The sequence below is a fragment of the Hahella sp. HN01 genome, assembly GCF_018986435.1.
Taxonomy (GTDB): domain Bacteria; phylum Pseudomonadota; class Gammaproteobacteria; order Pseudomonadales; family Oleiphilaceae; genus Hahella.
In genome coordinates this window covers 1-57,671 of sequence record NZ_JAHMIN010000022.1, presented here as the reverse complement: position 1 = coordinate 57,671, position 57,671 = coordinate 1, and the positions used below count along the sequence as shown (strand labels likewise).

At 53.9% G+C, this 57,671-nt stretch carries 45 protein-coding genes (1 of these 45 running past the window's edge); 22 read left to right on the top strand and 23 right to left on the bottom strand.

Going from position 1 to position 57,671, the window contains the following annotated elements; genetic code table 11:
* The 6 genes from KP814_RS20240 to KP814_RS20215 form a co-directional block, all read left to right on the top strand.
* Positions 1-14, top strand: partial view of an undecaprenyl-diphosphate phosphatase gene (locus KP814_RS20240; RefSeq protein ID WP_216738470.1) — the 3' portion only. Its footprint begins 787 nt before the window's first position; 14 of the gene's 801 nt are visible here — the last part of the coding sequence; its start codon lies beyond the left edge, outside the window; its stop codon occupies positions 12-14.
* A gap of 154 nt (positions 15-168) precedes the next feature.
* A complete protein-coding gene (locus KP814_RS20235) occupies positions 169-516 on the top strand; it encodes a hypothetical protein (protein ID WP_216738469.1) in 348 nt (115 codons plus the stop codon).
* Positions 517-560: 44 nt separating this feature from the next.
* Positions 561-1,352: a class I SAM-dependent methyltransferase gene (locus KP814_RS20230; protein WP_216738468.1), complete on the top strand. Its 792-nt coding sequence runs from the start codon at positions 561-563 to the stop codon at positions 1,350-1,352.
* Between the two features lie 419 nt (positions 1,353-1,771).
* Positions 1,772-2,671 (top strand): DMT family transporter, encoded by a 900-nt coding sequence (locus KP814_RS20225; RefSeq protein WP_216738467.1) that lies wholly within the window; start codon positions 1,772-1,774, stop codon positions 2,669-2,671.
* 98 nt (positions 2,672-2,769) lie between these two features.
* Positions 2,770-3,315, top strand: a complete 546-nt coding sequence (locus KP814_RS20220) for a cytochrome b (protein ID WP_216738466.1) — start codon at positions 2,770-2,772, stop codon at positions 3,313-3,315.
* 66 nt (positions 3,316-3,381) lie between these two features.
* Complete coding sequence (locus tag KP814_RS20215; RefSeq protein ID WP_127972737.1) at positions 3,382-3,957, top strand: YceI family protein; 576 nt, start codon at positions 3,382-3,384, stop codon at positions 3,955-3,957.
* A gap of 60 nt (positions 3,958-4,017) precedes the next feature.
* Here the strand turns inward: KP814_RS20215 and KP814_RS20210 are convergent, their stop codons facing one another.
* The 4 genes from KP814_RS20210 to KP814_RS20195 all read right to left on the bottom strand — a co-directional run bounded on the left by KP814_RS20210 (position 4,018) and on the right by KP814_RS20195 (position 11,289).
* On the bottom strand, positions 4,018-5,280 hold the full coding sequence (locus tag KP814_RS20210) for a C13 family peptidase (protein WP_216738465.1): 1,263 nt from the start codon (positions 5,278-5,280) through the stop codon (positions 4,018-4,020).
* Positions 5,281-5,526: 246 nt separating this feature from the next.
* Positions 5,527-6,999, bottom strand: coding sequence for a sodium/proline symporter PutP (gene putP, locus KP814_RS20205; RefSeq protein WP_127972735.1), 1,473 nt, complete (start codon positions 6,997-6,999; stop codon positions 5,527-5,529).
* A gap of 86 nt (positions 7,000-7,085) precedes the next feature.
* Positions 7,086-10,259, bottom strand: a complete 3,174-nt coding sequence (gene putA, locus KP814_RS20200; protein WP_216738464.1) for a bifunctional proline dehydrogenase/L-glutamate gamma-semialdehyde dehydrogenase PutA — start codon at positions 10,257-10,259, stop codon at positions 7,086-7,088.
* Between the two features lie 244 nt (positions 10,260-10,503).
* Positions 10,504-11,289, bottom strand: coding sequence for an AraC family transcriptional regulator (locus KP814_RS20195; RefSeq protein WP_127972733.1), 786 nt, complete (start codon positions 11,287-11,289; stop codon positions 10,504-10,506).
* Between the two features lie 311 nt (positions 11,290-11,600).
* Here KP814_RS20195 and KP814_RS20190 point away from each other — a divergent pair, with 311 nt between their 5' ends.
* Both KP814_RS20190 and KP814_RS20185 read left to right on the top strand, forming a co-directional pair.
* Entirely contained in the window at positions 11,601-13,400 is a 1,800-nt protein-coding gene (locus tag KP814_RS20190) for an immunoglobulin domain-containing protein (protein ID WP_216738463.1), read from the top strand.
* Between the two features lie 210 nt (positions 13,401-13,610).
* Positions 13,611-14,492, top strand: coding sequence for a TraB/GumN family protein (locus KP814_RS20185; protein WP_216738462.1), 882 nt, complete (start codon positions 13,611-13,613; stop codon positions 14,490-14,492).
* Positions 14,493-14,521: 29 nt separating this feature from the next.
* Here the strand turns inward: KP814_RS20185 and KP814_RS20180 are convergent, their stop codons facing one another.
* The 6 genes from KP814_RS20180 to KP814_RS20155 form a co-directional block, all read right to left on the bottom strand.
* A complete protein-coding gene (locus KP814_RS20180; RefSeq protein ID WP_216738461.1) occupies positions 14,522-15,460 on the bottom strand; it encodes a LysR family transcriptional regulator in 939 nt (312 codons plus the stop codon).
* A gap of 51 nt (positions 15,461-15,511) precedes the next feature.
* A complete protein-coding gene (locus KP814_RS20175; protein WP_216738460.1) occupies positions 15,512-16,519 on the bottom strand; it encodes an ABC transporter ATP-binding protein in 1,008 nt (335 codons plus the stop codon).
* Positions 16,520-16,539: 20 nt separating this feature from the next.
* Positions 16,540-17,538, bottom strand: coding sequence for an ABC transporter ATP-binding protein (locus KP814_RS20170; RefSeq protein WP_216738459.1), 999 nt, complete (start codon positions 17,536-17,538; stop codon positions 16,540-16,542).
* Between the two features lie 3 nt (positions 17,539-17,541).
* A complete protein-coding gene (locus KP814_RS20165) occupies positions 17,542-18,483 on the bottom strand; it encodes an ABC transporter permease (protein ID WP_216738458.1) in 942 nt (313 codons plus the stop codon).
* Between the two features lie 23 nt (positions 18,484-18,506).
* Positions 18,507-19,484, bottom strand: a complete 978-nt coding sequence (locus KP814_RS20160; RefSeq protein ID WP_216738457.1) for an ABC transporter permease — start codon at positions 19,482-19,484, stop codon at positions 18,507-18,509.
* Positions 19,485-19,622: 138 nt separating this feature from the next.
* Positions 19,623-21,173 (bottom strand): ABC transporter substrate-binding protein, encoded by a 1,551-nt coding sequence (locus tag KP814_RS20155; protein WP_216738456.1) that lies wholly within the window; start codon positions 21,171-21,173, stop codon positions 19,623-19,625.
* 588 nt (positions 21,174-21,761) lie between these two features.
* Between KP814_RS20155 and KP814_RS20150 the strand changes: the two genes are divergently transcribed.
* Positions 21,762-24,098 carry a M48 family metallopeptidase gene (locus KP814_RS20150; protein ID WP_216738455.1) on the top strand — a complete coding sequence of 779 codons (2,337 nt, stop codon included), beginning with the start codon at positions 21,762-21,764 and terminating at the stop codon, positions 24,096-24,098.
* 68 nt (positions 24,099-24,166) lie between these two features.
* On the opposite strand, the gene KP814_RS20145 is transcribed toward KP814_RS20150, so the two are convergent.
* Positions 24,167-26,572 (bottom strand): M64 family metallopeptidase, encoded by a 2,406-nt coding sequence (locus KP814_RS20145; protein ID WP_216738454.1) that lies wholly within the window; start codon positions 26,570-26,572, stop codon positions 24,167-24,169.
* Positions 26,573-27,091: 519 nt separating this feature from the next.
* Between KP814_RS20145 and KP814_RS20140 the strand changes: the two genes are divergently transcribed.
* The gene (locus KP814_RS20140; protein WP_216738453.1) at positions 27,092-27,685 is read left to right on the top strand and encodes an SIS domain-containing protein; all 594 of its coding nucleotides are present in this window, start codon (positions 27,092-27,094) and stop codon (positions 27,683-27,685) included.
* 69 nt (positions 27,686-27,754) lie between these two features.
* Here KP814_RS20140 and aspA read toward each other — a convergent pair whose 3' ends face one another.
* The 3 genes from aspA to KP814_RS20125 all read right to left on the bottom strand — a co-directional run bounded on the left by aspA (position 27,755) and on the right by KP814_RS20125 (position 31,700).
* On the bottom strand, positions 27,755-29,167 hold the full coding sequence (aspA, locus tag KP814_RS20135; protein WP_253938507.1) for an aspartate ammonia-lyase: 1,413 nt from the start codon (positions 29,165-29,167) through the stop codon (positions 27,755-27,757).
* A gap of 78 nt (positions 29,168-29,245) precedes the next feature.
* Positions 29,246-31,423, bottom strand: a complete 2,178-nt coding sequence (locus KP814_RS20130) for a tRNA(Met) cytidine acetyltransferase TmcA (protein ID WP_216738451.1) — start codon at positions 31,421-31,423, stop codon at positions 29,246-29,248.
* A gap of 22 nt (positions 31,424-31,445) precedes the next feature.
* The gene (locus KP814_RS20125; protein WP_216738450.1) at positions 31,446-31,700 is read right to left on the bottom strand and encodes a hypothetical protein; all 255 of its coding nucleotides are present in this window, start codon (positions 31,698-31,700) and stop codon (positions 31,446-31,448) included.
* Positions 31,701-31,877: 177 nt separating this feature from the next.
* Between KP814_RS20125 and KP814_RS20120 the strand changes: the two genes are divergently transcribed.
* The 3 genes from KP814_RS20120 to mtnC are packed head-to-tail and all read left to right on the top strand — an operon-like array spanning position 31,878 to position 33,759.
* Positions 31,878-32,504, top strand: coding sequence for a methylthioribulose 1-phosphate dehydratase (locus KP814_RS20120; RefSeq protein WP_216738449.1), 627 nt, complete (start codon positions 31,878-31,880; stop codon positions 32,502-32,504).
* Complete coding sequence (locus KP814_RS20115; RefSeq protein ID WP_216738448.1) at positions 32,501-33,058, top strand: acireductone dioxygenase; 558 nt, start codon at positions 32,501-32,503, stop codon at positions 33,056-33,058. Before KP814_RS20120 ends, KP814_RS20115 begins: the two co-directional genes overlap by 4 nt.
* The gene (mtnC, locus tag KP814_RS20110; protein WP_216738447.1) at positions 33,058-33,759 is read left to right on the top strand and encodes an acireductone synthase; all 702 of its coding nucleotides are present in this window, start codon (positions 33,058-33,060) and stop codon (positions 33,757-33,759) included. Before KP814_RS20115 ends, mtnC begins: the two co-directional genes overlap by 1 nt.
* A gap of 158 nt (positions 33,760-33,917) precedes the next feature.
* Here the strand turns inward: mtnC and KP814_RS20105 are convergent, their stop codons facing one another.
* The 4 genes from KP814_RS20105 to KP814_RS20085 form a co-directional block, all read right to left on the bottom strand.
* Entirely contained in the window at positions 33,918-35,354 is a 1,437-nt protein-coding gene (locus KP814_RS20105; RefSeq protein WP_216738446.1) for an ATP-binding protein, read from the bottom strand.
* Positions 35,355-35,387: 33 nt separating this feature from the next.
* Positions 35,388-36,059, bottom strand: coding sequence for a response regulator transcription factor (locus KP814_RS20100; RefSeq protein ID WP_216738445.1), 672 nt, complete (start codon positions 36,057-36,059; stop codon positions 35,388-35,390).
* Positions 36,060-36,230: 171 nt separating this feature from the next.
* Complete coding sequence (locus KP814_RS32900) at positions 36,231-38,249, bottom strand: endo alpha-1,4 polygalactosaminidase (RefSeq protein ID WP_253938506.1); 2,019 nt, start codon at positions 38,247-38,249, stop codon at positions 36,231-36,233.
* Between the two features lie 153 nt (positions 38,250-38,402).
* On the bottom strand, positions 38,403-39,311 hold the full coding sequence (locus KP814_RS20085; RefSeq protein WP_216738444.1) for a helix-turn-helix domain-containing protein: 909 nt from the start codon (positions 39,309-39,311) through the stop codon (positions 38,403-38,405).
* Positions 39,312-39,515: 204 nt separating this feature from the next.
* Between KP814_RS20085 and KP814_RS20080 the strand changes: the two genes are divergently transcribed.
* Positions 39,516-41,036, top strand: a complete 1,521-nt coding sequence (locus KP814_RS20080; protein ID WP_216738443.1) for an aldehyde dehydrogenase family protein — start codon at positions 39,516-39,518, stop codon at positions 41,034-41,036.
* A gap of 130 nt (positions 41,037-41,166) precedes the next feature.
* Complete coding sequence (locus KP814_RS20075) at positions 41,167-42,243, top strand: DUF3080 domain-containing protein (protein ID WP_216738442.1); 1,077 nt, start codon at positions 41,167-41,169, stop codon at positions 42,241-42,243.
* A gap of 9 nt (positions 42,244-42,252) precedes the next feature.
* On the opposite strand, the gene KP814_RS20070 is transcribed toward KP814_RS20075, so the two are convergent.
* The 4 genes from KP814_RS20070 to arsC form a co-directional block, all read right to left on the bottom strand.
* Positions 42,253-44,037: a GspE/PulE family protein gene (locus KP814_RS20070; RefSeq protein WP_216738441.1), complete on the bottom strand. Its 1,785-nt coding sequence runs from the start codon at positions 44,035-44,037 to the stop codon at positions 42,253-42,255.
* A gap of 89 nt (positions 44,038-44,126) precedes the next feature.
* Positions 44,127-44,495, bottom strand: coding sequence for a DUF2069 domain-containing protein (locus KP814_RS20065; protein ID WP_216738440.1), 369 nt, complete (start codon positions 44,493-44,495; stop codon positions 44,127-44,129).
* Positions 44,496-44,523: 28 nt separating this feature from the next.
* Entirely contained in the window at positions 44,524-45,144 is a 621-nt protein-coding gene (gene wrbA / locus KP814_RS20060; RefSeq protein ID WP_216738439.1) for an NAD(P)H:quinone oxidoreductase, read from the bottom strand.
* Between the two features lie 33 nt (positions 45,145-45,177).
* Positions 45,178-45,534, bottom strand: a complete 357-nt coding sequence (gene arsC / locus KP814_RS20055) for an arsenate reductase (glutaredoxin) (protein ID WP_216738438.1) — start codon at positions 45,532-45,534, stop codon at positions 45,178-45,180.
* Positions 45,535-45,683: 149 nt separating this feature from the next.
* On the opposite strand from arsC, the gene KP814_RS20050 reads away from it, so the two are divergent.
* The 4 genes from KP814_RS20050 to tilS all read left to right on the top strand — a co-directional run bounded on the left by KP814_RS20050 (position 45,684) and on the right by tilS (position 52,180).
* Positions 45,684-46,211 (top strand): TlpA disulfide reductase family protein, encoded by a 528-nt coding sequence (locus KP814_RS20050; RefSeq protein WP_216738437.1) that lies wholly within the window; start codon positions 45,684-45,686, stop codon positions 46,209-46,211.
* A 109-nt stretch (positions 46,212-46,320) separates the two neighbouring features.
* A complete protein-coding gene (gene dnaE, locus KP814_RS20045) occupies positions 46,321-49,797 on the top strand; it encodes a DNA polymerase III subunit alpha (RefSeq protein WP_216738517.1) in 3,477 nt (1,158 codons plus the stop codon).
* Positions 49,798-49,899: 102 nt separating this feature from the next.
* Entirely contained in the window at positions 49,900-50,853 is a 954-nt protein-coding gene (gene accA / locus KP814_RS20040; RefSeq protein ID WP_216738516.1) for an acetyl-CoA carboxylase carboxyl transferase subunit alpha, read from the top strand.
* Positions 50,837-52,180, top strand: coding sequence for a tRNA lysidine(34) synthetase TilS (gene tilS, locus KP814_RS20035; RefSeq protein WP_216738436.1), 1,344 nt, complete (start codon positions 50,837-50,839; stop codon positions 52,178-52,180). The genes accA and tilS overlap by 17 nt, the downstream gene beginning before the upstream one ends.
* Positions 52,181-52,182: 2 nt before the next feature.
* On the opposite strand, the gene KP814_RS20030 is transcribed toward tilS, so the two are convergent.
* The gene (locus KP814_RS20030) at positions 52,183-53,181 is read right to left on the bottom strand and encodes a hypothetical protein (RefSeq protein WP_216738435.1); all 999 of its coding nucleotides are present in this window, start codon (positions 53,179-53,181) and stop codon (positions 52,183-52,185) included.
* A 169-nt stretch (positions 53,182-53,350) separates the two neighbouring features.
* Between KP814_RS20030 and KP814_RS20025 the strand changes: the two genes are divergently transcribed.
* From KP814_RS20025 to eno, 3 genes are all read left to right on the top strand, one after another.
* Positions 53,351-54,979: a CTP synthase gene (locus KP814_RS20025; protein WP_216738434.1), complete on the top strand. Its 1,629-nt coding sequence runs from the start codon at positions 53,351-53,353 to the stop codon at positions 54,977-54,979.
* A 142-nt stretch (positions 54,980-55,121) separates the two neighbouring features.
* Positions 55,122-55,967 carry a 3-deoxy-8-phosphooctulonate synthase gene (gene kdsA, locus KP814_RS20020; RefSeq protein WP_216738515.1) on the top strand — a complete coding sequence of 282 codons (846 nt, stop codon included), beginning with the start codon at positions 55,122-55,124 and terminating at the stop codon, positions 55,965-55,967.
* Positions 55,968-56,099: 132 nt separating this feature from the next.
* Positions 56,100-57,395 carry a phosphopyruvate hydratase gene (gene eno, locus KP814_RS20015; RefSeq protein ID WP_216738433.1) on the top strand — a complete coding sequence of 432 codons (1,296 nt, stop codon included), beginning with the start codon at positions 56,100-56,102 and terminating at the stop codon, positions 57,393-57,395.
* The last annotated feature ends 276 nt before the right edge of the window (positions 57,396-57,671 follow it).

Below are 57,671 nucleotides of genomic sequence, written 5' to 3'. Positions count from 1 at the left end.
TGTATGTAGCCTAAGTTGGGCGCCCGTATTTGTGCGGGCCGCCAATAACGGCTGTAACGGGGCGGTCTATACTCTAAGAGTCGCCCCGGCAACTTGCTCGGAGCCCTGCTAATTGAAAGTCTCAATAATTGACATGGACCGGGCGTTAGTCGCCGGAAGGATAGCTGCATGATTGGCGGAGTCGGCTCATCGCTGCCGTTACTGCCCACAATTAAGCGCAATGACAGCTCAACGATCAGCGATGCGGATGCCTCGCGTCGTGATGAGTCTCAGCGCCGCAGTGTTGAGCAGGCATTTCCTGCCGAGGAAGCGTTGCAGACCAGGACGCAGGAGAGCATCCCGTTTCGTCGCGTTAACGCCAACAATTCTCCAGAGCAAACACAGCTGCAACGGAAGCCTGAGCCTGATGATGTATCTCTAGCCGCGCAACAGGCCATAGAAACCTATCAGTCTACCGCCAACAATGCGCCGCGCGATGGCGTTGACAGCTTGGTCAGCATAGATCTGTTTGTTTAAACTCCTGCTTTAATACCTTTCTTTTTTTCTATGGATATATCGCCATGATTTCTTATGACAATCAGGTGTTGGTGAGCTATTGCGAACAACGCCGGGACGAGGCTGAAGCGTTTTCATCCCGGTTCGGACTGCCACTTGTCGCCTTGGAGGCATTGCCGGCCAAGAGTGATAAATCAGTGTACTTGCTGAACTTCTCTGATGCGCGAGTGGAGTTAGTCAATTGGCGTATGCAGGCGCCGGGACCGGTGTTTGTGGATTTTGTCGAAGGCGCGCTGGCTTATCGACGCGAACATGGCGGCGGTCGTGGTGAAATGGTGGCTAAGGCGGTAGGACTGAAAGGCGATGTAAAGCGCTTGAACGTGCTGGACGCCACAGCGGGCTTGGGGCGGGACGCCTATGTATTGGCGGCGTTGGGGTGTCATGTGGTGATGTACGAGCGTAACCCGCTGGTGCATTGTCTGTTGGCGGATGGTTTGCGTCGTGCGCAAGACTGTTCTGACGCTGCGTCAGTGGCTGCGCGTATGACACTGCATCTGGGAGAAGCCTTTGCTGTTTTTCCTGATGGGATAGATGTGGTTTACCTCGACCCCATGTTTCCTGAACGTCGCAAGAGCAGCGCCGTAAAGAAAGAAATGCAGGCGTTTAAGGATATTGTCGGCGCTGACCCTGATGCGGACGAATTGTTGGCGTCGGCGTTGCGTCAGGACGTTAAGCGAATAGTGGTTAAGCGACCGAAAGGCGCGCCATGTTTGCTGGGGCGTGAACCGAGCTTTGCTGTGACAGGAAAAAGCGGCCGGTTTGATGTTTACGCGCTACGCAAACTGACCGGTGGATAGCACCAACCGGTTGTAGCCGCGCAACGGCGCACTGCGTCTGGATAAAATAACTGATCCGAATTCTATTTGGCGCCTTTTTGAGGCGCGGTTCCGCCGTTGCGTCAGCGGATTTTTACGATTGCCGGTTCGATAAACTGGCTTCGTGATACTTCAACTACTTTTTAGTTGTTGCTTGGGATAATTACGTCTTCGTCAAATTGATTTTCCATGATTCCCCTCCTTTTAAGGACTGGTTAAATATAGTCCAATTATCCACAAAACAAGTTAGGTAGAGTTACCTATCTATACTAATGTACTAATTATCAACCTCTGTTTAGGCCCACTGATTACAGCATGTTAACGATCTATTCCAAGTTATTTTGTATATGCTTTTTGCGCTGCAATTCGTATCAAACCGTCGCTGCAGGCGAAGATTATTTATGAGCCTATTGGACTTGTTGTTGGGCCTGCTGGCGAACCTCGCATGGGGATTTAATTTCATTGCGGGCAAGGAAGGCGCCCAACACTTTCAGCCTCTTTTATTTACCGCATTGCGTTTCGCCATTTTGCTGGCGTTGACGGCCCCTTGGTTGAAGCCGGCGAAGGGATATATGAAGCCATTGCTGTCAGTAGCATTTGTATTGGGTGTATTACACTTCAGTATGATGTTCCTGGGGCTTAATGCGGGAGGAAATATAGCCTCAGTTGCTATTGCGACGCAGCTATATGTTCCCTTTTCAGCCATCTTGGCGGCGGCGATATTAAAAGAAAGTATTGGGTGGGTTAAGGGCGGAGCAATCGTACTTGCTTTGTCTGGAGTATTCATTATCGGATTTGATCCAGTTGTATTTAATCATCTGGATGCGCTTGCCTGGGTGGTGGGCGCGGCGGCAAGTATGGCTGTCGCTACGATTTTAATGAAGCAATGCCCCACCTTGGGAGTGATGCGATTGCAGGCGTGGATTGCGCTTGTGGCGACGCCGTCATTGTTGCTGTTGTCATATATTTTTGAAGAAGGTCAGTGGTCGCGACTGACTCAAAGCGAGTGGTCGGATTACTGGGCGCCGCTTTATTCCGCGGTGGCGGCGTCTATTATTGGTCATGGCATCGTGTATCGCTTACTTGGGCGCTACAGCGTTTCTCTGGTTACGCCGATGATGTTGTTGGCCCCGATATTCGCAATGGTGTTTGGCATATTCTGGTTTGGAGATGTGCTGACCTGGAAGCTGTCTCTTGGAGGCGCTTTGACCTTGCTGGGAGTGGTGATCATTAATATACCCAGGGAGCAGTTACGGCGGGTGATGTATTTGCTCGCTGGAAAAAGGAAGGCTTCGGTCTAAGCTTTCTAAAAAATAGAATTCTCTATCTCAAATTTATCGATATTTATACGAAATAGTTGAGGTTAGACTACGGCAATTGATGATGGGAGCAGCTTAACATGTGGAAAAATACACAACAAAATTACGGACTTATAGCGATTTTGCTGCATTGGCTGGTCGCGCTTGTTGTTTTCGGTTTATTCGGATTGGGGTTGTATATGACGGACTTGTCATATTACGACGCCTGGTACCAAAAAGCTCCGTTCATTCATAAAAGCATTGGGATGCTGCTGCTGTTCGTCATTGTATTCCGGTTGGTTTGGCGGTTTATCAATGTTCGTCCTGAACCAGAGGCTTCCTTGAGCCGTATCGAGAAAGTCGCGAGTGAATGGGCGCATCGTCTGCTGTATTTGTTGTTGATAGCCACCATGATCGCCGGGTATCTGATTTCCACTGCAGACGGGCGCGGTATTGATGTGTTTGGCTGGTTTGAAATTCCCGCGTTGTTGCCTCCTGTTAAAGGCATGGAGGATATCGCCGGGGAGATTCATGAAGTGTTGGCGTGGACATTGGTGGGGCTGGCCGTACTGCATGCTTTGGCGGCAATCAAGCACCATGTTATAGATAAAGATAAAACTCTGATGAGAATGTTTTCCCCCAAATAACCGCTCTCGCTGTCGGCGGTTTTGTACGGGTGTTTTTTTAACTTAAATCCAAGGAGATAAACAGCAATGAAGAAGAGCATCGTTGGCGCAGTATTGGGCGTTATGTTGACTGGCGCAGCGTCGGTTCATGCGGCGGACTTCGTCATGGACACCAAGAACGCGCATTCTTTTATTCAATTCAAAATGTCCCACCTCGGTTTCAGCTGGGTATTGGGGCGCTTCAACAAGTTTGACGGCGAGTTTTCCTACGATGAGGCTAACCCCGCCGCAGCGAAAGTGTCGGTGAATATTGACCCATCCAGCGTAGATACCAATCACGCTGAGCGCGATAAGCACGTTCGCAGCGAAGACTTCCTGTACGTGGACAAATTCCCAGACGCCAAGTTTGTCAGCAAAAAGGTGGTGCCTGAAGGCGACGGCAAAGCGAAAATTATTGGCGACCTGACCCTGCGCGGCGTGACCAAAGAAGTGGTGCTGGACGCCAAGCATATTGCGGGCGGTAATGATCCTTGGGGTGGATACCGCGAGGGCTTTGAAGGCACAACTACTTTTAAGTTGAAGGACTTTGGTATTCCCAAGAGCCTGGGGCCCGCCGCAGAAGAAATTCAGCTGTATATGACGGTAGAAGGTATTCGCAAGTAATAACTTGTGTTACTACTCCCTGCGATGGCTCCAAGCGCGGAGCCATCGCAGGGCGGCTTGCTATTCACACTTGGTCTGACATTTCTTTTCGGGGCTTTCTCTTCCTTCGCTCCACTTCACCAGCTGCTGCAGGATTTTTTCTCCCACGCGGATTTGTGGTTCCGATGGTGTGAATCCATCTCTCTTTTCCCATCGACTCACTAGGTCTCTTGCTTGATCAAACGCCGCTACAAAAGATGCGTTTTGCGTCAACGACTCTACCAAGAAGGCGCGACCGAAATAAGTGAACTCCGCGTCATCGCTGCATCCGAATGAAGTGCGGTCCGGCTTGGCGGCGGTAATGACCAATGTGTTTTCGTTTTCCAAGTATGGGATGACGCCGCCGGAATAACAGGCGGAGACCACCACTACCTTCCATTTGAATGGGCTGGCGTCGAGGATTTTCCCCAGTTTTTCTGCGGGAATGTCATTGAGCGGCAGGTTGCTGAGCTGTGTTGCGATGCTGTGGTCGCTGCCGCCGTGGCTGGTCATAAAGAGGAATAGAATATCTTCCTCAGACTGAATAAGCGTTTCCATGTGATTCAACGCTGTCTCCAGATTGGTGGCGGTGGCGAGGGGCGACCCCTCCGGGTTGTTAATGTCATTCACCAATATCAATTCTTGATCTGACTGAGTGTATTGCTGGTTGAACAGGCGCTTGGCGAAAGCGACTTCATTGGCGAACACTTGCTGATCGCCCCATCCGGCATAGCCGATAAAAAACATATCTTGCTCACCGGGCTTGGACGCTCGCATCTGATCCAGCTGTTTTTGCAGCAAAGGGCCTTGGCGGCTAAGGATACGCTCAGCGTCCAGAGTAGGTGTTTCTGGTTCTTTTGCGATGGTTTGGGTGTAGTCGGTGATCCAGAAGTCATAGAAGTATAAATAGTGCGCTGGCAGGAAGGTCAGAACAGTTAGAACCAGCGCTGCGGAAAGGTGTCGCGGCGTAGCGCCTGATGACGACAGTCTTACTGCGCGATAGGCGATAGCGAGCGTCCAGGCGATCAGAGCGTAGTATGACCACCAGAACAGCTCTGGGTAATCTGAGTAATAGATAAGAGTGATTTCTTGCTCGAATACAGAATAAATAACGTAAGGCGCGATAATCGAGTTCAGAAACAGAGTAGGGATTCGGTACTGAGAGTAAGGATCGCCAACGATTTTGCTGGCGATAAAGCTGCCCGCCAGAATTGTCGCTAACAAAAAGGTTTCACTGAAGAGCCCTTCCGCCTGGAATATCCGGGGAGGCTCCGTTGCGTACAGGCCGACCAGTAAGCTTATCAAGGCTCCTAACGCAGCAATGAACCAAAAGGCGCCAGGGCTTAAACGGAACCGAATAGATGACGCAGGAAGGAAGAAGGCCAAACGTAAGCCTTGGACAAGGTTATGGAACATTCTGCAACGCCGTTTGATGAATGAGACTGTCGGCGGTCAGTATAACCTTAAGAGGAGAATAAGCTGAATCGGAAGGATAGGGCGCATCCTTGCGCCCGGCTGGTTATTCACGGCGCAGATTGCGCCGTTGAATTATCAGCCTACAGCATCGTCAAACTGTTTCTGGATAGAAGCGGAAGGCTCTTCCGTCGCCAGAGATACGACAATGATTGAGATGGTCGCCAGAATGAAGCCTGGGATAATTTCATACAGATCGAACAGACCGCCGCTCAGCTGCTTCCACACGACAACAGTGATGCCGCCGACCAGGATGCCGGCGAGAGCGCCGTTGCGGTTCATGCGTTTCCAGAACAGAGCCAGAATCAGCGCAGGTCCGAACGCGGCGCCAAAGCCCGCCCAGGCGTAGCTCACCATGCCCAGTACCTTGCTTTCAGGGTTCAGAGCGATCAACGCAGCGATGACGGCGATAATTACGACCGCCAGACGACCAACGTTAACCAGCTCCTGCTGGCTGGCGTCTTTACGGAACAGCGCCTTATAGAAATCTTCAGCCAGAGCGGAAGAAGAAACCAGCAGCTGGGAATCCGCGGTGCTCATTACCGCAGCCAGGATGGCGGCTAACAGGATGCCGGCTACGACTGGGTTGAACAGGGCGTTGATCAGCAGCATGAAGGCTTTTTCAGAGTCTTCCAGCGGATTCTCGAAGTAAGAAATCGCAGCGAAGCCACAGGCGAGGGCGCCAATCAGCGTCAGAGCGGTCCAGGACACGGCGATGCGACGCGCCATGGGGATGTCGTTTTCTGAGCGGATCGCTTTAAAACGAGCCAGGATATGCGGTTGTCCGAAGTAACCCAGGCCCCAGCCCAGTAGTGACAGAATAGCGATCAGACCCAGAGGTTCGCCTTTTACGCTGGTCCATACGTTCAGCATTTCAGGGTTCTTGGCCGCCATAGCTGCGTTGGCTGCGCTCCAGCCACCGTCTGCGTTAATAGCGATAACCGGTACGATAATCAGCGCCGCCGCCATCAACAGACCTTGCACCACATCAGTCCAGGAAACTGCCAGGAAGCCGCCGAAAAGGGTGTAGGACACAACGGCCAATACGCCAGCGAATACCGCCCAGTTATAGTCCAGACCAAACACGGTTGCGAACAGTTTGCCGCCCGCTACCAGGCCGGAGCTGGTGTAGAATAGGAAGAACAAGAGGATGAAGAAAGCGGAGATCACCCGCAGAAGGCGGCTGCTGTCTTCAAAACGGTTTTCAAAAAACTCGGGCAGAGTCAGAGAGTCGTTGGCTGCTTTGCTGTAAACGCGTAGACGACGCGCAACGATAAGCCAGTTCAGCCAGGTGCCAGCCAGCAGACCAATGGCGATCCAGGCGGCTTCATAACCAGCGACGTAAGCGTAGCCAGGCAAGCCTAATAGCAACCAGCCGCTCATATCGGAAGCGCCGGCGCTTAACGCGGAGGGGAATGGGCCGAGACTACGTCCGCCTAAAATATAATCGGAGAGGTTCTTAGTGCGTAAGTATGACCAAACTCCAATACCCAGCATCCCTAACAGATATACTAAGAAAGTCATTCCCACAGCAAATTGATTTTCAATCATGCTAGGTTACTCCTGCTTGTTTTTTAATTGTTCTATGAACGCGGGCGTACGCAGGACGCCCGCTATGAGTGCGGCGCTGAGCGGGATTAAATGTGCTCTACGCCCAGCGACAGCAGAGTTGCGTTACCGCCGACGGCTGTCGTGTTAATGGTGCGCGTCCGCTCATTGGCGAAACGCAGCAAATAGTGAGGGCCGCCCGCTTTTGGGCCGGTGCCGGAAAGACCGTGACCGCCGAAAGGTTGAACGCCAACCACCGCGCCTATCTGGTTGCGGTTGATGTAGGTGTTGCCTACCTTCACTCGCTTCTCGATATGAGCGGCGGTGGTTTCATTCCGGCTGTGAATGCCCAGCGTCAGTCCGAAACCAGTGTTGTTGATGCTGTCGATGACCTTGTCCAGGTCTTCCGCAGCAAAGCGAACAATATGCAGAATCGGTCCGAAGTGCTCTTTGCTTAGCTCACTGATAGAGCCGATTTCAAACGCGCTTGGGGTAACAAAGAAGCCTTTGTTGTGATCGCCAGGCAGAATCGCTTCAGCCTTCCAGCGGGAGTTGGCTTTCATCTCTTCGATGTGCTTTAACAGGCCTGCCTGCGCTTCTGCATCGATGACAGGGCCCACGTCGGTGCTCAAGTGTTTCGGGTGATCCACTTTGAGTTCCTTCAGCGCGCCGGACAGCAGTTCCAGAATTCCGTCTGCGATGTCTTTCTGCACGAACAGTACGCGTAGTGCGGAACAACGCTGCCCTGCACTGGCGAAGGCGGATTGTACTACATCTTTGACTACCTGTTCAGGTAATGCGGTGCTATCCACGATCATGGCGTTCTGGCCGCCAGTTTCTGCGATCAAAGTAGCGATGGCGCCGTCGCGGGCGGCCAAAGTACGGTTGATGATGTGCGCTGTTTGAGTTGATCCAGTGAATGCAACGCCACATACGCGATTGTCGCTCAGCAGTTGCGGGCCTAATTGAGCGCCGTCGCCTGGCAGGAACTGGATCGCTTCTTTAGCAACGCCGGCTTCAAGCATCATCTCAATGGCGCGCGCCGCGATCAGGTTGGTTTGCTCCGCTGGCTTGGCGATGACGGCGTTGCCCGCCGCCAGTGCTGCGGTGACCTGACCAATGAAAATCGCCAACGGGAAGTTCCAGGGGCTTATACAGACGAATACGCCTTTGCCTTCCAGGTATAGTTCGTTGGATTCGCCAGTGGGTCCAGGCAGCACATTAGGCTTGCTGAAGTGTTTGCGCGCCTGCTCTGCGTAGTAGCGGCAGAAATCAACGGCTTCGCGAACTTCGTCGATGCTGTCTTGCAGCGTCTTGCCTGCTTCGCGGCAGCACAGCGCCATTAGTTCAGGCATGCCGGCTTCCATCAGGTCAGCCAGCTTCTCCAGACTTTGTGCGCGCTTTTCAACGGGAGTGTTATTCCACTTCTCGAAACCGGCGTAAGCGGCTGAGAGTGCGTCGTCGACGTCGTTGGACTGGCTCCAGTAAACCGTGCCGGCGGATTGGGTCTGATCGTAAGGGCTCAGCACCTGATCGGGCGCAGCCAGAGTGCGGTGTTCTCCGTTAATAACGGGACAGGCTTTCCACTGGTGCTGATCCCAGGCTCTCAATTGTTTTTCTAACGGCGAATATTGATTTTCCACGAACAGGTTCACTCCCATAGAGTTAATACGGTTGCCGAATATCTGTGCAGGCAGCGGGATGCGGTGGTTGGCCAGCGATGAATACCGGGTCAACTCATGCACCGGGTGCTGCACCAGGCTGTCGATGGGCGTTTCTGCATCCACCAGACGGTGTACGAAAGAGGAGTTGGCTCCATTCTCCAGCAGTCGACGAACTAAATAGGGCAGCAAGTCTTTATGAGCGCCGACTGGCGCATAAATGCGGACAGTGCGCTTCTGCTTGGCCAGTAGCGCGTTGTACAGTGCGTCGCCCATGCCGTGAAGGCGCTGGAATTCGAAAGGACGGTCGGTTTTCTCCGCTAGGGCCTGTACGGACGCGACAGTGTGTGCGTTGTGAGTGGCGAACTGCGGGTAGATATGGTTGCGCGCATATTCGCTGAACAGGAAGCGGGCGCAAGCCAGATAAGAAACGTCGGTGCTTTCTTTACGAGTATAAACAGGGTAGCTGGGCAAGCCGCGTTGCTGACAAAGCTTGATTTCGCTGTCCCAGTATGCGCCTTTCACCAAGCGCACGGGGATACGGTCGCCTTGCTCCGCCGCCAGCGCTGTGAGCCAGCAAAGAACTGGAAGGGCGCGTTTGGAATAAGCTTGCACAACCAGACCAAACTCTCCCCAGCCGCGGCTGTCAGGTGAGCGGTATAGCTTCTCAAAAAGACGCAGGGACAGCTCCAGGCGATCCATCTCTTCCGCATCGATGGTCAGGCTGACATTGCGTTCACGAGCGGCGCGCACCAGCAACAGGACCTTTTCGTACATTTCTGTGAGTACGCGGTCTTGATGGGCTTGTTCGTAACGGGGATGCAGTGCGGACAACTTGATGGATATGCTGGATGCGCCTGGACGATTGTCGTATTGGTCGGCGCCGACCGTCTCAATCGCTTTTATGTACGACTGGAAGTAGCGCTCTGCGTCTTCCGCGGTAAGAGCGGCTTCGCCCAACATGTCGAAAGAGTAGCTATAGCCTTTGTCGCGGTATTTGCGGCCATTTTGCAATGCTTCGCTAATGTCGCGGCCTAAAACGAACTGCTTGCCCATGATTTTCATGGCCTGGTTCATGGCGCTGCGGATGACTGGTTCGCCGCACTTGTTGATCAGGCGTTTGAGGACATTGGCGGGCGTGCCGTCGATATTGCGGTCAAGCTTGACGACTTTCCCGGTCAGCAGCAGACCCCAGGTGGACGCGTTGACGAGCGTCGATTCGCTCTTGCCCATGTGCTTTTCCCATTGGGCCGCGGACATTTTGTCGCGAATCAGTGCGTCCGCGGTGGCTTTGTCGGGAATACGCATCAAGGCTTCCGCCAGACACATCAGCAACACGCCTTCCTGCGTATCCAGGCTGTATTCCTGCAACAGGGCGTCGACCATGTGTACGGAATCGTCCTGGGCGCGGACATCTTCAATCAGCTTGGTGGCGCCCTGGGTGATAGCTCTTAACTCATCAGTTCCGGGCGTCGCCAGAGCCATGAGTTCTTCAAGATAAGCCGCTTCGTCAACGGCGTAGTTTTGGGTTATCGCCGTCCACAGCGAGTCCAGGCTAACAGCTTGGATGTCGGGCGAAAGTACGGATGAAGCTTTAAACATACGGAGTACTCCAGAACCGCGATAATTGGCGTTATTGTCTGTAAAGATCCGGCTTTTGAAAGGAGCCGGCCCGGCCTGATCCGCTGTCGTTTAATTTGTTCAAAAGAACGACAACGGCCTGATACGGGGCGAATGGACAGAATGTAATGTTTTGCTATCGTTCAGGTCTTACAAAAAACCGCATGGATTTTGCAAAAAACTGTGCTTTACAGAACTGCAATAATCAAAAATTGACCTGTCGCATTTACATCCTGTCGGATTGCTGACTGCGTTTTTGCACCTGTTTGGGGGTGAGTCCGTCATGCTTACGCATGCAGTTGGTCAGTGCGCTCTGGCTGGAAAATCCGCACTTCTGGCTGATTTCCGCTATAGACAAATTGGTTTCCAGCATCAAGCGCTTGGCGTAATCCAGGCGCGCCCGGATGACATATTGATGAGGCGTCTGATTTGTCGCCTGTTTGAAGAGTTCGTGGAAGTGACGTTCACTCACGCAAATACTGCCGGCGAGATCTGAAATACAGATGCGCTCATGCAGATGCTTATAGATGAACTGGTCGATCCGGTGCATGTCGAGCACCGGAGATTTCTGCCGTTTTACGCTAGGCGAAATTCTTCGGCTGAGGCAGCGGATAATGCTGCACGCCAAATGGTGACGCAGTGCGCGATCGTCCTGCGCCCACTGGATCTCCTGAATGGAGACCTGCGTCAGTTGCTGCAGTCCGCGATCCAGCGTCACCAGCTGCGGCCTTTCAAACATAGGGTTTAAAAGGTCGTAGTCGGGGTGATGGGAGTCGAGAAAGGCAGGGTAGTCCTGATCCAAGTCTATGACCAAAACATGATTGCGAGGACGTCCATAAAAGTCATGGAATGTATCGGTCGGCACGATGCAGGCGTGACTGACGTCCAAACGAGCTGCGAGACCGCACATATCGATCTCAGCGGTGCCGGTTAGACCCAGCACTAGTTGGTAATGCGTATGTTTGTGCCGATTTACGTTTTGCGGCAGGCTGATCACATTTGCTTGCAGCATGCAATGTATACAATAAGTGAAATTGATGTTGGTTGAAAAATATACAGATGTACTCAGGGTAAATGCATCCATTGCGGCATGCAAGTCAGGCGGCGCAATATTACCACCCTCTTTCTTTATACGCTGCTGAAATTTATACTGCCCCGCTTTTCCGGCCTCAAGTGTTTTCCTTAACGCAATCAATGTGTTGTCTTTGGATGAAAATCGTCCAAATGGATTGCGTGCGGTTTTGGTAAATAGGCCTAACGGCCAATGGTGGATTTTACTGTGATCAGTATCCTTACCGTGCGACTAATAGAGAACGACACACAATGATCTCCTATACCTTTCACCGCCGTGTGCTGCTAATGGCAGGATGCTTTGCTGTCGCTTTGGGATTGGCAGCCTGTAACGAACATGACTCCAATGGGGACAAGTCTGCGCAAAATAGCGGACAGTCCAACAGCGCCCCTGTGGATACTTCCTCCCCAACGCAAAACGGCTCTGGCTCCAATGGCGCCACAAACAATGATTCTGGCTCCAATGGCGCCACAAACAATGATTCTGGCTCCGACTCAGGATCTTCAGATACTGGGTCTACTACTCCTTCAACTCCAGATGGGGGAGGCGGCTCTACGAACCCTTCACAGCCAGATACTCCAACGGAGCCTACCACGCCTTCCGAGCCCACAACTCCTTCACAACCCGGCGATGACGATTCATCCAACGATGATGCGCCAGCCGAGCCAGAACGTTCGTTAATGGTTAGTGGTTATGTGATGAAAGGGACGCTGAAAAACGCCTTGGTGGCTGCGTTCCCAGTTGTAGCGAAAGGCGCGGCGAATGATGCGGATTATCAAAATCCCGCTGCGCTTACGTTGACCAATTCCGATGGAAGCTACGAGCTGGTTATTAAAAATCCGGTGGCGGGCGGCTATCTGATTGAAGCGACTTCCAACGAGAGTACGCGTATGACCTGCGACGCCACCGCTGGCTGCGGCCTGAATGCGTCCGGTCAGGGAACATCCTTTGGCGATGTGATGTCTTTATCTGAAGGGTTCGTCCTCGATTCTTATTTGCCGCTTCCGACTGCAGATAAAGCGGTTTTGAATATTTCCGCTTTGACTCACTTGGCGGTCGCTTTGTCTCACAAGAGCAGTAAAGGATTAACCTCCGTATCCTGGAGTAAGGCGAAAACGGATTTGGCGAAATCCTTAGGAATTCAGGCCGGACTCATTGATAAGCGCCCAGTGGACCTGGTTGCTATTTCCAATAGCGATGCAGCGGGCGCTGACGTGGGGATTGAATACATGCGCGCCAGTGTGGTTAATGCTGCTTTTGCAGGTTTGGCGCAGCGTCAAGGTATGTCCATTGCTAAAGTAATGGGGGACGCAGTTAAGTCTTATACTGATTCCGGCGAGCTTCCTCCCAGCGATTTCAATACTCAGGCGCTGGTGACCATGAACGTGTTGTTCAATGAGGCGTCTGCTATTTCTACTGACTTGGAGGCGATGACTGGCAATAAATCAGTACAGTCATTGTTGTCTCAAATCAGTCAGCAATCTTCTGATTTCGCCAAGCGGGCGGCGTTGGGAGATTCCACGCCAGTTAAGATTTCCATACAGCCTACGTCGGCCAGCGTATATGTGTCAGAGTCTGTGACTTTGAATGTCTCAGCGACAGGGACAGACCCCATTCGCTATCAATGGCGCAAGAATGGCGTCAATCTGCCTAACGCCACTCAAAGCTCGTTGGCGCTTAAAGGTCTGACTTTAAGCAGTAGTGGTAATTACGATGTAGTGGTCAGCAATGATGTGAGTAGCGTCACCAGTAATCGCGCCAGCCTTAAAGTTTCCTCTAAGCCAGTGCGTAAAGTGAAGATCGCCTGGCATATTCCAACTACTCGTGAAAATGGCGACGGTCTGGCTAAAGCTGAATTGAAAGGGTTCCGCATTTACCATCGCGCTCCAGATGAAAATTATGAGAAGATTATACAGATAAGCAACCCATCGCAAACCAGCATTGAGTTGTCGGATCTGCCCGCTGGCTACAATACATTCGCTGTGACGGCGGTGGATGTGAACGGACTGGAAAGCGACTCATCCAAAACCTTGTCCAAAACCTTTAAATAGCCATTGGCGCGGAGCGCGCTGGAATGGATCAAGGCCGGAAGCCTGTCTGCAATGGATAAAGCCCGGCCTTTTTTAATTCTCCTGCCCTAAAGTTTCCTCTTTTTTCGCCAGACAATTTACCTTTACCTCAAAAGTTCTACTGTTATGCTAGGTGGTGTCGGGGCGACGATTGTGTTGGCCTTCGGATTACTATCGCATCAAGGAGCTAAAATGCATGTCATGCTGAAGCGCGTTCTGTGCTTTATCGTTTTGCAGTGGATGGTTGTCAGCGCTCAGGCGGCTGATGATAGAGGATTATTCTGGCGGGTGGAGTCCGGTGGCGCGACGACTTATCTGCTTGGCGCCATTCACTTCGGGTCTGATGAGTTTTACCCCATGCGTCGCCAGATCATGGATGCGTTCAAGCGCAGCGATGTATTGGTTGTGGAAATGGACGATAAGGCGATTCCCCCCGAGAAACAGCAGGAAATCATTCAACGTACGGCGTTTTACCCCAACGGCGAAACGATTCATGACCACTTATCTCCAGAAACTATAAAGCTGCTAAAAGATCGACTCAGCCTGCATCAGATTCCATTGCAGGCGATTGAGCGCCAGCGTATTGGTTTCATCGAATTGACCCTGGCGGCTCTGGAAGCAATGCGTTTGGGCTATTCGCAGGATAGAGGCATCGACTTCTACTTCATGAGCCAGGCGAGAGGCAGTAAGCCCATCCGCGAGATAGAATCTTTCCAGGAGCAGATGGAGTTGGTGATGAAGCTACCCGAGGTTGAAGAGGCTACTCGGGAAGAGCTGTCCAAAATGGACGAGTACGAGAAGATTTGGGGAGAAATGGCGACTGCGTGGAGAAAAGGAGATGCGGATACGATGTATCGGCTGGCGATTGGCGATCCCTTGAAAGAAACTCCAGCCGCCAAACCTGTCTACGAACTGATGTTTGATGGCCGTAATCCAAAAATGGCGAAGTCAGTGGAGACCTGCGTGAAAAACAGGGAAGTCTGCTTTGTCGTGGTTGGCGCAGGTCACCTGGTGGGGCCCGGCAGTGTTGTGGATTTGCTGCAAAAACAGGGCTATCAGGTTTCGCAGCAATAACTAAGCTGAACTCCGCTTAATGACGGAAGCTAGACCACGCTCACGTTGGCTTCCGTATGTTCCTTCAACTTATTCCACAGCTTCTCCAGGCTGGGGTGCTTATTATCTCTCTTGCGATAAAAGCGCACTTCCAAGTCTGTGTAATATCTCTCGTCCCCGGCTGGTTTCATTCTGCCGTAGCGAATGCTTTCCTGCGCCAGCCTGAATGGAATCCAGCCTACGCCGAACCCTTCCCGAATCATGGCTTTGACGCTGACGGAGTGGAAGTTCTTGTTGACGGTCACCAGGTGCAGGTCGTTCTGTGCGTGTGTAATCGTATGATGAACAACCGGCTTGAGGAAGGCGTTGTCATGATAGTCGATGAAGGGAATAGGTCTCCTTTTGTGCCCAGGTAAAACGAACTTGGGAGCGCCGGATTCATCCACGGAGCTGCATGGCAGCAGCCGTTCTCCAGCGATCTTTACATACTCAAATACATTGGGCGATGCATCCGCCAACAGCTCGATGCTGGGGTGCCAATAGCACAGCATGATATCGCACTGCTGTTCCATCAACGCATGGGAAAAATCGCGAACGGTCCAGGCGGTTGAGTGGAGATTCAAGTCCAGTACAATGTCCAGCGCGCGACTGAACGGCTCCAGCCACGCTTTATAAAAAGAAAGGTAAAGCGTTTGCGTGGTTGCAAAAACCAGTCGGCTTGATTGTTCTTCGCGAATCGCGTGGCATTCTTCCCGTGTGTCCCTGAGGATGCGGGTGATTTTGTCAGCGGCGTCGAGAAACAGCTCGCCTGCTGGCGTTAGCGAAAGCGGCAGGGTATTCCTGTCCACCAGCTGTACGCCCATTTCTTCTTCCAGAAGTTTTATCCGACGGCTAAATGTCGGCTGCGTCACATTCTGCTCATCCGCGGCGCGTGAAAAGTGCCGGGTTTTAGCGAGAGCTATGAAGTCTTCAAGCCAACGAATTTCCACAGATCTACAGTCCGCTATGATTTTATTGTTGGGGGTGGTTGAAAAAGCCGGCTAATCTAGCCGGCCTTCTTCAACAGCATGACATGCCACCTGTGTTCCGTCTACCTCCCTTAATACGGGGACTTCACGTTTGCAGCGATCGTTGGCGTGAGGGCAGCGGCCGTGAAAAACACAGCCTGAGGGCAGGTTTACCGGGGTGGGCACTTCGCCTTTGAGGCGGATAAAGTCAGGCTTCTCGTCTTCCAGTCGCGGAATGGCGCTGAGCAGGGCCTGGGTGTAGGGGTGCCGGGGCGCTGCGAACAGCTTGCGAGCCGTAGTGACTTCGCAGAGAGAGCCCAAATACATTACCGCGACGCGGGTGCCGAAATGCTCAACGACGGACAAGTCGTGGGTGATGAACAAATAGGTGAGGCCGCGTTGTTCCTGGGCGTCCATCAGCAGGTTCAACACCTGCGCCTGAATTGATACGTCCAAGGCGGAAATAGGTTCGTCGGCGACGATAAACTCGGGATCGACAATCAGTGCGCGCGCGATGCTGATACGCTGACGCTGACCGCCGGAGAACTCATGAGGAAAACGCTCGCCCCAGGAAGGGTCCACACCCACGGACTTCATGACTTCCGCCACTTTGTCCTTCAGCTCTCCGGTGGCCAGTTTAGGCTGGTGCCAGCGAATCGGCTCCTCAAGGGTTTGCTTGATGGTCATGCGTGGATTCAGCGATGCATATGGATTCTGAAAGATCATCTGCATCTTGCGGCGGTAGGGCATCATCGCGTTGGACGAAAGGTGGTCTATACGCTGGCCTTCGTAGCAAATTTCCCCGCCGCTGGGAGAAAGAAGTCCCATTACGACGCGTGCGACAGTGGACTTTCCGCAGCCGGACTCACCGACTACGCATAGCGCTTCGCCTTTTTGCACGTCCAGAGAAACGCCGTTAATGGCGTGCACGTACTCGCGCTTCATGTGGAAGCGGCCGTTGGCGAAACTGATTTGATCCAACCAGTCGCCATGTATCGGAAACTTTTTGTATAAGTTTTTTATATTCACCAATGCTGTCATAAGACCGGACTCTTGTAATTCTATTTCTCTTCGGAAGCGGGGACGTTAGCCTGTTTGATCATGTCCTCCACCATATGGCATGCCACGCGGCAACCACCGGATATAGTAAAGTCCGGCTGTTCCTTCTCGCATCGCTCTTGCGCATAGGTGCAACGAGGATGGAAGGCGCATCCTTTGGGAATGCGTTGCAGCGGAGGCATCGCTCCGGGAATCTGGTATAGACGTTCTCCAGGCACGCCCTGCTGCGGTAAGGCGTTGATCAGGCCTTGCGTGTAGGGATGCTGTGCGTCATTGATGATTTCCTTGGTCGGGCCTTGCTCGATTATTTTTCCTGCGTACATGACGATCATCTGTTGCGTGACCTGGGATACAACGCCCAGATCGTGAGTGATCAGAATCAGTCCCAGGTTCTGGCTTGTGCACAGTTCCAGCAGCAGATCCATGATCTCCGCCTGGATGGTGACGTCCAGAGCGGTTGTAGGTTCATCGGCGATGATGATGTCTGGATTCAGCAATAGAGCGATGGCGATAATGATGCGTTGCTTCATACCGCCGGAAAGCTCATGAGGATATTGGTCCAGTCGTTTTTCCGGAGAAGGAATCTGTACAAGCTTGAGCTTTTCCAGGGCGATTTTTCTCGCGTCTTCTTTGGATACCCGCGTGTGCGCCTGCAGACACTCAACCATCTGAGCGCCAACTGTCAGCACGGGGTTCAGGGTCATCATGGGATCCTGAAAGATCATGCTGATACGGTTTCCGCGCACGTTGCGCAGTTGGTCGGGAGACATCTTCAACAGGTTTTTGCCGTCGAAATTGATCTCGCCGCTGGAGATATAACCGGGGCGGCTCAGCAAGTTGAGTATGGAGAATGCGGCGACGGATTTACCTGCGCCGGATTCGCCCACGATGCCCAGGCGTTGACCGCGGTCAACGGTGAAGCTGATATCCCGCAGGGCGGTAACGGCGCCGCTGCGCAATCCAAATTTTACTTCCAGGTTTTTAACTTCTAATAGCGCCATGGATCAGCCCTTGTAAAGCTTGGGATTGAGAACGTCGCGCATCCAGTCGCCCAGCAGGTTCACCACCAGGACAAGACAGATCAGCACGATGCCGGGAATGATGGTGATCCACCAGGAGCCCGAGAAAATAAACTCAAATCCGCTGGATATCAGGGAGCCGAGAGACGGTTTCGAAGGCGGCATGCCCAATCCAAGGAAGGACAGGGAAGCTTCCGAGATAATAGCGTTGGCGATCTGCACCGTGGAGATGACCAATACTGGCGACAACGTGTTCGGCAGAATATGGCGGAACATGATGCGGTTAGAACGCAGGCCGATGACTCTGGCGGCGTCCACGTACTCTTTCTTACGTTCAGCCAACACGGTGGCGCGAACAGTACGGGCGTACTGCGGCCATTCGGCGATGCCGATAACCATAATCAGCATGAATAGCGCCAGCTCCTGATACAGCTCTGCGCCAAATGCGGCCTGGAACACGGCCAGGACAATAATCGCCACCATTAATGTGGAGAACGATAGCTGGATGTCCGCCAGACGCATCAGGAAGTTGTCGACCTTGCCGCCGAAATAGCCGGCGATCAGACCAATGACAATGCCCAGGAACGCTTGCAGCAATACTGCGCAGACGCCAATCATCAATGAAATGCGGGTGCCGTAGAGAATCGTACTCCACATATCGCGCCCTTGAGAGTCGGTTCCGAACACAAAACGCTCGTCTCCGTTCTCCTGCCAGTTTGGCGGGATTTCCGCATCCATGATGTCGACCTGGGTGAGGTCGTAGGGGTCAAAGGGCGCCAATACCGGCGCCAGCAGGCTCGCGGACAAAATCAGTGCGAATATCGTGAAACTGACGATGGCGATCTTGTCTTTCTTGAAGCTGTGCCAAAAGTGAGAGTCTTTAAACTGCGCCCATCGGCTCGGTGAAGCTTTTACGTTTGATTGCATGAGGGTTACTCTCCTTCCTGATGCTATTGCTTACCGGCCAGTTTTACGGTTGGGTTAACCAGTCCGTAAATCAGGTCTACGATAGTGTTGGTAATCACGAAGATGGCGCCGACGACAATCAGATAGGCCACGATCAAGGGCGTATCGACGCGGTTCACTGCTTCCAGGAACAGGAAGCCCATGCCAGGCCATTGGAAGACCGTTTCGGTCAATATCGTATAAGCGACCATGGTGCCTATTTGCACGCCGCCGACAGTAATGACGGGCAGCATGGTGTTTTTAAGCGCATGCAGAAAGTAAATACGTTTCGGATTCAGGCCTTTCGCCCAGGCGTAACGGACGTATTCCGATTCCAGCACTTCCATCATTTCCGACCGGATGAGGCGGATAAATAACGGCAGCATGATGGAAGACAGGGCGATTGAGGGAAGAATCAAGTGTTTGATACCATCCCAGGTAAAGAAGCCAGAGTCCCAATAGCCAAACACATGGACCAGTTCGCCGCGCCCGAATGAAGGCATCAGCCCCAGTTCTATGGCGAAGACGTACATTAATAGTATGGCTGTGAGGAATACTGGTATGGATATCCCGATAATACTGACTCCCATCACCAGTTTGGAAAGCCAGTGGCGCGGTCGAATGGCTGAAAACACGCCGAGCGGCACCGATAGAAGGACGATGATCAGCGTAGCGCCGAATACCAGTTCCAGGGTGGCGGGAAGTTTCTTGAGGATAACCTGCAAGGCGGGCTCTTTAAAAAAGTAAGAGTCGCCAAGATCTCCCTGAACGGCTTTTTTTGCGAAACGCCAGTACTGGGTGAGGAAGGGGTCATTGAGTCCCATTTCTTCCCGCAAAGCGTTACGTTCTTGTTCTGATACGGCTTGTCCCACCAGTTCACGAAGTGGGTCGCCAAGATTGTCTTGAATGGAGAAACTGATCAGGCTGATGACGAACATCACCACCGCAGCCTGAGCGATTCTGCGAATTAAAAATGCCAACATCTAATAGATACCTAAGGCGTTAAAAGGAGAGCCAGATTCTTTCCCTTCGGACAGCAGTCCCATCACTGCTGTCCGATCCCCTCCAGAATCTGGCTCTGATTCTTTGCCTGAATGGCGGACTAATCAAGCTTGGTTAGCTTACTTAATCACCAAGTCGCCGAAGTACGGGAAGTCCATAACGTTCAACACTTCTTCGGCTCCGACATTCTTTTTGGAGGCCCAGGCCAGGTCCTGCCAGTGCAGCGGGATGAAAGCGCCTTCGTCGTACAGAGTCTTCTCGATGTTCTGCATGATTTCTGCGCGCTTCTTGGTATCAGTGACCTTGTTGGCCTCTTTCACCATTTCATCCACTTTCGGGTTGCAGTAGTTACCGCTGTTGTACTGTCCTGCGCCAGTCTCGGTATTTGGACACATCACCAGGAACTCATAGAAGTTATTGGAGTCCTCGGTGTCAGAGTGCCAGCCGATCATCATGATGTCCGCAGAGCGAGCATCGAACTCAGGCCAGTATTGCGCTTTCGGCAGGGTTTTCAGGTCCACTTTGATGTTGATTTTCGCCAACATGGCGGCGGCGGCCTGCGCGATTTTCTCATCGTTCACGTAGCGGTTGTTCGGCGCCATCATGGTGATGGAGAAACCTTTTTCGTAACCCGCTTCTTTCATCAGCTCTTTGGCCTTTTTCAGGTCAAAGCGAGGCTTCAGGTCCGCGTTGTAACCCAGGTAGCCTTTCGGGCTTAACTGAGCGGCAGGCGTGGAGAAGCCTTTCATGATTTTGTCGCTGATAGCTTCCTGGTTGATCGCATAGTTGATCGCCAGACGGACGCGAGGGTCCTTGAATTCAGCGCGACGATTCTGGTTCATCTGGAAAGTGATGATGCGAGTGCCGCTCATGGTGACCAGCTTGGAGTTTTTGTCGGACTCAATGCGCTTAAGGTCGGTCGGCGGTACTGGCGCGATATAATCCACGTCGCCGGAAAGCAGCGCCGCGACGCGAGTCGGGTCTTCTTTGATAGGCGTCAGGATCATTTTGTCGACGTTACCGGGAGACTTGGTGTCCCAGTAGCCAGGATAGCGCGCGAATTCAACTTTTACGCCCTGTTCGCGGTAGGACACAGTGAAAGGTCCGGTGCCGGAGGCTTTGCGTGAGGCGAAAGAGTTGCCGTGCTTGACCAGCAGGTCTTTTGGCTGGCCGTTGTCATCCGTGCCGCTGTAGAAAGCGCTGTCCATCGGGAACAGATAGGTCGCGTTGTTCAGCACCAATGGAAAAGGCTCTTTGGTCACCAGATCGATGGTGTAGTCGTCAACAATTTTAACGTCCGCGAATGGCTCGAAGATTCCCTTGAAGTCTGGAGACTGTTTCAGACGATCGAAAGTCCACTTCACATCTTTGGCGGTGAATGTGTTTCCGGAGTGGAACTTAACGTCTTTGCGCAGGTGGAAGCGCATGGTCAGGTCGTCGACTCTCTCCCATTTTTCCGCCAAGCGCGGTTCGAATGTGAGATCTTTGGTCCAACGAATCAGAGGATCGAACAACCAATGAGACAGCTGCAGGGTGCCGCCGGAAAGTTGTTCATGAGGGTCGAGTGAAACGGGGTCTGCGTCCAGCGCGAGCTTGAGTGTCGCGGCGTTAGCGTTTACCAGGCCTAGTGACAGAACTGCCCCGGCAATGATACCAAGAGTCTTTTTCATTGTTTCGTCTTCCTTCTTTGTTGGGAATGACTGTTTATTATGAGCGACCGGAAATATCCGTCCTGGAGCCACCAGCCGCGTCTACTGCCGACAGGTCAGCATTAGAAGGCGTTAAATCAAGTTAGCGTTGATTCAGGTTATCCCTAAAGAAATGATACATGGTCGTTAGAAGCGAGTACTGCATCATGAGATAAGCAGACTAATGGCTCGCCTATGAATCAGACAATCGAAATTTCGACACGTCTCATGCATGAAACGTATAAGTATGCACCCGTATTGTGAAACGCCGAAATTAATTGGTGCAGATTAAAGCGGGGTTTATGCGATATTTTCTCATCTTGATGTAAGGGCGTCTAAGTGTTTGAAAAAAGGGGATCTGTAATAAAAATGGCGAAAAAAGAACCTATCGACTATATTAGGTGGTCGGCTTCGCCATAGATTTTGCGTATGCGCCAGCCATTCGAAATCCAAAATTAATGCAAGGGATTGTTCGCCAGCGCCAGTCGCAAGAAAGCTATCGCAAGTCCGCCTTCGGTCATCAGGGGAAATCCTGTCCCCGTCCTGTTGTAAAAACTTTGTTGGAGCAAAGTGAATGGAAAATATGTACCCGCTGGTCCTTCCTCAGTTCCTGAGAATCTAACCCGTCCCACTGCGGGCTATAAGCAGAAGGCCTGGCTCGCCATGGCCGGGCTGGCTTTGTTTGTCACACTCTATTTTTTTCTGGCGGGCTGGTTCAGCTGGATAGCAGGTAAACGCTTATACGCCGCCTATCTGGGTGGGGATGAAGTGTTGTTTAACGCAATCGCCGGCGCTCTCGCCGCGTTTCTGGCTTTATTCCTGTTGAAGGCGTTGTTTTTTGTCAAACATGGACACGAGTCTGGCGATATTGAAATCAAGCCGGAACAAGAGCCTAAACTCTTCGAATTTTTATATCGGCTGGCGGACGAGGCGGGGGCGCCGAGACCGCACCGCGTCTTTTTGTCGCCACGGGTCAATGCCGCAGTATTTTACGACCTGTCGATCCTCAACCTGATCTTTCCCTCCAAGAAAAATCTGGAGATCGGCCTCGGGCTGGTGAATGTGCTGACTTTGGGCGAGATGAAAGCTGTTCTGGCCCATGAATTCGGACACTTCGCCCAGCGGTCGATGGCGGTGGGGAGATGGGTGTATGTGGCGCATCAAATCGCGGCTTACATCATCGCTGAACGGGATATGTTCGATAACTTTCTACGCGGGCTGTCCCGATTCGATTTACGCATAGCCTGGATCGGTTGGCTGCTGTCGTTGATCGTCTGGTCCATACGATCCCTGTTGGACACGGTGTTCAGTCTGGTGGTGATGGCGCAGCGCGCGTTGTCGCGGGAAATGGAATTGCAGGCGGATCTGGTGGCGGTGTTGTTGACCGGCAGCGACGCTCTGGTGCACGCGTTGCATCGATTGCAGGCCGCAGATGAGGCCTGGGACAGAGCGTTGCGGTTTGTCGGCGGCGAGTTGAGCGAGAAGCGCGGAGTACAGGATATTTTCGCCGTGCAAAGTCGCGTCATCGAAAGCATCGGCAAGATACTGGATAAACCCGACTATGGCTGCGCCCCTTTGCTGCCAGAGGCGAATCCGGAAGCGCATCGAGTGTTTAAATCCGCTTTGGCGCAACCGCCTCGCATGTGGGCGACGCACCCGGAGAATTCGGAAAGGGAGAACAACGCCAAGCGCGTCTATGTGGCGGCGCCTTTGGATGAGCGCTCGGCCTGGGAACTATTTTCCGATCCTGCGGCGATGAAAGCGCAAATGAGCGCTCACCTGATCCGTCTGGAAGAGGAGGCGGCGCCGGCGGATATTCAAGAGTCTTTGTTGAAACTGGACAGCCAGTTTGATCGGGCGTATCTGAATCCTGCCTACCGGGGCGCCTATCTGGGACGCTCAGTGGTGCGTAGCGCCGAGACGGTTGATGATTTATATGACAAGAGACCTATTACGAACGCCATCAGCACTGAACTGGCGGCCCTGTATCCTGAAACCTTGACGGTGGACCTGGAGCGCTTGCGCAATCTGGAAGAGGAACGGGTTTCGCTGCAAGCGGTATACGACAAAATTTTCACTGCTCCTGGAGGCGTTATCCGCCACCGTGGACAGGAGCTCAAGAGGGCGGAGTTGCCGGGCGTCATCGCTGAGCTGGAAAAAGAGGTTCAAGACGCTCGCGAACAGATTTGTCGCCACGACCGCCGTTGTCGCAGTGTGTTTCGCGCTGCGGCGAAGAAAGTGCCAGGGGGCTGGGACGCCTATCTGACAGGTTTGGCGGCCATGTTGCATTACGCGGATCATTCAGAGGCCAATTTAAGAGACGCGCAGGGATTGATGGCTAATGTGGTCGCAGTCATCACTGCGGACCGCAATGTCAGTTCCCGTGAATTGAAGCGTCTGTTGGTCGTGGCGGAAGAGGTCTATCAAATTCTGCGCCTGGATTTCTCCGTGGCGGTGGAGGTGACGTTGGACGCCACATTGAGTGAAAAACTTGGCTTGTCCCGCTGGAGTGATGCGTTTGGCGAGTTCAAGCTGCCGCCGCCCAGCAAGAACAATATCAATGAATGGATGCGGGCCATCGATAGCTGGATAAACAGCGCCGCCGGCTGCTTTTCTGCGCTCAGACATGCGGCGTTGGAGCAGTTGTTGCTTACGGAGGCCAAAGTGGCGCAAAGCCTGAAAGACGGAGAACAAATAGGAGAAGCTCCGAAGCCTTCCCGGGCGCCTGCGAAATATTCGGTGCTGTTGCCAGGTTCTGAACGTAAGCGGCAAAAGCGCCTTGGACTTTGGGACCGTTTCCAGACTGCGGATGGCGTTGCGCCTGCATTGGCGCGTTTCATTATTGCTGTGGCGATTGTGGGGGCCGCATTGGGAGCAGGGCAGTTTGCGGAGCTTTTAGCGCGCTAAGGTCCCTGATAGAAAATTCTGAGAAGACAAAAAAGAACCCGGCGTGAGCCGGGTTCTTTGCGCTGGGATCAGCGTGGCAGTCTGACTGTCAGGTAGTTGGACGGAGTGCTTGCGCCGCAAGCGTTCTTCGCCACCACTCTTGGATAGTAGACATAGCCTTTTTGCAGTTGGTAGAAGTCCACGTAGTTGCCCTGGGTGCTCTGATATGGCTTCCAGGATCTGGCGTAGCCGTCCCAGGTCTGCACTTCATATTGCGTGGCGTCGGCTACTTTGGGCCAGGTCAGTCTGAACTGGGTGGAGTAGACATAGGAGGACTGCAAACCGGCTGGCTTAGCGGGTGGATTCGTACAGCCTTTATTCTGGGGGATGACCACTTTGATCCAGTTGGTCGCCTGTCCGGAGCCGCACTGATTCTTGGCGTAAACACGATAGTACTCGGTTGTGCCCAGACGGCTTGCCGTGACTTCCATGGACGTCGCATCCGTTTCCTTGTGATCGCGCCATTCCCGGCCAGTCCATTTTTGCACCGCATAGGATGCTGCGCCGTCTGCTGCGCTCCAGCTCAGAGTGAAGCGTCCATCGTTAACATCCGATGCGGCGAAGGCGCCGGGAACGCCCGGAGGCTGCGTGCAGTCCTGGCTGTCAGTCAGCTCCACGGCGAGGTACTCGGATGGAGTGGATGCGCCGCAAGCGTTTTTGGCGGATACTCTGACCCATTGAGTGCTGCCTTGCTCCAGTCCGTTGACGGAAACAGTAGTCTCAGCTGTGTCTTCCAGGGCTTCCCACTTGGATGCGGATTCGTTCCAGATTTCAGTGTGATAGCTTTCCGCCCCTGAGACGGCGCTCCAAGTGAAGCTGAATGAGGTTGCGCCGATATTCGCAGAAGCCAGGCCTGTTGGCGTAGCGGGCGCTTCTTTGCAACCGGAATCAGAGTCGCCCAGCGTGATTGTCCAGGTGTTCTCGGCGATCAGAAGCTTGTTGGGATCTTTGATGACGCGGGAGGTCTTGTCCGCGGCGACGGCCTTCAGTTTATACACGCCCTCCTGATATTTGCCGCTGTTGAAGGTGAATGACGCGCCTTCGCCGACTTGCTGTTCATTCAGATACCACAAGGTCTTCACGGTATGAGATGCGGTATCCACTGGCGTAACGGAAAAGTCTCTGGACTCGCCTTGTCCCATGGAAATGTCAGTCTGTGCGGGATTGGCGGCGTCGATGACATTCACCCGACCATAGATTCGGCGCACGATTTCACTTTCGTTGACGGCGTAGAAAGGCTGGCCCAGCTCTTTCATCATAGAGTTCTGCGTGGGGCGGTACATGCCGCGAGTACAGTACATCGCTCCCTCAAATACGCCGACGTTGGAGTCAACATCCATCCAATGCCGCCATTTGGCGCCGCTGGAATTGGCGGTGGCGTTGGCGTTGTCCGGCTCGTGCACCTGACAGGTGCCATAATCATACTCGTCAGCCAGTTTGGCGAAGCTGTGGCCCAGCTCATGCAACGCCAGATCGATGGCTTGCGGGGCCAGGGACATGGTGGCTACTTGGCCGCCTGCGCCGCCGTATTTTTCAGTGTTGACTACGACCAGGACTTTATCCATGGCGTTAGCCGGCATGACGGACTTCAGGTAGTTGAGTACTTTGCTCTCGTCGACGCACAGCAGGCGTTCAATGTTGTAACAGTTAAAATAGGCGCCGAACTTGGTGTCGATAGGGCCGCCGTTGCCAGCGCCGCTCTGGTTGCTCGGTACTTCCACGCGCCATACGTTGAAATGATTTTTGTACTCTTTATAGATATCTTCGCCGAAGTAGCCTTCTACAATTTTGCGTGCATCTTCTTCGAACTTGCTGAGGTCGCTGCTGGTGTAGCCTTCGGAGACTAAAACAAGGTCAGCCCGGTTTTCTGAATCACCGGTTTTGAAAACGCTGAATACGCCATTATCCGCCCGGGCTTCCAGGCTCACTGAGGCCGCTGTCTGCGCCGTCTGTTTCTTTCCCAGCTTGATGCGCTGCAACAAGTTGAACTGGTAACCGGAACGCTGTTTCTTGATGGCGTTCAACTCCAGGGTGCGGATATCCAAACGGTTGGGAACGTCCAGACGTAGCGTTCCTGTGTTCTTGACGATCTCTTCCGCAATTTCCACTTGGCCGCTGTCAGGGTCGAAAGCTTCCGCATGCATCAACAAAGGGTTGTCGACCGCCTGTCGATAGACTTCGCGGCCCTCGGCGTCCTTACCTATCACCATTAATTGGTCGTCGGAAACGATTTCATCGTCCTGATAAAATTTGGCCTGTTTGGCGATTTTGTCTTTCACACTGGCGTTGACGCCGGCGGAAAGGTCGCTGGGATTGGCTGCGTTGACTTGAGTGCGATCCAATTGGATATGCAGCTCGGTCACTGATTCTGCTGTGGCGAAGGCGGATGAGCACAGCAAAAAGACAGGTATGAATAACTTCGCAAGCGCCTTCATTTCTAGCTCTCCTTTCAGGCAAGAGGTCCATGGACGGGATATGCGCCGGAGTTTGTGCGTCGGCGGCATCATCCGGAATCATCCATTTCTCATGGTTAATGACATGCCCGGAGCCTTAACTCCCTCTGCGCCGGACTGGTTAATTGATAAGCATAGCCGCTTAATAATACACAGGAGCGGGGGCCTTTTATGTAGTTCCTAGGAGCTATGCAGGAGGGCGTATGGCTTGTTAAATCAATGGCCTAGGCTTATTTCAAAATGAGTGGGCGATCTGCTTTCCGGCATAACGCTCGCTCTAAATAACCTGGGGAAATAAAGAAATACTTTTTTCGAATAAATTAATTGAAGCGGATAATTACGGATGCGTTTTTTAAATAGAAGACATTCTGTTCGCAGATCACTTTGCTGACGACAAAGCGTATGAAAAATTAGGAAAATTAATCCCTGACGCTTATTATCGGATGCAGGCCGCTTGGCCTTAGAAGCTTTTATTAAATTTTTATGAAGGGTGTCTCCACTGTGATCGAACATATCAAAGGCAGTCTGCTTGAAGCTCAGCGGGCTCTGGATGACTTTATCGCCAACGCGGAGGCTTTGCGTAGCGTGGAGGCGGCGGCCGAGACGCTGATTAAAACCTATGAGCGCAAGGGGCGGGTATATTCCTGCGGCAACGGCGGCTCCATGTGCGACGCCATGCACTTTGCAGAGGAATTGACCGGGCGTTACCGCAAGAACCGGTCAGGATTGGGCGCGATCGCTATCAGCGATCCCAGCCACATGAGCTGCGTCGCCAATGATTTTGGCTACGACTACGTTTTCTCAAGATATATCGAAAGCCATGGCCGTGAAGGCGATAGCCTTATCGCCATCAGCACCAGCGGCAAGAGCCCCACTATTCTCAACGCGGCGAAGGCGGCGAGAGAACAGGGCGTCAGCGTGATCGCTCTGACGGGTAAAGCGGGTTCGCCCCTGGAGAGTCTGGCGGACGTATGTATCTGCGCTCCCGGCGGCTCGTACGCAGACCGTGTGCAGGAACTGCACATCAAAGTCCTGCATATTCTGATTGAGTTGGTGGAGCGCCGCTTTTTTCCTGAGAACTACGAGCAGGCTTAACTCCTGTCGTTAGGCGTCTCTAAATAAAAAAACCGGGCGTCAGGCCCGGTTTTTTGTCGGTCAGACAGGTTAACCGCGTGGCCGGATTCTACGGGTCGACAGCATCTTGGACGGCTGCAACAACTCATCCAGTTGCGCTGCGGTCAGCAACCCTTCCTCCAACACCAGCTCCACGACGCCCCGTCCGGTATGTAGCGCCTTCTTGGCGATGCGGGTGGCGTTTTGGTAACCGATGAACGGGTTCAGCGCGGTGATAATGCCGATACTGTTCTTAACGGTATTCTCACAATGCTCTTTATTGGCGGTGATGCCGGCCACACACTTGGTTTCCAGCATTTTKATGGCTTCGCCGAGCATGCGCATACCGCTGAGCAGGTTGTAAATGATCAACGGCTCCATGGCGTTCAACTGCAACTGTCCTGCTTCCGCCGCCATGGTGATGGCGAGGTCGTTGCCGATGACCTGAAACGCAGTCTGGTTCATGGCTTCAGGAATAACCGGATTCACTTTGCCGGGCATAATAGAAGAGCCGGGTTGCATGGGCGGCAGGTTGATTTCATTGAAGCCGGCGCGAGGGCCGCTGGATAGCAGACGCAGGTCGTTGCTGACTTTAGACAGCTTCACCGCCAGACGCTTGAGTACGCCGGAAAACAGAATAAAGGCGCCCATATCCGAGGTGGCTTCAACTAGGCAGTGAGCCAATTGCATTGGCTTGCCAGAGATGTCGGCGAGCGCGTCAATCGCCAGATCCGGGTAGTCCGGGTGAGCATTCAGGCCGGTGCCGATGGCGGTTCCGCCGAGGTTCACTTCCTGCAGCAAGCCCGCCGCGTAGCTGATGCGGTCAATGTCTTCGCGCAAGGTCACGGCGTAAGCGCCGAACTCCTGGCCAAGCGTCATGGGAACTGCGTCCTGTAGCTGGGTGCGACCCATTTTGATGACGTCGGCGAACTCCCGAGATTTCTCTTCCAGCGCTTTGATCAAATCCGACAGCGCGGCGCTCAATGGCTCCGAAGCAAAAATAATCGCCAGTCGCGCAGCGGTAGGATAGGCGTCGTTAGTGGACTGCGACATATTAACGTCGTTGTTGGGGTGCAGGAATTCATACTCGCCCTTGACGTGTCCCATGATCTCCAGCGCGCGGTTGGCGATCACTTCATTGGCGTTCATGTTAGTGGAGGTGCCTGCGCCGCCTTGAATGAGGTCGACAATAAACTGATCGTGATAGCCGCCGTTGATAATGTCGCGGCAGGCGGCTTCAATGACTTCCGCTTTGGCGTCGCTGAGCTGACCGGTTTGCTGGTTGGCGCGGGCCGCCGCCATTTTGACCATGGCCAGGGAGTTGATCAGTTCGGGGAAGTGGCTGATGGGAACGCCAGTGATATTGAAATTCTGTTTGGCGCGTTGGGTTTGAATTCCGTAATACGCGTCCCGGGGAACGGGCTCATCACCCAGTAAGTCGTGTTCGATTCGAACCTCGGTCATAGATACATCTCGCATGGCCAACAATTATGCAAGCAATGGAAACATGGCGGCCCAGCCGCTGCAATCTCGTAGAATCACTTATCCTGCGGGGGCTCCAGCGGTTTCGAGCGACGCTAACAGCACGCGGACGCACTCTCTCAATTGAGCGGTGATTTGTTTTCTGCCGCTTAGACCCGTCACGCGGGCGATTTCGCTCCAGTCTTGTTGCTGCTGCACTTTGGCTCGCCAAAGCGTGGCGGCTTTCTCTTCCAGATAAGTTAACTCCGTGTAAGCGCCTAAAATCAGCAGGAGATCCTCGACATTCTCATAGGGCCGGCTTCCTTCGACAAATAGCTGCAAAAGTTCGATTTCTCCGGCTTGCAAAGCGTCCGGTGTCTTGGAGGGAAGTCGGGATAATATCCAGGGCTCTTGGGCGAAGACATGGTGGCTGTCGAAGGCGCTGCGTCGCACAAAACGATCGTGCGCCTGAGATATCAATGTTTCCCCCTCGGAATCAAGAGACATTGCGACGCAAGCGGCGTAGGCGCCGGCGACATGATCGCGTTTGCCGCCCAGGCGCAACAGTCGATATCCCGCGTGCTCCCAGAATTGCAGCAGGGAGTCGGAGGCGCCAAAGCTGGCTCCGATCAGACAACAGTCGGTTTGTTCCAGGATTTTCTTTAATGCCTGCAGCATCCACAAGCCGACGCCGCGTCCCTGACGTTCAGGATGTACGGCGATGCGAATGACGCGGGCCATCGGACGTTGTAATGCCTCTCTGACGCCCATCTGCTGGGCGAACAGTTGTTGCAGCAAGTGGCCCCGTGGACGGCGGGTTCCGCGCCAGATGGCGTCGATGAGCGGTGGCTCGGTGAAAGGGCGCTCATGGGAAAGCAAGACTGCGCCGAGGACGCGGCCCCGCACCGTTGATACAAATACGTCCAGTCCCGGGCTATCCAGCAGGGTTCTTAGATCGTCAGGAGTAGTACGGTAGTGGGCCAGAGTCAGTAGCTGGAATATTTCCGATAGCCGCTGCGGCGAACGCAGCAAGGATTCGCCATCAAGTCTTTCGAAATTCAGCTCACTCTCATCCCAAGCGGTTGGTAAAGGCGCAGGTTGATACTGGTTAAGCAATAAGGCGTCGTTGATAAAAGTTTCCAGTGGGTCGCCTTGCGACCAGCGCATGGGTTGCGACATCGTCACATGTCGCCAGCCAGGACGGCGTTTGTCCAGCAAGGGAAACACCCGCAGTGAAAAGCCTTGTCCTGTGCCTTCATAACCGTGAAGGGTGGTGGCGAAGACAACGCTGGGGTAATGCTCCAGTAACGACGCCAGAATGGGGGTGGGTATGGCGGCGGCTTCGTCGACTAATATCAGGTCGGCCTCGGGCAGGCGTTGCAATAAGTCGTCGGGAGCGATGAATGTCAGGTGCTGTTTGAGTCGTTCCTGATCGAGACCCAGTTCGGTCGCAGTCATTTCCGCATGCTTGAATAGTGTGGCCACGGCGGCGAAAGAGGGCGCCGTCACCAGAATAGTTTCCGCCTGCTCTGTGATTCTGTGTGCGGCTGCGATGCCAAGTGCGGCGGATTTTCCCCGGCCGCGGTCGGCGGTTATGGCCAAGGCGTCCTGCTGTTCTGCAGCCAGCGTACGCATCGCTGTAATCACGGCGGACTGCGAAACCGCTCCAGTATGTGTGCTTGTATTGGATGGGGGACTCAAGTCCGTGTAACGGATAATGGGCGTCGCACTTTTGGCGAACGTGATTCGCAGCCAGCCGCTGGCGTTGTCCAGGCGCCCCTGCAAGTGTCGCAGATAATGTCCGTCCACATCTTGGTGAGTGAGTGGGTGCGCCAATATCCGTTGATAATCCGGATCATCGAATGATGGCCATTGCCGCGCCGGCGGGGTCAACAAAAGCAATAAACCTCCGCCACGCACGGTTCCGGTTAGGGCTGCGAAGGCGTCTGCATGAAATCCGCAGCGGGCGTCGAATATCAGGCAATCGATTTCCTGTCCGAGCCTGGTTTGAAAGCGGGCGGCTTCCAGCACTTCCAGTTTCGTCTGCAAACTGGATGGCGGCGAGGAGGGCGCGCCCACCCAGACAACCCGTTGGTCTGGCGCGAAATGCTCAAGTATTGGCCAGATCACCGCCTCGACTTCAGGAGCTTCACCTTGAATCAAAACCGGCGCTCTGAAATTGGCGGCGCGCGCGCGGGCTAAAGCGGACGCCAGGGCGTCACGCCAATTCTCCTCTTGAGACATTGCGGAATACTGCATGGTGGGTGCTGGTCTCGCAGGGTCAGTCTTTGGGGCTACGGTCGCTGTTCATGATTTTGGTGACGAAGACGCAGCTGTTATAGCGCTCGAACGACCAGCGCATGGTGGCGTTAATGGCGGCGGTGACATCGTCGAAAGAACCAAAGACCTGAGTGCTCATGCGATTAGGGTGGACGTCCACGCCGGGTTGCTGTTCTAAGTGCTTGATAACGTCGAGAACGGGCGGTTTAAAATCGTCTGTGAAGGGGTAAAAGCTCAATTCCGCTGAAATGTTCATCCTGAGTTCCTCACTGTGATTAGCCGTGGAGCCGACTATGCAAACACGCCGACTGTGTGTTGTCTATGTTAGCAGCGCCGCGTCGCTTCATATAGATGAGCGGAAAGCCGATGAAACCTTAGAAATGCAGGGCGGAGGCGCTTATAATACCGGCCAATTATTTCAGGGGGACCCACTGTGTTTGATTTGCATAAATTTTCCCTTCGCGCGCAGGAAATTATTGAGGCCGGCAAGTTTTTGTACGGCGCCGGCTGGTCTCCCGCCACCAGCAGCAATTACTCCGCGCGTATCGACGACGCCAACATCGCCATCACGGTATCCGGCAAGCACAAAGGGCGTCTGCAGGCCCAGGATATTATGGTCGTGGACCTACAGGGCCGGGCGGTGGCCAGTCAGATGAAATCCTCAGCGGAAACGCTGCTGCACACCGTTATTTACGACCTAAAACCCAATGTCGGCGCGGTGCTGCATACTCACTCAGTGAACGCCACGGTGCTTTCCCGCGCGTTGCGTCCCAATACGGAGATCGTATTTGAAGATTACGAACTCCAAAAAGCCTTCCGTGGCGTATACACCCACGAAGGGCGCTGTGTCGTTCCCATATTTGATAACACTCAGGATATTGAAGCGTTGTCCGCGTTGTCGGTGGAGTATCTGAAAGAGCATTCAGATTGTCCCGGTTACCTGATTCGCGGCCACGGTATGTATACCTGGGGAGAGACCATGGCGGAATGTTTGCGTCATGTGGAAGCCATGGAATTCCTGCTAGCCTGTGAATTGGAAATGATGAGGATCAAGTCATGAGTAGCCTGCGTATATACAACGATAACGATTTTTCGCAACCCCTGGTCTTTACCGAAGATGGCGCGGAGATCTCCCGCCAGTTGAACGAAGTGGGCATTCGCTTTGAGCGTTGGTCCACCCGTGAACTGGAAGAGGGCGCTACGCCGGATTCAATTCTGGCGGCGTACCAGGCGGAAGTGGAGAAGTTGAAAGCGGAAAATGGTTTTACCACGGCGGACGTGGTCAGCCTGACCCCAACTCATCCGCAAAAAGATGATTTCCGTAAGAAATTTCTCGACGAGCACCGTCACAGTGAAGACGAAGTGCGCTTTTTCGTACGCGGTCAAGGCCTGTTTTATTTGCACCTGGATGACAAGGTCTATGTCGTGCTGTGCCGCAAGAATGACCTGATCAGTGTTCCTAACGGAACCAGGCATTGGTTTGATATGGGCCCGGCGCCGGAGTTCACCTGCGTGCGTTTGTTCACCAACCCTGAGGGCTGGGTGGCGCAGTTTACGGGCGACGAAATCGCTTCGAAAGCGCCTCGTTTTGAGCAACTTATCGAGGCGGCGTAATGGCGGAGTTTAACGGTATCAGAGCCATCGTCACGGATATTGAAGGCACAACAAGTAGCATCAGTTTTGTGCATGAGGTGTTGTTCCCCTATGCCGCCAAGCATATGGACGCTTTTATCCGGGAAAATTTCTCCGCGCCTGCCGTTGCGGAGCAGCTGGATGAGGTCGCCCGCCTGGGCGGCGTTGATCGCAAAAGTCCTGATGCGCTGATCAAACAGCTGCTGGACTGGATTGCGGAAGACAAGAAAATCACTCCGCTGAAGGCGTTGCAAGGCATGATCTGGCGCGCCGGTTATGACGAAGGCGCCTACAAAGGGCATGTCTACCCGGAAGTGGCCGAGCGTTTACGTCATTGGCGCGAGCTGGGTATCCGTTTGTTCGTGTACTCGTCTGGCTCAGTTGCGGCGCAGAAGCAGATTTTCGGTTTTTCCGAGGCGGGCGACTTGACGCCGTTGTTTAGCGGATATTTCGATACGCGCGTCGGCGGCAAACGAGAGGCGGACTCATATCGGGCGATTGTGCGTGAAGTGTCTGAGCCTGCGTCCAGCGTCTTGTTTCTCTCGGATGTGCCGGCGGAGCTCAGCGCAGCGGCGGAAGCCGAGTTGCAGGTGTGCCAGTTGGTGAGAGGCGAAGGCATCGAGCGTCAGGAAGCTTATCCGGCGGTCGCCAGCTTTGCTGATCTGGTGATTAAACCTGCCTGAGTATAATAAGAAGCGAGAGGCGTCGCACTCTCGCTTCTTCCCGCTTCCTCGCTACCATTCGTATCTTATCAGTCCCTAATTCACCTTATTGATGACTTCTAATCTAAGGCTCTCTCTTTAACGAGAAGTTGGCTCTGGTGACACTCTTTTCTTCGTCGCTAAATTGTTTCCGTTATGCGTGAGCTGACGCGAATACGCAGTACGTTTTCTTTCTCCAGGGTTACATCCAACTTCAAAGCAAGACAGGCGGCGGCTTCTTGCACGATGGCCAGTCCGAGTCCGTAGTGGTCGCGCTGGCTGCGGGACTCGCCTTTGCGCCAGAAGGGATGGAATAAGCGCTCAAGATCTTCTTGTGTCAGGTCCGGCGCGGCGTTGCGTGTTTCAAGGGCGAATCCGCTGGCGTCGGCGGACAGGGTCAGGGTGACAGTGGATTCCAGCGGCGCGTATTCCACCGCATTCGTGAATAAATTGGCCATGATAGTGGTGAGCAGGCCTTTGTCGCTGGTTATGACAAGCGTCTCTGGCGCTTGCGCTTGCACCGCCAGCCCTCGCTTCTTGGCCAGCCCATATATACGCTGGCGCTGTTCGTCGAATAAGGCGGCGGCGTCGATGGGCGCGTTTTCCGGTTTACTCGATCCCGATTGGAAGCGGGCCAGGAGTAGCATGGAGTTGACCAGGTTGGCCATGGAGTGGGAGAGGTGGTTGGCGTGACGCACCGCTGTCAGCAGGCGTTCTTGATTTTGCTGGGCGCGCAGGGCGATGTCCGTGGCGATGCGTAATTCCGCCAGCGGGGTTCTCAGTTCGTGAGCGGCGTCGGAAGTGAAACGGCGCTCCCGTTGCAGGGTAAAATCCAGTCGTTTCAGTAAGGCGTTTAGGGTCTCTGCAACCGGCGTGATTTCTTGCGGCCAATGTAGATCGGCCTCCAGCTTTTCCCCGCTGGAGCGGATCGCGCTGACTTTGGTGGCGAGCTCTCGTAACGGCTTTAGTCCGCGGCCAATGGTGAGGTAAACAATCAGAAACGTCAGCGCTGGCAGGATAGCCGCAATGGCCAGCATCCAGTTGCGCAGCAGAGAGAGCGACTGGTCTAGGGACGTGCGCTCCCGGACGACCAGGAGCTGCACTTGCATGCCTTGTACGTGCTCCGGCACTTTTAGATCCGGTTGTTCTTCGATCCATCCCCATTGCGCGTCGACTTTTTGAAAAATGGCTCGCGCAGAATGCTTGTCCTGCAGATCGAAAAAGTAGGGTTTATTACCCGCTGGGCGGGGAGGGTAAGACAGGCGGCGATTTTCCTCCTCAAGCATGGGAGATTGGTCCACGATCTCTTTGCCGTCTGCGCTCCACACTTGAAATATGCGTGAGCCGCCAGCGTTGTACTGGGTCGCTACGTCAAAGTCGATATCGATGTAGAAGTCGCCGTCCGGCCAGACTCGGGCGACGCTGGCGACATTTTGAAATTCCAGCAGCAGGTCGCGATCAAAGTTGTCGATGAGAATCTTGCGCGCAACCAGATAGGCGGCGGAGCACAGGGCCAGCCCCAGCAGGCTGACGCCTACGAAGGTCATCCAGGTGGTGGTGAAACGGATGGATTTCATCGTATTGAACGTTTGGAAATTGAGCGTCGATAGTTATGACTGGCGTATCTGATAGCCATGTCCCCGGCGGGTAAGGATAAACGAAGGACGGTCTTTGTGATCAATCATTTTTCGCAGGCTGGAAATGGCGGAATCCACGACGTTGCTCATTGGTTCGATTTTGTCGTCATAGATTTTGTGTTCGATTTCCTGCCGGGACACCACACGGTGACGATTCAAAGCCAGACATTCCAGCAGCGCATACTCGCGAGGCGGGAGGGTGATTGGAACGCCACTGATGCTGACTTGTTTGCTGTGTAAATTAATGGTCAGCTCACCGATTTCCAACAGATTACTGGCGCAACCGGCGCGACGGCGTAACAAAGCCTCTATGCGCGCCAGCAATTCAGCGAAATCAAAAGGCTTCACTAAATAGTCGTCGGCCCCGCTGCGCAGGCCAAGTACGCGATCTTCAACATTGTCCCTGGCGGTCAGCATCAGCACCAGACTGTCAGCGCCGAGAGTGCGCAGACGGTCCAGCAATTCAAAGCCGTTCATGCGTGGGAGCATGATATCGAGAATAATCAAATCGTAGGATTGCTCGCTGGCGAGCCATAAGCCTTCCTCGCCGTCTGCGGCGGCGTCGACCACATAACCGGCGTCGCCCAATCCGATGACAAGGCTTTGGCGTAAAATGTCGGCGTCTTCAATGACCAGTAAACGCATAAAAGGGACTAGCTTCCTGTTGTGAGGGGCGTCCGCCCGGATGAGTCGGGCGCGTCCCTGCGCCCTTCCGCCTCAATTTTTATCAACATGGCGACTACATTGACATGTTAATAGCCCGGCGCAGGCTCGGTTGTTTCAAGCTAATAGTATCCTTCTATATTAGCTGTCTGATTAATTGCTTTCACAGGCGACGACGTTACGCCCGTTCAGACTGTAACCCTTCGCCCACAGGCCGGAAATGCCCACGCTTTCGAAATAAGGACAAGCCTTGCGCAGGAAACGACGCTTGGATATTTCCCCGTCGTCGCCGTCCGTGTAGTACTCCTGATTGAACACCGCCTTATTGGCGTTGAGGAAGGTATCTTCATATGCCTCACACTCTTCATACGCAAAGCATTGCTCATTGACGGCGAAATCGAAGTAAGCCACCAGCTCTTCCGCCTGACCGACGTCGTTCTTCAGGCCCACGCTGAGACCACGGGCGTGAGCCGCTTGTGCGATCCAGATATTATAAGCCAGTTGGTCCGCGGCGCTGATTTCACCTTGAGTTTCGCTGCGGTTGTCGTAGCCGTCCATATTATCCGGCTCGACGGCGTCGCAGCCTGCGTCACGGGCCAGATCCAGTCGCGCTTCCATGATGGGTTTGATGGTCTGCTCCAAAGCCGTTTGGTTACCGATGTTCAACCAGGTTTCGCCGGGCCAGTCGTCCATATCGCCGTCAGCGATTACAGAATCCTCGGTGAACTGGTTGGCGTCAGGACGCCAATCTTCGCGGGTGCCTGCGCTGAAGTAGCAAATGACTTTCTTACCTTTGTTTTTCAACTGATGAATGAGGCTGTTGGCGCCGTTTTCACCGCCTTCAAACAGGTCTATGTCGTAGGCGTCCACGTCAAGGTCCATGTTGATGGAGCCATAACGCTGCAGTTGCCACATCCAGGTTGTTCCAGGCGTTGGATTCCAGATATCGCCAACGGTGTCGCCGTCGTCTCCATCATCGCCACCGGTATCGCCGCCATTGTCCCCGTTGTCGCCGTCGTCACCACCGGTATCGCCGCCGTTGTCCCCGTTGTCGCCATCGTCGCCACCGGTATCGCCGCCGTTGTCTCCATTGTCGCCGTCGTCGCCACCAGTATCTCCGCCGTTATCACCACCGGTGTCGCTACCGTCGTCATCCCCATCATCGCCAGGATCTACTGCGCCGGGGCAGGACAGGCTGGTTCCGCCGTTCAGCTCGAAACTTTGCCGCCAAAGTGCGGAAATGCCTGCGCTGACGAAGTAGGAGCAGGCGTTGCCGAGGAATTGCTCTTTTGTGATGATCCCTTCCTCGCCTTTTTTATAGTACTCCTGATTGAATACGGCTTTGCCGGCGCTGAGGAAGGTATTTTCGTATGCAACGCACTCATTGCCCCAGGCGTAGCATTGTTCATTGACGGCGAAGTCAAAATACGGAGCCAGCGCCTGTAACTGGTCGACATCATTTTTTAGTCCGATGCTAAGGCCACGGGCGTGTGCGGCTTCCGCCAGCCACTTGTTGTAGGCCAACTGATCCGCTGCGCTGATGGCGCCATGGGTTTCATCCCGGTTTGTGTAACCGTCCACATTATCCGGCTCAACGGCGTCGCAACCCGCGTCTCGGGCCAAATCCAGCCGCGCTTCCATAATGGGTTTGATGGTCTGCTCCAGGGCGGATTTATTGCCGATGTTCAACCAGGTTTCGCCAGGCCAATCCTGCATACCGCCATCTGCGATCACCGAGCCAGGGGCGAATTGATCTGCATCGGGACGCCAGTCTTCGCGGGTGCCGGCGCTGAAGTAACAAATTACGCGCTTGCCTTTGTTCTTCAATTGACGAATCAGGCTGTTGGAGCCACTGCCGCTGCCTTCGAATAGGTCAATGTCGTAGGCGGTGACATCCAGATTCATATTCATGGAGCCGTAGTTTTGCAGCTGCCACATCCAGGTTGTTCCTGGTTTGGGGCGCCAGATACTGGCGGCGCTTTGCGATCCTGCATTGGAGGCAGAGCCGCTGTTGGTTGCTTTTGTCTCATTATCCCGAGTCCCTGCGTCGGAGTTGCAGGCGGTGAGACCCAATGCGCAGGCTAGCGTCGCCGCAGCCAGTGCGGGTTGCAGGCGCTTGCGGGCGAAGGGCGGATTGGCGGAAATGTAAGGACCGAATAACTTCTGGGTCATTGCTGATCTCCTGAGGTTCTAATTATTAGTTAAGTAGGAAGACTGGCTCACTTTATGAGTGAGCCAATTTCATCCTAATCAGGAGAAACTTACCGGAACATTATGATTGCCTGATTTTTGCTCTGAACAAAAACTGAACTTTCTGTCGTGTTTTTAGGTGGAGGTGAGCTGCTTCTGATACTGGCTGGGGCTGCGTCCATACTGTCGCTGGAACCGTCGGCTGAAATGGCTCAGGTTACGATATCCCAGATCGAAACAAACACGGGTGACGGATTCTCCCTGGCGCAGGCGCTCGCCGGCGCGTTGCAGTCTTAATTGCTGCTGAAACTCCGAGGGAGCGCAGCCAAAGTGGCTTTTGAATTCAGCGAAGAAACGGCTGCGGCTCATGCAGGCGATTTTGCAGAGCTGATCAATATCCAGGGGCTGCGTGATGTGCTTCTGGATATGGCTGAGAGCGGCGGCCAACCCATTAATGTCGGGCTGACGTTCACAGGCTCCCAGTAAGAAGGCGCGGGTCTGCTGGCGCAGCATCCTCACCACTAATTCGCTGACGCCCAAGTCGATCAGGATATCCCGGTCTGGTCCGTTTTCGCTGAACGTGGCGATCATTCTCTCAAGCAGCGCCTGGGTGGCCTGAGTATGGGGAGTATGGATTAACGTCTCTGTGCGGTAGCGCCATTCTTCAAAGTCTTTATGCAGCGGCGCCACTTTGTTCATATGCGAACAGATGCTGTCCACCCGCGTGCGTGAAATCTCTACCGTCAGGCAGGACGTCGGGCGGTCCAGCTCAGCGTCGGGAAAATCTATGCTGATGGTTTCGCCGGGGGCCATCACGAAGGATTCCTGCGGCAAAAACTCCGCCGTGTAGTCGTCGCGACCGTGCAGAATTTTACGGCCGCTGATCATGCCGCAATAAAGCAGTTCGTCCGCCGACAGGCCGACGCTTTGCGCGGGCAGGTAGGTGTCGTAGACGCTCAACTCCGAGTTGGGGCCGGCGAAAGATACCCTGTTTTCTATCAGCTCGCGTGGCTCCCGGGCTGCAATGGCTATTGCTCTTGTCACCTCTGTCACCCGTCATGTTTTTATTTTTGGAGTAACCAGCAGACTTCATCGCCCGTGGACTCACAGGCAACAGATATGTACTAACAGATAAGCAGAGCCGCTGTCCAGAGGTTTAAAGTGGTCCCATGGCGGTAGTACCGCCGCGCCCGGCAGGCGCAGTCCATAACGACAAGTAGCCATAACAAAAACAGAGAGGATAACGGCATGATTTACGAACAGCCCGGTCACGATAAAGCCTTGGTTAACTTTAAAGCCCGCTACCAGAACTTTATTGGCGGCGAGTGGACGGCGCCTGTACAAGGTCGCTACTTCGACAACATCTCTCCGGTTAATGGTAAGAAATTCTGCGAGATCCCCCGTTCCAGTGCGGAGGATATTGATCTGGCTCTGGATGCGGCGCATAAGGCCAAAGACGCCTGGGGGCGGACGTCGGCGACGGAGCGCTCCAATCTACTGCTTAAAATTGCTGACCGCATGGAACAAAATCTGGAGATTCTGGCGGTGGCGGAGACCTGGGATAACGGTAAGCCGGTGCGAGAAACTCTGGCGGCGGATATCCCCCTCTCGGTGGATCACTTCCGTTACTTCGCCGGTTGTATTCGCGCTCAGGAGGGCGGGCTGGCGGAAATCGACGCCAATACGTTGTCGTATCACATCCATGAACCGCTGGGCGTAGTGGGACAGATTATTCCTTGGAACTTTCCCATCCTGATGGCGGCCTGGAAGCTGGCGCCAGCCCTGGCGGCGGGCAACTGTGTGGTGCTGAAGCCCGCAGAGCAGACGCCTGCTTCAATTCTGGTGTTGATGGAGTTGATCGGCGATCTGTTGCCGCCGGGTGTGGTGAATATTGTCAATGGCTGGGGAGCGGAAGCGGGTCAGGCACTGGCCACCAGCAAACGTATCGCCAAGATTGCCTTCACCGGCTCAACCCCGGTTGGTTCGCATATCCTGAAGTGCGCGGCGGAAAACATTATTCCTTCCACCGTGGAGCTGGGTGGAAAGTCTCCCAACATCTACTTCGCGGACATCATGCGTCAGGAAGAGGCTTTTATCAGCAAATGCGTGGAAGGCATGGTGCTGGCGTTTTTCAACCAAGGCGAAGTGTGCACCTGTCCCTCGCGGGCGCTGATTCATGAGTCAATCTATGACGACTTTATCGGCAGAGTCATTGACCGCACCAAAACCATTAAGCGCGGCAACCCTCTGGATACCGACACCCAGGTAGGGGCGCAGGCCTCTCAGGAGCAGTTCGATAAAATTCTGAGTTACATCGAAATTGGCCGCAAAGAAGGCGCGCAAGTGCTGTTGGGCGGCGGGGTTGAAAAACTGAGCGGCGACTTGCAGGACGGTTTATACATCCAGCCGACCCTGTTGAAAGGCGGCAATGACATGAGAGTGTTTCAGGAGGAGATCTTTGGCCCGGTGGTCGGCGTCACGACTTTCAAAACCGAGGAGGAAGCTCTGACCATCGCCAATGACACTGAGTATGGTCTGGGAGCGGGCGTATGGACGCGGGATATCAATCTGGCGTTCAGGATGGGGCGGCAAATCAAGGCGGGCAGGGTGTGGACTAATTGTTATCACCACTATCCGGCGCATGCGGCCTTTGGCGGCTACAAGAAATCCGGCGTTGGCCGGGAAACGCACAAGGTGGCGTTGGAGCATTACCAGCAAACCAAGAATCTGCTGGTGAGTTATGACATCAACCCCTTAGGCTTTTTCTAAATACAGACGGGGGATTTGCGGCAGGATGCGCGAACTCCCCTAAGCCCTTGACCTGAGGGCTGGACTTTCAGACTGCTTGCGGCCGACAATTTCGATACTGACAGGGCAATCGGAGCGGCCGCTTTTTTTCATGTTCGTTTTTTCTCATCGATTATGGGCGGCTACGCTGACGCTGCTTGCAATGCTATCGCTGACCGCCTGCCTAGGTCCCCCTGACACCAGCGCTGAATTATTTCAGGATTACCGTGATCGCTTGGAGCGGGTGTTAGACACTGACTTTCCTACCGCTGATCGTACGCTTCCCGTTGTGGTTTATCCTCGCAGCAAAGTGCTGCTGAGGGACGTCGCCGAGCTGAAGATCAATTTACTGGATTTCCTGGGACTGACCGGCTGTGAGTTGAACCGGCTGGTGGGCTTTCGTAATAGTCCGCTCGGCAAGATGATGCCAGCCAGTCAGAAGTGGCTTTATGAGCAGCAGTTTTTGAGCTTGGGCGATGCCTGTCTGACGACGCTTGAGGCGCAAGACGAAGAGGCGGATCTCGCCCTAGAGCTGCGTCGCGCGCTGGCGAGTAAACGCGATGAGATTGGCGATGTGGCTTGGAACGCAACCTGGGCCGGGCCGGAATGGCAAGCCCTGATGTCGCAGAAAGAAGGTGGCTTCGACCTGGACTTTCAGGCTGGCGACTGGGCGGAACTGAGTCTGGCGTTATCTGCATTGGCCGAGTGGTCGACGCGGCCGGAATCGCCCAGTTTGGATGCCGATAGTCTGGAGGCGCTGAATCGTCGCTTGCTGACGTATCCGATGGTGGGACGGCTGCTTTTCTCTGCGGAAGAAGCTTCTGCGGAAATGGAGGCGATTGTTGAAGGGCTGAAGCGTCGGCTTGCAGAACGGCCGCTCTGTGTGAATGGGGCTCCTACAGAACGTAGCCGCATCCTGCAATATGTGCTGGTTAATATATACAGTGTCCGGGTGCAGCCGTATCTGGCGCAGCTGGAAAAGGCGCGTCGTGACTGGCTGCCGCCGTTGCAGCGCTCCTATGAACAATTGCAAGGAGATCGGTCAGCGGCGTTGCGGGATTTCGCACGGCGCTACTTGCAGGAAGAGGAGTCCAGTCTGTGGTGGGAGTTCCGCCACAACGCCGCGGCGCATGCGGCGATATGGACGGAGATGTTGGCGCAATGCGGGTTGGCGCCCGGAAGCCGGTAAATAATGGCGTCAGAGTATCGCCAGACTGGATGACGGTGTGACCCGTAACACTTCATCAATCGTGGTCATGCCATTGGCCACTTTTTGCGCGCCGCTCAGGCGCAGCGTGCGCATGCCTTCCTTCACCGCCACTTTACGGATGCGCTCCAGGTCGCACTGCTCATTGATGGACTCTTTCACGCTTTCGCTTAGCAGCATGACTTCGTAAACGCCCGCCCGTCCGCGATAGCCGGTGTTGCGGCACTCCAGACATCCTACCGGAGCGCAGGCGTGATCTGGTTTAGAGGCTTTCCAGGGCTGGATCAGATTCTGCCAGTCCTTATCGTCAATCGTGGTGGGCTCTTTGCAGTTAGGACACAGCACTCGCACCAAACGCTGCGCCATGACTCCCAATACCGTGGCTTTCACCAGGTAGCCGGGTACGCCCAGCTCAAGCAGACGGGTGATGGCGCTGGGGGCGTCGTTGGTGTGCAGCGTAGAGAGGACCAAGTGACCGGTCAACGCCGCCTGGATCGCCATTTCCGCCGTTTCCAGGTCGCGGATCTCGCCCACCATGATGATGTCGGGGTCTTGTCGCAGCAACGCTCTGACGCCGCTGGCGAAAGTCACGCCAATGCCGCTTTGCACCTGCATCTGGTTGAAGGCGGGCTCCACCATTTCGATGGGGTCTTCAATCGTACAGACGTTGACCTCCGATGTGGCCAGACTCTTCAGCGTGGAATAAAGGGTGGTGGTTTTGCCCGAGCCGGTAGGCCCCGTCACCAGAATGATGCCATTGGGCTGGCAGGTCATGGAGTTCCAGCGACGGCTGTCGTCCTGGCCGAAGCCCAGATCGGTGAAGGAGCGTAGTAATACGTCCGGGTCAAATACCCGCATGACCAGCTTTTCGCCGAAGGCGGTGGGTAGCGTGGAAAGACGCAATTCGATTTCCAGGCCATCCGGATTCTTGGTCTTGATGCGGCCGTCCTGGGGTTTGCGTTTTTCCGCTACATTCAGGCGCCCCAGTATTTTCAGCCGGCTCACCACCGCCATGGAGACCTGCATGGGTAGCTCATAAACGTTGTGCAACACACCGTCGATACGGAACCTTACCTGGCCAATCTCGCGTCGGGGCTCAATATGAATATCACTGGCGCGCTGATCGAAGGCGTACTGCAACAGCCAATCCACGATATTGACGATGTGTTGGTCGTTGGCGTCAGGATTGGCGACGTTGCCCAGCTCTAGCAGCTGCTCGAAATTGCCGATAGCGGCGGAGGTCTCGCCGCGTCCTCCCACGGCTTTGTCCACGGAGGTGGCGAGCCGGTAGAACTCAACGGTGAAGCGGCGAATATCCGCAGGGTTGGCGACTACCCGTTTGATGTCTTTGCGGATGACATGGCGCAGGTTGTCTTCCCAGCCGGTGACAAAGGGCTCGGCGCTGGCGATCACCACGTGATCTTTGTGAATTTCCACGCCCAGTATGCGATGACGTTGCGCATAGGCGAAGGACATCAGGGAGGCCACGCCGCGGGCGTCTATTTTTAGAGGGTCGATGTGGAAATAAGGCTGCCCCGCTTCCTTCGCCAGCCAGGAAGATAACTCCTCCAAGTCAAAGGCTTTGCCTGAATTGTGATCAATCAGGCCGGAGTTGACGACCTGCTCGATAGGGTGAAGGGCCAGTTCGCTTTTACTGCGGGGAGAACTCAGGAACTTTTCTCCTTCTTCCTGAGTGATCCGTTTCAGACGCACCAGACGCTTAATGATGTCGACGGTGGTCAGCCATTGGGGTTGTGCGGAGGCGGCGATGCTCATGGGCTTATTTTACTGTTGTCTATTCCGAAAAAGTGAGTTGCCCGCCCCAAGCCGCCGACATCGTTGTCAGTGCGGCCTGGACGCCCGATTCAGGCGGCGCGGCGCGCTTGTGCGTTCCATTTAATAAAACACAGTATTGTGCTGAACAGAATAACGCTCATTACAGCGAGAGCGCCACTGATCATTAAATTCTGTCCCGCTGCGTAATCGCCGACGGCCCTTATAAAGTATAGGCAGAGCACAAAGCATAACCAGATCAGGCCGCGTACGTGGCCCAGATATACTGCCGGGAAAAACGCCAGCAGCGGCAGACACTTGACGCTGACAATCAACAGCCATGAGGTTTCGGTATTTTGAGTGATGCTTTGCCAGGTGCTGAACAGCACCAAAAGGGTCAGGATCAGATAACTCGCCGTCACTGTGGAACGGGCGATTTTAACTTTTTGCGATAGGGACAACGTTAATCTCCAGTTTTCGCGATAGGGTTCAAGCCTTGGTGATAGCCAGTCTGTGCGCCAGTTCCGCCACCCGGTGGCCCAAAGCCCGACACAATTGCAGTTCCGTCTCGTCTGGACGACGGGCGCCATCAGAACCAGACCAGTGGCCAGCGCCATAGGGTGAGCCACCGCCTCGCGTCTCGCTGAGGCCTGACTCGGTATAGGGCAGGCCAACTAACAGCATGCCGTGGTGCAGTAGAGGCGTCAGCATGGTCTGCAGGGTCGTTTCCTGGCCGCCATGAAGGCTGCTGGTGGAGGTGAAAGCAGCGGCGGGTTTATCGATGAGAGCTCCCGCTTGCCACAGAGAGCCAGTCTGGTCGAGAAAGTATTTCAAAGGGGCCGCCATGTTGCCGAAGCGGGTTGGCGATCCGATGACCAAACCACTGCAACCTTCCAGGTCGTCCAGGGTGCAGTAAACATCGCCTTCTTCGGGAATTGCAGGGGCTGTCGCTTCACTGACCGCGGATACAGGAGGAACCGTGCGTACGCGCACGTCCATGCCTGATACTTGCGCCGCGCCGCGGGCGATATGTTGCGCCAGCACGCGGGTGGCGCCGTTACGACTGTAATAGAGCACCAGCAGATAAGGGGAGTCGGTCGCTGACTTCATGGTTTCCTTCTTCTATATAGATAGATGGACTAATTACAGCAGTTCGTTGACGTTTTCCGGCGGGCGGCCCAGGACTGCGCGATCGCCTTTGATGACGATCGGGCGTTCGATCAGTTTGGGATGGGCCGCCATTGCATCGATCAAGGCGTCTTCGCTCAAGTCGGCGTTAGCCAAGTTAAGAGTTTTGTATTCTTCTTCACCTTTACGCAACAGGTCTCTGGCGGGAATGCCGAGCTTGGCCAGGGCCGCTTTCAGCTCTGCAGCATTGGGGGGCGTTTCCAGGTACTTCACTACGGTGGGCTCTACGCCACTGTCTTCAATAATTTGCAGCGTCTGCCGGGATTTTGAGCAGCGTGGGTTATGCCAGATAGTGAGGGCGCTTTTACTCATCGTCGGTTTCCTGTTGTTGCAGTGAGGGGGCAAGTTTAAGCATCTGTGGAACGCATTTCTAACACTTTCAATGACGGAAAGGCCAGACTCCCATTTCCCCCGCTTTTTTCGTGTAGAATGCCGGTCAGCGTATTACCTGGAGAAACATTTTGATCGCCCGTGAAATTACCCCCGGTCTGTTTCAAGCCATTGCAAGTGGCGTCTCGATTATCCATCGGACCATATTCAAAGCGCTGATCGCAGGAGCCCTGCTGGCGTTACTGGCGGGCTGTTCGGAAGACAAAGGCGATGCGCCGCTGACGACTGTGGTGAAGCTGGCGGATGGTGGAGAAATCAATCTGGATCATCTGGGCGGGCAGTGGATCATTCTTAATTTCTGGGCGGAGTGGTGTGGCCCCTGTAAGGTTGAAATTCCTGAGTTGAATGAGCTAAATAGACATCCCGGCGTCATTGTTCTGGGGGTGGATTATGATGGCCACAACGGGGAGGCGCTGACCAAAACCATCGACAAAATGGGCATTAACTTCCCGGTTTTGCAAGGCGAACCGACCCGTCATTGGAAAGTGGAAATCCCCAAGGTGTTGCCGACCACGCTGTTGATTCATGACGGCAAGGTGCAGCGCGAGATGATCGGCGCACAGACGAAAAATGCGATTTTGTCGGCTATTCCACAATAATCGCCGCTAATTGGCGTCTATATTTAAGAATTTGTGACTTTACTGAGAATTGTTGGCTAGCGCGGATCTGAAAGCCGTGTTGCACGAAGAAACTGGAGATAAAGGCCCGATGGGCGATTTTATTCATTTACGCATTCACACAGAATTTTCTCTGGTTGACGGGCTGGTAAAGGTCAAACCTTTAGTTAAAAAGCTGGCCGATATGGGGATGCCAGCGGTGGCGGTGACCGATCAGTCCAACATGTGCTGTCTGGTCAAGTACTACAAAGCGGCGTCGGGCGCAGGCGTGAAGCCGGTTGTCGGCGCTGATGTCTGGGTTGAAAACCTGGACGACCCCTTGGCTCCATCTCGCCTCACGTTATTCGCCCGCAATGAAACCGGCTACCGCAACCTGACGGAGCTCATATCCCGCGGCTTTACTGAAGGTCAGTCCCATGGTCGCGCCATTCTGAAAAAAGACTGGATCGCCGCCCAGGCGGAAGGCATGTTGGCGATGTCCGGCGCCAAATACGGCGAAGTCGGTCAGGCGTTGTTGGCGGGTAAGCCGGAGCTGGCGCGCGAGCGGCTGGCCTTTTGGATGGAAATGTTCCCGGATGCGTTTTATCTGGAGCTGCAACGCACGGGGCGGATTAATGACGAAGAATGCGTGCATGCCTCTGTCGAGTTGGCGATGGAAACCGGCTGCCCGGTTGTCGCCACTAACGATGTGCATTTCCTTGAGCGCGACGACTTTGAAGCCCATGAGGCGCGGGTCTGTATCCACGAAAGCCGCACTTTGGACGACCCGCGTCGTGAACGCCGCTTCAGTGAAGAGCAATACCTGAAGTCGGCGGAGGAAATGTGCGAGTTGTTCTCGGATATTCCTGAGGCGATTGAGAATACGGTGGAAATCGCCAAGCGCTGTAACGTCAGCTTGCGCTTGGGTAAATACTTCCTGCCGAACTATCCGATTCCAGAAGGCATGACCATTGATGAGTTTTTCATCAAGGTCTCGGAAGAGGGACTCGAGGAGCGACTGGCTACGCTTTTCAAACAAGACGACCCTCAGTACGAGAGTAAACGTCAAAGCTATTATGATCGGCTGAAGTTTGAGCTGGACATCATCACTCAGATGGGGTTCCCCGGCTACTTCCTCATCGTTATGGACTTCATCAAGTGGGCCAAGAACAACGGCGTGCCGGTAGGACCGGGACGGGGGTCCGGCGCCGGCTCTCTGGTGGCCTATGCGCTAAAAATCACCGATTTGGACCCTCTCGCCTACGACTTGCTGTTCGAGCGATTCCTGAACCCAGAGCGGGTGTCGATGCCGGACTTTGACGTCGACTTCTGTATGGAAGGCCGCGACCGGGTTATCGCCTATGTGGCTGAAGCCTATGGGCGTAATGCGGTGTCCCAGATCATCACCTTCGGAACCATGGCGGCGAAGGCGGTAGTGCGGGACGTGGCGCGGGTGCAGGGGCGGCCGTACTCCATGGGCGATCGCCTGTCCAAGCTGATCCCCTTTGAAGTAGGCATGACTCTGGCCAAGGCCTATGAGCAGGAAGAGCCGCTGCGGGAATATCTGTCCACGGATGAAGATGCGGCGGAAATCTGGGAAATGGCGCGCAAGCTGGAAGGGGTCACCCGTAACGTCGGTAAGCACGCCGGTGGGGTGGTGATTGCGCCCACCAAGTTGACGGACTTTGCGCCTTTGTACTGTGATGAAACCGGCTCGGGTCTGGTGACTCAGTTCGATAAGGACGACGTAGAATCGGCAGGTCTGGTCAAGTTCGACTTCCTGGGGTTGCGTACCTTGACCATCGTCGATTGGGCGGTGGATATCATTAACCGCCAGCAGGCGGAAAAAGGCGAGCCGCCACTGGATATCAATTTTATCCCGCTGGATGACGCGCCGACCTTCAATCTGCTCAAGCATGGCGAAACCACTGCGGTGTTCCAGCTTGAATCCCGCGGTATGAAAGAACTTATCCGGCGTCTGATGCCGGACTGTTTTGAAGACATCATCGCTCTTGTGGCCCTGTTCCGTCCGGGGCCGCTGCAATCGGGCATGGTTGACGACTTTATCAACCGTAAGCACGGACGCGCCGAACTGGCCTATCCGCATCCCGACTATCAGCTGGAATCGTTGAAACCTGTCCTGCAGCCCACCTACGGCATCATCCTGTATCAGGAGCAGGTCATGCAGATCGCCCAGGTGATGGCGGGATATACGCTTGGCGGCGCGGACTTGCTGCGTCGAGCCATGGGTAAAAAGAAACCCGAAGAAATGGCCAAGCAGAAGGCGATTTTCGTAGAGGGGAGCATTAATCAGGGGATTGGGCAGGATCTGGCGGAAAAGATCTTCGACCTGGTGGAAAAGTTTGCGGGTTACGGCTTCAACAAATCCCACTCCGCCGCCTACGCCTTGGTGTCCTACCAGACCGCCTGGCTGAAGTGTCACTTTCCTGCGCCGTTCATGGCGGCGGTGCTCACAGCGGATATGCAGAACACCGATAAAGTGGTGACGCTGGTGGAAGAATGTCGGCGTATGAAGCTGGATTTGGTGTTGCCGGACGTTAACAACAGTAGTTATACCTTCACCGTAGACGATGAGCATCGCATCGTCTACGGCCTGGGCGCCGTAAAAGGGCTGGGTGAAGGCCCTGTGCAGAGCATTTTGGACGCCCGCAAAGAAGGTGGTCCCTTCCGCGACCTGTTCGATTTCTGTCAGCGAGTGGATTTACGCCGGGTCAACAAGCGCGCTTTGGAAGCGCTGGTCCGCTCCGGCGCGATGGACAAGCTGGGGCCGAATCGCGCCCGTATGATGGCCTCCATCAATGAAGCGGTGCGTCGCGCGGATCAACATTCCCGTAATGAAGACGCCGGTATGCTGGACTTGTTCGGCGAGGTGGTGCCGGAAACCGATCCGAATCCCTACAGCGCGACGGAAGGCATGCAGGAATGGAGCGATAAGGAGCGTCTGAAATTAGAGAAGGAGACTCTGGGCCTGTATCTGACTGGCCACCCGTTTGATGAATATGAGCAGGAAGTACGCCGATTCGTGCGTACGCCCATTTCGGAGTTGCGTCCCGGCAAGAGCCCGCAAAATGTGGCGGGTCTGGTGGTGGCGGTGCGCACGATGAAGAGCAAACGCGGCGGATATATCGGTTTTGCTACGTTGGATGATCGTAGCGGCCGTATTGAAGTGACTTTTTTCTCCGACGCCTACGAGCAAGCCAAAGAAATGCTGCACAACGATCGCATTTTGGTCGTGGAGGGTGTTGTTGGCGAAGATGACTACTCTGGTGGGCTTTCTGTCCGGGCGAAATTGACTTCGGACATCGGTCAAGCGCGATTGAAGTTCGCCAAAGAGCTTATTCTCTTTGTACACGAAAAAGACTTTAATAACGGCTTTATTGACGAACTGGGCGGCGTTCTGGGAGAACACCGCGCCGAGGGCTGCCCGGTTTTGATCAATTATGAAACGGAAACCGCCCGCACCAGACTGCGTCTGGCGGAAGATTGGCGGGTTAATCCAAGCGATGAATTGATTCAGGGGCTGCGATATTTGTTGGGCAAGGAGCGGGTGCAACTGCGTTACAGTTGATCCCTCGCTTGTATCCGGCAAGGCATGGAATGACATGCGCGCCAGCTCAAGCTCAAGAGACATAGCCGAGCAAGAAAAACTATGAGTAAGCATGAAAAGCAGATGAACCCTTATTATCTCGACTTCGAACAGCCGATCGCTGAGCTGGAGGAAAAGATAGAGGAGTTGCGTCTGGTTGGTAACGACAGTGAGTTGAATATCACTGACGAGATCAACCGTCTGAAGTCCAAGAGCGTGTCGCTCACGGAAAATATTTTTGCGGATCTGTCCTCTTGGGATATTTCCCGCCTGTCCCGTCACCCCAAGCGTCCTTATACGCTGGACTACGTGCGGATGATTTTCGAAGATTTCGACGAATTGCATGGCGACCGTAAATACGCTGACGATCAGGCTATCGTTGGTGGTATCGCCAGACTGGATGATGAGCCCGTTATGATCATCGGACATCAGAAAGGTCGCGAAATCAAAGAGAAGGTGAAGCGTAACTTCGGCATGCCGCGCCCAGAAGGTTATCGCAAGGCGTTACGCATGATGGAAATGGCCGAGCGCTTCAAAATGCCGATTCTGACCTTCATTGATACCCCGGGCGCCTATCCGGGCATCGGGGCGGAAGAGCGTGGCCAAAGCGAGGCGATTGCATTTAACCTGGCGGTCATGTCCCGCTTGAAGACGCCGATCATCTCAACGGTCATCGGTGAAGGCGGTTCTGGCGGCGCTCTGGCGGTTGGCGTTTGCGACCGCTTGATCATGCTGCAATATTCCACTTATTCCGTTATCTCTCCAGAAGGCTGCGCCTCCATTTTGTGGAAAAATGCTGAGTACGCCGCCAACGCTGCGGAAGCGATGGGCATTACGGCCAAGCGTCTTGCAGAACTGGGCTTTGCGGATAAGGTGCTGGATGAGCCTCTGGGTGGTGCGCATCGCAACCCGGAACTGATGGCTGGTCATATCAAAGCGGCTCTGAAAGATTCTCTGAGCCAGTTGCTGGAAATGGATACCGAGGAGCTGGTCGCAGAGCGGTATAAGCGCCTGACGTCCTATGAGCGCTTCCTCTAAGACTCCCCATGACGCCGCTGATATCGAGCGGCGTCTTCTCTCGGCTCTTCGCGGCCTGCCTGACTTTTCCTGTTTGTATATCGCCTATAGCGGCGGCCTGGATTCCAGCGTATTGCTGCATGCTGCGCGGCGCGTTTGGCCCGCAGAGGCGCACATTGAAGCGATTCATGTGCATCATGGACTCAGTCCGAATGCCGACGCTTGGATGGAGCATTGTCAGAAGGAATGCCGGAGTCTGGACATAAGATGCCATGCGCATCCCGTGAGCGTGGCGACGAATGGCGATGGTCTTGAGGCGGCTGCGCGGGAGGCCCGTTATCGCGTATTTGCGCGTTATCTGAATGAGTGTGCGGGAGCGATGTTGTTGCAGGGCCATCATCAGAATGATCAGGCTGAAACCATCCTGTTTCGGCTGCTAAAAGGACATGGTGTGAAAGGGCTGGCTGGCATCCCTGGTCAGCGCTCTTTGGGCAAAGGCGTGCTGAGGCGGCCTTTGCTTGGCTTCACTCGCTCGGAGCTGGAAGCGCTGGCGCAACGCTGGGGATTGAGCTGGGTGGAGGATGAAAGTAACGTCGCCGCCGTGTTTGATAGAAATTTTCTTCGTAATGAAATACTTCGGCCAATGAGCGCGCGATGGCGAAATGCTGTGGCGATGATCGCTGAGACTGGCCGGCGTATGTCGGAAGCCGCGAGTCTGTTGGATGAGTTGGCGGAGATGGATTTACAGGGCGAATCAATAAGTGCGGACGAGCTGGGGCTTGCTGTGTTATCAGGTTTGTCGCCTCATCGCAGAAAAAATGCGCTGCGATACTGGCTGCAAACCGCCGGCTTTACGCCATCTGAAGGCGATCTGGTCGAGATTCTAGCGCAGATGCTTCATGCTGAAGGCTCCCGCCAGCCATGCTATCCATTAGGTGAAAGCATTTTGCGTCGGCACAATGGGAAGCTATATATCACGGAAAGGATTGATGCGCCGCCATCGGAGTACGAAGTGGTCTGGCCTCTGGCTGAGGCATTGTTGACCCCTGTTGGGAGGCTGATGGCTGAGCCAGCTAGTGAGGGGGTGCGTCAACCTACAACCGATGAAACGGTAATTGTTCGATTTCGTCGTGGAGGGGAACGTTTTCGACCCAAGGGGCGCGGTGGTTCCTGTCCTTTAAAAAAATGGTTGCAGGAGCAGGGCATTCCTCCATGGCGACGGGACAGCATTCCGTTGATTTATTTCAATGATGAACTGGCTGCGGTGGGGAGTTATGGCGTGGCGGAACAATTCGCCGCTTCGGAAAATGCATGGCTGCCAGTGTTCCATCAACCCTCTAGCTCGTAATTCTACGGCGCCTGATTGAAGGCCACTTTAAGCCAATACTGGCTCCCTTTCGGCGTGGAATCCGGCAGATAAGGGTTTTCCAAAACGAATAACTTTCTACCGCTAAGATTGGCTCTGTCCAGCATACTCTGATGGTGTGAAAAGAAAAGCTGATCAAAGCCGCCGTTTGCAATCGCCTTCTGCAGACCGATTTCCACGCGTTGCGCGAGATCCTTGTTTGACTTGTTCACAACAAAATAAACGGGCAGGGGGTAATACATGAGAATGGAGTCTTCCACTTTTAATTCTGGAAGAAACGGGTGGCGTTGCTCGTATTCATCCCATGCTTCATTTATACCCCGGGGAAAATAGTCGAACCTTTCGGTAATGAGCATCTTGAACAGCGTCTCGTAATCTGAGGAGAGTTCAAGTGGGATGCTGTTCGCCTTGAGTACATGAACATCGGGCCAGTCATGGCCAAAGCCGGCGGTCAGGGTTTTTAACTCATTTAGGGACTTGATGGCGTGAAAGCGACCTTGATCGGATTGGCGAATCAAAAATACACGATATCCCAGAGCGCCTTTTAGTATGGGTATGCGAACGGGGAGGAAGTTGTCATCTAATGAGCCGTTCTCAGGTCTCCAAATGATATCGATGTTGAATCCCTGGCGTAGGAATATCTCGTTGCGGGTCTGGGATGCCCTGATTTTTGCGTCTTCTATTGTATAGGCTCCGTGAGAGCTGAGCGTCTCCTCCAGGGCCAGCTTTAGCAGCTGCCTGGGATACTCATATCGAAGGTCCATTTCGGATTCAGGAACTGGATATCTTACTGTGGTGACTTCTAACGCCTCTGCAAAAAGTGAAAGTGACAGCAAGAGAATCGCCCCAGTCGCTTGCAATGTGAAACGAAAAGGTCGTGACGTCGCGGTGACGCATTTTGTCGCAGATTGATTTTTTGAGTTCGAGCCAGCCATAGTTGAAGTATAGCCATTGGACTGGAAACAGCCGGGGCGTTTGCCCATAACGTGCTTTTTAGCTGGTCGCGGCGGCAGGATGCGTCGTTGTCAATCCGGGGAATTCATCGCATCATTCGTTGAGATACCCCCCTGTTTCTGTTATTCTGGCGTCCCATCTTTGAGATGAATATCTCCCTCCTTTCCGATTAACATCTGTTACACCAACGGGTTTTGCATGACGCGCTATATATTCGTCACAGGTGGGGTTGTTTCTTCCTTGGGGAAGGGCATCGCATCCGCATCTTTGGCCGCTATCCTTGAAGCACGCGGACTAAAAGTCACCATCCTGAAACTGGATCCTTACATTAACGTGGACCCGGGCACCATGAGCCCCTTCCAGCACGGAGAAGTCTTCGTCACCGAAGACGGCGCGGAAACGGATCTCGACCTTGGCCACTACGAGCGGTTTATCCGCACGACCATGACCAAGCGTAATAACTTCACCACTGGTCGCGTATATGAAACCGTGTTGCGCAAAGAGCGTCGCGGCGATTATTTGGGCGGCACCGTACAGGTCATTCCGCATATTACTGACGAAATTAAGCGCCGGATCGTTGAAGGCGCTGGCGATGCGGATGTGGCGCTGGTTGAAATCGGCGGCACAGTGGGAGACATCGAATCGTTGCCGTTCCTTGAGGCCACTCGTCAGCTGAAAGTGGAAGTAGGCTCCAAGCGTGCGCTATTTATGCATTTGACACTGGTGCCCTATATCGCCACCGCCGGCGAGGTGAAAACCAAGCCGACCCAGCACTCTGTTAAAGAGATGCGCTCGATTGGTTTGCAGCCGGATATCCTGGTATGCCGTTCCGAGCACAGTATTGATCAGTCTTCCCGTCGCAAGATCGCGCTGTTCACCAACGTTGAGGAGCGTGCGGTTATTGCTCTGGAAGACGCTAAATCCATCTACTCTATTCCCATGATGCTGCATGCCCAGGGACTGGATGAGATTATTGTGGAGCGTTTCGGGCTGGAATGCGGCGCAGCTGATCTTAGCGAGTGGCAGAATGTCGTCGACAATGAAGCCAACCCTGAACATGAAGTCACTATCGCCATGGTTGGCAAGTACATGGAGTTGCTGGACGCCTATAAATCCTTGATTGAGGCGTTGAAGCATGCGGGTATTCGCAATAAGACGAAAGTGAATATTCGCTATATCGACTCCGAACAGGTTTACCTGCAAGGCGTTGATTTGCTCAAAGGCGTCGACGCGATTTTGGTGCCAGGTGGTTTTGGCGAACGTGGTGTGGAAGGCAAGATCCAGACAGTTCGTTATGCTCGTGAGAATAAAATCCCATACTTAGGTATCTGCTTGGGATTACAGGTTGCGGTAATTGAATATGCTCGCCATATGGCGGGTATGGAAGACGCCCACAGTACTGAGTTTAATCCCAAATCCGCTCACCCGGTTGTAGGCTTGATCACTGAATGGCAGGATGCGAGCGGCAAAACCGAGCAGCGTAACGAGGCTTCCGATCTCGGCGGAACCATGCGCCTGGGCGCACAGGAATGTAAGCTGGTTGAAGGCTCCACTGTGCGCGAATGTTATGGTAAGTCCATAATTCAAGAGCGCCATCGTCACCGCTATGAGGTGAACGGTAATCTTGTTCCAAGGTTGGAAGAAGCCGGCCTGCAGGTAGCGGGTTGGTCTCAGGACGGTTCTTTGGTGGAAGTGGTTGAAGTAAAAGATCACCCATGGTTCGTGGCCTGTCAGTTCCATCCTGAGTTCAAGTCGACGCCCCGTGATGGACATCCACTGTTTGAAGGCTTTGTTCGCGCAGCTTTGGAGAATGCTGTCGAAAAATAGGCGGTTCCATGCATTTTGTTCCATGAACAAAAGTTGAGGGTTATTTGAGAGGCCGCTTTTGCTAAAATAGCGGCCTTTTCAATTTATGGCCCAATGCAACCCCGGGCGTTAGATGGGGATGCTCAAAAATAAGGTTGAAAACATGTCAACTAGAACTGTGAAAGTGGGCGGTATTGATATCGCAAACGATCGTCCCTTTGTTCTGTTCGGCGGTATGAATGTGCTGGAATCGCGTGATCTGGCTCTTCAAGTCGCAGAATCCTATGTAAAAGTTACCCAGAAGCTGGGCATCCCATACGTTTTCAAAGCCTCTTTCGACAAAGCCAACCGTTCATCAATCAATTCCTACCGTGGTCCAGGCCTGGATGAAGGCCTAAAAATCTTCGAAGAAATCAAACGCACATTTAATGTTCCTGTCATCACGGACGTTCATGAGCCGCATCAGGCGCAACCGGTGGCGGAAGTGGCTGATATTATTCAGCTGCCAGCTTTCTTGTCTCGTCAGACTGACCTTGTGGCCGCAATGGCGAGGACTGGGCGCCCGGTCAATATCAAGAAGGCCCAGTTTTTGGCCCCTCAGGAAATGAAGCACATTCTGAGCAAGTGTGAGGAAGCTGGGAATGATCAGTTGATTCTTTGTGAGCGCGGCTCCTCGTTTGGATATAACAATTTAGTGGTCGACATGCTTGGCTTTGGCATTATGAAGCAATTTGGCTACCCGGTATTTTTTGACGTGACGCACTCTTTGCAAATGCCTGGTGGGCTATCTAGTTCGGCTGGCGGTCGTAGAGAGCAAGTTGTGCAGTTAGCTCGTTCAGGAATGGCTGTTGGCTTGGCGGGGTTGTTCCTGGAGGCGCATCCTGATCCTGATGTGGCCAAATGCGATGGCCCCTGTGCGTTGCGCTTGTCTCAGCTCGAACCGTTTTTGGCGCAAATGAAAGCGCTGGACGATATGGTCAAACAATTTCCCAATATTGATACTGCGTGAGGAAGGGTGAGTTGTCGTAGTGCCGAAATGATTGGCTCTCATGGCTGGTCGTAAGGTGCTTCCGATGACTGCATTAACCACAATAATTATTGATTCCGAAACATTACCAACTGTTACAGGAGAAATTGAGATATGGCGGAAATAGTAGATGTGCGCGCCCGAGAGGTGCTTGACTCTCGCGGTAACCCCACCGTTGAAGCGGATGTGGTGCTGAAGTCTGGCGTTGTTGGTTCCGCATGCGCGCCGTCAGGGGCCTCCACGGGTTCTCGCGAAGCCTTGGAATTGCGTGATAAAGATCCTGCGCGTTACATGGGTAAAGGCGTGTTGAAGGCGGTCGATGCAGTTAATACTTCCATTCGTTCCGCTTTGATAGGGAAGGATGCGAGGGAGCAGCGTGAACTGGATCGTATCATGATTGAGCTGGATGGCACTGAAAATAAAGCCAACCTAGGCGCAAATGCGATTCTGGCTGTCTCTTTGGCTGCGGCGAAAGCAGCTGCGCAAGAAAAAGGCGTACCTCTTTATGCGCATATTGCCGACGTCAATGGTACGTCTGGGCAGTATTCTATGCCTGTGCCAATGATGAATATTCTCAATGGCGGTGAGCATGCAGACAATAATGTCGATATTCAGGAGTTCATGGTTCAGCCAGTGGGAGTGGCCAGTTTCCGTGAAGCGCTGCGTGTTGGCGCCGAAATTTTTCACAACCTGAAGAAAGTCCTGCACGACAAAGGTCTGAATACGGCTGTCGGAGATGAGGGTGGCTTTGCTCCCAACTTGCCATCCAATGAAGCTGCGTTGGCTGCGATTGAAGAGGCTGTCACTAAGGCTGGCTATAAACTTGGATCTGATGTGACCTTGGCGTTGGACTGCGCGTCCTCTGAGTTTTACAAAGAAGGGCAGTATAACCTCTCAGGTGAAGGTAAAGTTTTCTCGTCTGAGGAGTTTGCTGACTACTTGGGTGACTTGTCTCAACGTTATCCCATCGTCTCCATTGAAGATGGAATGGATGAGAGCGACTGGGATGGCTGGGCGGCTTTGACCAGAAAGCTGGGAGACAAAGTGCAGTTAGTGGGCGACGACTTGTTTGTGACTAACACCAAGATTTTGAAGCAGGGAATTGATAAAGGCATCGCCAACTCCATCCTGATCAAGTTCAACCAGATCGGTAGTCTGTCTGAAACGCTGGATGCTATTAAAATGGCGAAGGACGCAGGCTTTACGGCCGTAATTTCCCACCGTTCAGGCGAAACTGAAGATACGACCATTGCAGACTTGGCTGTTGCTACTAGTGCAGGGCAAATCAAAACTGGCTCGTTGTGTCGTTCAGACCGCGTAGCGAAGTACAACCGCTTGTTGCGGATTGAAGAAGAGCTGGCTGGCAGCGCGCCTTATCGTGGTATAAAAGAGATCAAGGGGCAGGGTTAAACTCTGTAAAAAAGGAGGGCGAAGGCCCTCTTTTTTGTTGTTAGGGGTCGGCTAACGGGGATGGTAAAAACTTTTCCTAAAAAAGTTAAAAAATGGAGTTGACGGGAAAAAGGAGGGGCGTATAATACGCCCCACTTCGACGGGGAAGCCGGTCGGAGGGGAGGGAAAGAGCTGGTTCGAGAGAGTCGGCGGCGCTAAAAAGGAGTTGACACTGAGAAATGAAAGTGTAGAATGCGCGCCTCGGTCGGAGAGAGTCTCCGGAAGAGAAAGTTCTTT

What these genes read in the sequence shown, in the direction of transcription:
- KP814_RS20235 (WP_216738469.1), top strand. Translation starts at nt 169, where the DNA reads ATGATTGGCGGAGTCGGCTCATCGCTGCCGTTACTGCCCACAATTAAG.
- KP814_RS20230 (WP_216738468.1), top strand. Translation starts at nt 561, where the DNA reads ATGATTTCTTATGACAATCAGGTGTTGGTGAGCTATTGCGAACAACGC.
- KP814_RS20225 (WP_216738467.1), top strand. Translation starts at nt 1,772, where the DNA reads ATGAGCCTATTGGACTTGTTGTTGGGCCTGCTGGCGAACCTCGCATGG.
- KP814_RS20220 (WP_216738466.1), top strand. Translation starts at nt 2,770, where the DNA reads ATGTGGAAAAATACACAACAAAATTACGGACTTATAGCGATTTTGCTG.
- KP814_RS20215 (WP_127972737.1), top strand. Translation starts at nt 3,382, where the DNA reads ATGAAGAAGAGCATCGTTGGCGCAGTATTGGGCGTTATGTTGACTGGC.
- putP (WP_127972735.1), bottom strand. Translation starts at nt 6,999, where the DNA reads ATGATTGAAAATCAATTTGCTGTGGGAATGACTTTCTTAGTATATCTG.
- putA (WP_216738464.1), bottom strand. Translation starts at nt 10,259, where the DNA reads ATGTTTAAAGCTTCATCCGTACTTTCGCCCGACATCCAAGCTGTTAGC.
- KP814_RS20195 (WP_127972733.1), bottom strand. Translation starts at nt 11,289, where the DNA reads ATGCTGCAAGCAAATGTGATCAGCCTGCCGCAAAACGTAAATCGGCAC.
- KP814_RS20190 (WP_216738463.1), top strand. Translation starts at nt 11,601, where the DNA reads ATGATCTCCTATACCTTTCACCGCCGTGTGCTGCTAATGGCAGGATGC.
- KP814_RS20185 (WP_216738462.1), top strand. Translation starts at nt 13,611, where the DNA reads ATGCATGTCATGCTGAAGCGCGTTCTGTGCTTTATCGTTTTGCAGTGG.
- KP814_RS20175 (WP_216738460.1), bottom strand. Translation starts at nt 16,519, where the DNA reads ATGACAGCATTGGTGAATATAAAAAACTTATACAAAAAGTTTCCGATA.
- KP814_RS20170 (WP_216738459.1), bottom strand. Translation starts at nt 17,538, where the DNA reads ATGGCGCTATTAGAAGTTAAAAACCTGGAAGTAAAATTTGGATTGCGC.
- KP814_RS20165 (WP_216738458.1), bottom strand. Translation starts at nt 18,483, where the DNA reads ATGCAATCAAACGTAAAAGCTTCACCGAGCCGATGGGCGCAGTTTAAA.
- KP814_RS20160 (WP_216738457.1), bottom strand. Translation starts at nt 19,484, where the DNA reads ATGTTGGCATTTTTAATTCGCAGAATCGCTCAGGCTGCGGTGGTGATG.
- KP814_RS20155 (WP_216738456.1), bottom strand. Translation starts at nt 21,173, where the DNA reads ATGAAAAAGACTCTTGGTATCATTGCCGGGGCAGTTCTGTCACTAGGC.
- KP814_RS20145 (WP_216738454.1), bottom strand. Translation starts at nt 26,572, where the DNA reads ATGAAGGCGCTTGCGAAGTTATTCATACCTGTCTTTTTGCTGTGCTCA.
- KP814_RS20130 (WP_216738451.1), bottom strand. Translation starts at nt 31,423, where the DNA reads ATGCAGTATTCCGCAATGTCTCAAGAGGAGAATTGGCGTGACGCCCTG.
- KP814_RS20125 (WP_216738450.1), bottom strand. Translation starts at nt 31,700, where the DNA reads ATGAACATTTCAGCGGAATTGAGCTTTTACCCCTTCACAGACGATTTT.
- KP814_RS20115 (WP_216738448.1), top strand. Translation starts at nt 32,501, where the DNA reads ATGAGTAGCCTGCGTATATACAACGATAACGATTTTTCGCAACCCCTG.
- mtnC (WP_216738447.1), top strand. Translation starts at nt 33,058, where the DNA reads ATGGCGGAGTTTAACGGTATCAGAGCCATCGTCACGGATATTGAAGGC.
- KP814_RS20105 (WP_216738446.1), bottom strand. Translation starts at nt 35,354, where the DNA reads ATGAAATCCATCCGTTTCACCACCACCTGGATGACCTTCGTAGGCGTC.
- KP814_RS20100 (WP_216738445.1), bottom strand. Translation starts at nt 36,059, where the DNA reads ATGCGTTTACTGGTCATTGAAGACGCCGACATTTTACGCCAAAGCCTT.
- KP814_RS32900 (WP_253938506.1), bottom strand. Translation starts at nt 38,249, where the DNA reads ATGACCCAGAAGTTATTCGGTCCTTACATTTCCGCCAATCCGCCCTTC.
- KP814_RS20080 (WP_216738443.1), top strand. Translation starts at nt 39,516, where the DNA reads ATGATTTACGAACAGCCCGGTCACGATAAAGCCTTGGTTAACTTTAAA.
- KP814_RS20075 (WP_216738442.1), top strand. Translation starts at nt 41,167, where the DNA reads ATGTTCGTTTTTTCTCATCGATTATGGGCGGCTACGCTGACGCTGCTT.
- KP814_RS20070 (WP_216738441.1), bottom strand. Translation starts at nt 44,037, where the DNA reads ATGAGCATCGCCGCCTCCGCACAACCCCAATGGCTGACCACCGTCGAC.
- wrbA (WP_216738439.1), bottom strand. Translation starts at nt 45,144, where the DNA reads ATGAAGTCAGCGACCGACTCCCCTTATCTGCTGGTGCTCTATTACAGT.
- arsC (WP_216738438.1), bottom strand. Translation starts at nt 45,534, where the DNA reads ATGAGTAAAAGCGCCCTCACTATCTGGCATAACCCACGCTGCTCAAAA.
- dnaE (WP_216738517.1), top strand. Translation starts at nt 46,321, where the DNA reads ATGGGCGATTTTATTCATTTACGCATTCACACAGAATTTTCTCTGGTT.
- accA (WP_216738516.1), top strand. Translation starts at nt 49,900, where the DNA reads ATGAACCCTTATTATCTCGACTTCGAACAGCCGATCGCTGAGCTGGAG.
- tilS (WP_216738436.1), top strand. Translation starts at nt 50,837, where the DNA reads ATGAGCGCTTCCTCTAAGACTCCCCATGACGCCGCTGATATCGAGCGG.
- KP814_RS20030 (WP_216738435.1), bottom strand. Translation starts at nt 53,181, where the DNA reads ATGGGCAAACGCCCCGGCTGTTTCCAGTCCAATGGCTATACTTCAACT.
- KP814_RS20025 (WP_216738434.1), top strand. Translation starts at nt 53,351, where the DNA reads ATGACGCGCTATATATTCGTCACAGGTGGGGTTGTTTCTTCCTTGGGG.
- kdsA (WP_216738515.1), top strand. Translation starts at nt 55,122, where the DNA reads ATGTCAACTAGAACTGTGAAAGTGGGCGGTATTGATATCGCAAACGAT.
- eno (WP_216738433.1), top strand. Translation starts at nt 56,100, where the DNA reads ATGGCGGAAATAGTAGATGTGCGCGCCCGAGAGGTGCTTGACTCTCGC.